The sequence below is a fragment of the Streptomyces sp. NPDC051320 genome (genome assembly GCF_040682175.1).
Classification (GTDB): domain Bacteria; phylum Actinomycetota; class Actinomycetes; order Streptomycetales; family Streptomycetaceae; genus Streptomyces.
On record NZ_JBFBAL010000003.1, the window covers coordinates 513,846 to 571,516 of the forward strand.

At 68.8% G+C, this 57,671-nt stretch carries 48 protein-coding genes (2 of these 48 cut by a window edge); 14 read left to right on the forward strand and 34 right to left on the reverse strand.

Features of this window, described 5'->3' with window-relative positions; translation table 11 throughout:
* Together AB0M87_RS09960 and nrdR are read right to left on the reverse strand one after the other, a co-directional pair.
* Positions 1 to 163: the 5' end (the start) of a vitamin B12-dependent ribonucleotide reductase gene (locus tag AB0M87_RS09960; RefSeq protein WP_365851412.1), read on the reverse strand. It extends 2,708 nt beyond the left edge of the window; the window shows 163 of its 2,871 coding nt (coding positions 1–163); its start codon is at positions 161 to 163; its stop codon lies off the left edge, out of view.
* A gap of 125 nt (positions 164 to 288) precedes the next feature.
* Positions 289 to 801 carry a transcriptional regulator NrdR gene (gene nrdR, locus AB0M87_RS09965; RefSeq protein WP_365851413.1) on the reverse strand — a complete coding sequence of 171 codons (513 nt, stop codon included), beginning with the start codon at positions 799 to 801 and terminating at the stop codon, positions 289 to 291.
* Between the two features lie 497 nt (positions 802 to 1,298).
* Here nrdR and lexA point away from each other — a divergent pair, with 497 nt between their 5' ends.
* Positions 1,299 to 2,090, forward strand: coding sequence for a transcriptional repressor LexA (gene lexA, locus AB0M87_RS09970; RefSeq protein ID WP_365851414.1), 792 nt, complete (start codon positions 1,299 to 1,301; stop codon positions 2,088 to 2,090).
* A gap of 134 nt (positions 2,091 to 2,224) precedes the next feature.
* On the opposite strand, the gene AB0M87_RS09975 is transcribed toward lexA, so the two are convergent.
* The 5 genes from AB0M87_RS09975 to AB0M87_RS09995 form a co-directional block, all read right to left on the reverse strand.
* Entirely contained in the window at positions 2,225 to 4,195 is a 1,971-nt protein-coding gene (locus tag AB0M87_RS09975) for an ATP-dependent DNA helicase (RefSeq protein ID WP_365851415.1), read from the reverse strand.
* A 38-nt stretch (positions 4,196 to 4,233) separates the two neighbouring features.
* Positions 4,234 to 6,039, reverse strand: coding sequence for an IucA/IucC family siderophore biosynthesis protein (locus AB0M87_RS09980; protein WP_365851416.1), 1,806 nt, complete (start codon positions 6,037 to 6,039; stop codon positions 4,234 to 4,236).
* Between the two features lie 166 nt (positions 6,040 to 6,205).
* Positions 6,206 to 6,937 (reverse strand): GNAT family N-acetyltransferase, encoded by a 732-nt coding sequence (locus tag AB0M87_RS09985; protein ID WP_365851486.1) that lies wholly within the window; start codon positions 6,935 to 6,937, stop codon positions 6,206 to 6,208.
* 98 nt (positions 6,938 to 7,035) lie between these two features.
* The gene (locus AB0M87_RS09990) at positions 7,036 to 8,895 is read right to left on the reverse strand and encodes an IucA/IucC family protein (protein ID WP_365851417.1); all 1,860 of its coding nucleotides are present in this window, start codon (positions 8,893 to 8,895) and stop codon (positions 7,036 to 7,038) included.
* 27 nt (positions 8,896 to 8,922) lie between these two features.
* Positions 8,923 to 10,302 (reverse strand): diaminobutyrate--2-oxoglutarate transaminase family protein, encoded by a 1,380-nt coding sequence (locus AB0M87_RS09995; RefSeq protein ID WP_365851418.1) that lies wholly within the window; start codon positions 10,300 to 10,302, stop codon positions 8,923 to 8,925.
* Between the two features lie 333 nt (positions 10,303 to 10,635).
* On the opposite strand from AB0M87_RS09995, the gene AB0M87_RS10000 reads away from it, so the two are divergent.
* Both AB0M87_RS10000 and AB0M87_RS10005 read left to right on the forward strand, forming a co-directional pair.
* The gene (locus tag AB0M87_RS10000) at positions 10,636 to 11,856 is read left to right on the forward strand and encodes a hypothetical protein (protein ID WP_365851419.1); all 1,221 of its coding nucleotides are present in this window, start codon (positions 10,636 to 10,638) and stop codon (positions 11,854 to 11,856) included.
* 114 nt (positions 11,857 to 11,970) lie between these two features.
* Entirely contained in the window at positions 11,971 to 13,146 is a 1,176-nt protein-coding gene (locus AB0M87_RS10005) for a hypothetical protein (RefSeq protein ID WP_365851487.1), read from the forward strand.
* Positions 13,147 to 13,260: 114 nt separating this feature from the next.
* Here the strand turns inward: AB0M87_RS10005 and hflX are convergent, their stop codons facing one another.
* The 6 genes from hflX to miaA all read right to left on the reverse strand — a co-directional run bounded on the left by hflX (position 13,261) and on the right by miaA (position 21,206).
* Complete coding sequence (gene hflX, locus AB0M87_RS10010; protein ID WP_365851420.1) at positions 13,261 to 14,808, reverse strand: GTPase HflX; 1,548 nt, start codon at positions 14,806 to 14,808, stop codon at positions 13,261 to 13,263.
* Between the two features lie 136 nt (positions 14,809 to 14,944).
* Entirely contained in the window at positions 14,945 to 16,393 is a 1,449-nt protein-coding gene (locus AB0M87_RS10015) for a M1 family metallopeptidase (protein WP_365851421.1), read from the reverse strand.
* A 78-nt stretch (positions 16,394 to 16,471) separates the two neighbouring features.
* Complete coding sequence (locus tag AB0M87_RS10020; protein WP_365851422.1) at positions 16,472 to 18,601, reverse strand: HD domain-containing protein; 2,130 nt, start codon at positions 18,599 to 18,601, stop codon at positions 16,472 to 16,474.
* A gap of 158 nt (positions 18,602 to 18,759) precedes the next feature.
* A complete protein-coding gene (dapF, locus tag AB0M87_RS10025) occupies positions 18,760 to 19,632 on the reverse strand; it encodes a diaminopimelate epimerase (RefSeq protein ID WP_365851423.1) in 873 nt (290 codons plus the stop codon).
* 78 nt (positions 19,633 to 19,710) lie between these two features.
* A complete protein-coding gene (locus AB0M87_RS10030) occupies positions 19,711 to 20,148 on the reverse strand; it encodes a hypothetical protein (RefSeq protein ID WP_365851488.1) in 438 nt (145 codons plus the stop codon).
* A 119-nt stretch (positions 20,149 to 20,267) separates the two neighbouring features.
* Complete coding sequence (gene miaA, locus AB0M87_RS10035; protein WP_365851425.1) at positions 20,268 to 21,206, reverse strand: tRNA (adenosine(37)-N6)-dimethylallyltransferase MiaA; 939 nt, start codon at positions 21,204 to 21,206, stop codon at positions 20,268 to 20,270.
* 180 nt (positions 21,207 to 21,386) lie between these two features.
* Between miaA and AB0M87_RS10040 the strand changes: the two genes are divergently transcribed.
* Both AB0M87_RS10040 and AB0M87_RS10045 read left to right on the forward strand, forming a co-directional pair.
* Complete coding sequence (locus tag AB0M87_RS10040) at positions 21,387 to 21,638, forward strand: hypothetical protein (protein ID WP_365851426.1); 252 nt, start codon at positions 21,387 to 21,389, stop codon at positions 21,636 to 21,638.
* A gap of 29 nt (positions 21,639 to 21,667) precedes the next feature.
* The gene (locus AB0M87_RS10045) at positions 21,668 to 21,913 is read left to right on the forward strand and encodes an antitoxin (RefSeq protein ID WP_365851427.1); all 246 of its coding nucleotides are present in this window, start codon (positions 21,668 to 21,670) and stop codon (positions 21,911 to 21,913) included.
* Between the two features lie 90 nt (positions 21,914 to 22,003).
* Here AB0M87_RS10045 and AB0M87_RS10050 read toward each other — a convergent pair whose 3' ends face one another.
* Both AB0M87_RS10050 and miaB read right to left on the reverse strand, forming a co-directional pair.
* Complete coding sequence (locus AB0M87_RS10050) at positions 22,004 to 22,714, reverse strand: class III extradiol dioxygenase subunit B-like domain-containing protein (RefSeq protein ID WP_365851428.1); 711 nt, start codon at positions 22,712 to 22,714, stop codon at positions 22,004 to 22,006.
* A gap of 66 nt (positions 22,715 to 22,780) precedes the next feature.
* Positions 22,781 to 24,277 (reverse strand): tRNA (N6-isopentenyl adenosine(37)-C2)-methylthiotransferase MiaB, encoded by a 1,497-nt coding sequence (miaB, locus tag AB0M87_RS10055; protein WP_365851429.1) that lies wholly within the window; start codon positions 24,275 to 24,277, stop codon positions 22,781 to 22,783.
* A 70-nt stretch (positions 24,278 to 24,347) separates the two neighbouring features.
* Between miaB and AB0M87_RS10060 the strand changes: the two genes are divergently transcribed.
* Positions 24,348 to 25,343: a TAXI family TRAP transporter solute-binding subunit gene (locus tag AB0M87_RS10060; RefSeq protein WP_365851430.1), complete on the forward strand. Its 996-nt coding sequence runs from the start codon at positions 24,348 to 24,350 to the stop codon at positions 25,341 to 25,343.
* Positions 25,344 to 25,367: 24 nt separating this feature from the next.
* On the opposite strand, the gene AB0M87_RS10065 is transcribed toward AB0M87_RS10060, so the two are convergent.
* Entirely contained in the window at positions 25,368 to 26,762 is a 1,395-nt protein-coding gene (locus tag AB0M87_RS10065) for a HAMP domain-containing sensor histidine kinase (protein WP_365851431.1), read from the reverse strand.
* 15 nt (positions 26,763 to 26,777) lie between these two features.
* Positions 26,778 to 27,473, reverse strand: a complete 696-nt coding sequence (locus AB0M87_RS10070) for a response regulator transcription factor (RefSeq protein ID WP_365851432.1) — start codon at positions 27,471 to 27,473, stop codon at positions 26,778 to 26,780.
* Between the two features lie 300 nt (positions 27,474 to 27,773).
* On the opposite strand from AB0M87_RS10070, the gene AB0M87_RS10075 reads away from it, so the two are divergent.
* From AB0M87_RS10075 to AB0M87_RS10095, 5 genes are all read left to right on the forward strand, one after another.
* Positions 27,774 to 28,559, forward strand: a complete 786-nt coding sequence (locus tag AB0M87_RS10075; RefSeq protein WP_365851433.1) for an amino acid ABC transporter ATP-binding protein — start codon at positions 27,774 to 27,776, stop codon at positions 28,557 to 28,559.
* A gap of 91 nt (positions 28,560 to 28,650) precedes the next feature.
* The gene (locus AB0M87_RS10080) at positions 28,651 to 29,490 is read left to right on the forward strand and encodes a glutamate ABC transporter substrate-binding protein (RefSeq protein WP_365851434.1); all 840 of its coding nucleotides are present in this window, start codon (positions 28,651 to 28,653) and stop codon (positions 29,488 to 29,490) included.
* 83 nt (positions 29,491 to 29,573) lie between these two features.
* On the forward strand, positions 29,574 to 30,248 hold the full coding sequence (locus AB0M87_RS10085) for an amino acid ABC transporter permease (RefSeq protein ID WP_365851435.1): 675 nt from the start codon (positions 29,574 to 29,576) through the stop codon (positions 30,246 to 30,248).
* Entirely contained in the window at positions 30,245 to 31,156 is a 912-nt protein-coding gene (locus tag AB0M87_RS10090) for an amino acid ABC transporter permease (RefSeq protein WP_365851436.1), read from the forward strand. Before AB0M87_RS10085 ends, AB0M87_RS10090 begins: the two co-directional genes overlap by 4 nt.
* A gap of 265 nt (positions 31,157 to 31,421) precedes the next feature.
* Positions 31,422 to 33,050 (forward strand): FAD-dependent monooxygenase, encoded by a 1,629-nt coding sequence (locus AB0M87_RS10095; RefSeq protein ID WP_365851437.1) that lies wholly within the window; start codon positions 31,422 to 31,424, stop codon positions 33,048 to 33,050.
* Positions 33,051 to 33,080: 30 nt separating this feature from the next.
* Here AB0M87_RS10095 and recX read toward each other — a convergent pair whose 3' ends face one another.
* From recX to AB0M87_RS10115, 4 genes are all read right to left on the reverse strand, one after another.
* Positions 33,081 to 33,704, reverse strand: a complete 624-nt coding sequence (gene recX, locus AB0M87_RS10100) for a recombination regulator RecX (RefSeq protein ID WP_365851438.1) — start codon at positions 33,702 to 33,704, stop codon at positions 33,081 to 33,083.
* Between the two features lie 3 nt (positions 33,705 to 33,707).
* Entirely contained in the window at positions 33,708 to 34,835 is a 1,128-nt protein-coding gene (gene recA / locus AB0M87_RS10105) for a recombinase RecA (protein ID WP_365851439.1), read from the reverse strand.
* 173 nt (positions 34,836 to 35,008) lie between these two features.
* Positions 35,009 to 36,151, reverse strand: coding sequence for an AI-2E family transporter (locus tag AB0M87_RS10110; RefSeq protein WP_365851489.1), 1,143 nt, complete (start codon positions 36,149 to 36,151; stop codon positions 35,009 to 35,011).
* 194 nt (positions 36,152 to 36,345) lie between these two features.
* Entirely contained in the window at positions 36,346 to 36,540 is a 195-nt protein-coding gene (locus AB0M87_RS10115) for a DUF3046 domain-containing protein (RefSeq protein ID WP_365851440.1), read from the reverse strand.
* 78 nt (positions 36,541 to 36,618) lie between these two features.
* Between AB0M87_RS10115 and AB0M87_RS10120 the strand changes: the two genes are divergently transcribed.
* Positions 36,619 to 37,533: a hypothetical protein gene (locus AB0M87_RS10120; RefSeq protein ID WP_365851441.1), complete on the forward strand. Its 915-nt coding sequence runs from the start codon at positions 36,619 to 36,621 to the stop codon at positions 37,531 to 37,533.
* A 14-nt stretch (positions 37,534 to 37,547) separates the two neighbouring features.
* Here the strand turns inward: AB0M87_RS10120 and AB0M87_RS10125 are convergent, their stop codons facing one another.
* The 3 genes from AB0M87_RS10125 to AB0M87_RS10135 are packed head-to-tail and all read right to left on the reverse strand — an operon-like array spanning position 37,548 to position 39,488.
* On the reverse strand, positions 37,548 to 37,853 hold the full coding sequence (locus tag AB0M87_RS10125; RefSeq protein ID WP_365851442.1) for an AzlD domain-containing protein: 306 nt from the start codon (positions 37,851 to 37,853) through the stop codon (positions 37,548 to 37,550).
* On the reverse strand, positions 37,850 to 38,620 hold the full coding sequence (locus tag AB0M87_RS10130) for an AzlC family ABC transporter permease (RefSeq protein ID WP_365851443.1): 771 nt from the start codon (positions 38,618 to 38,620) through the stop codon (positions 37,850 to 37,852). The genes AB0M87_RS10125 and AB0M87_RS10130 overlap by 4 nt, the downstream gene beginning before the upstream one ends.
* Before the next feature lie 10 nt (positions 38,621 to 38,630).
* Positions 38,631 to 39,488 (reverse strand): AraC family transcriptional regulator, encoded by an 858-nt coding sequence (locus AB0M87_RS10135; RefSeq protein WP_365851444.1) that lies wholly within the window; start codon positions 39,486 to 39,488, stop codon positions 38,631 to 38,633.
* Between the two features lie 58 nt (positions 39,489 to 39,546).
* On the opposite strand from AB0M87_RS10135, the gene AB0M87_RS10140 reads away from it, so the two are divergent.
* On the forward strand, positions 39,547 to 44,184 hold the full coding sequence (locus AB0M87_RS10140) for an ATP-dependent helicase (RefSeq protein ID WP_365851445.1): 4,638 nt from the start codon (positions 39,547 to 39,549) through the stop codon (positions 44,182 to 44,184).
* Between the two features lie 53 nt (positions 44,185 to 44,237).
* Positions 44,238 to 45,026, forward strand: coding sequence for a DNA-formamidopyrimidine glycosylase family protein (locus AB0M87_RS10145; RefSeq protein ID WP_365851446.1), 789 nt, complete (start codon positions 44,238 to 44,240; stop codon positions 45,024 to 45,026).
* Positions 45,027 to 45,038: 12 nt separating this feature from the next.
* Here the strand turns inward: AB0M87_RS10145 and AB0M87_RS10150 are convergent, their stop codons facing one another.
* The 10 genes from AB0M87_RS10150 to AB0M87_RS10195 all read right to left on the reverse strand — a co-directional run.
* A complete protein-coding gene (locus AB0M87_RS10150; RefSeq protein ID WP_365851447.1) occupies positions 45,039 to 45,233 on the reverse strand; it encodes a hypothetical protein in 195 nt (64 codons plus the stop codon).
* A gap of 11 nt (positions 45,234 to 45,244) precedes the next feature.
* A complete protein-coding gene (locus AB0M87_RS10155; RefSeq protein WP_365851448.1) occupies positions 45,245 to 45,715 on the reverse strand; it encodes a DNA starvation/stationary phase protection protein in 471 nt (156 codons plus the stop codon).
* 133 nt (positions 45,716 to 45,848) lie between these two features.
* Positions 45,849 to 46,232 carry a helix-turn-helix transcriptional regulator gene (locus tag AB0M87_RS10160; protein ID WP_250304879.1) on the reverse strand — a complete coding sequence of 128 codons (384 nt, stop codon included), beginning with the start codon at positions 46,230 to 46,232 and terminating at the stop codon, positions 45,849 to 45,851.
* 109 nt (positions 46,233 to 46,341) lie between these two features.
* Positions 46,342 to 46,851 carry a nicotinamide-nucleotide amidohydrolase family protein gene (locus AB0M87_RS10165; protein WP_365851449.1) on the reverse strand — a complete coding sequence of 170 codons (510 nt, stop codon included), beginning with the start codon at positions 46,849 to 46,851 and terminating at the stop codon, positions 46,342 to 46,344.
* Positions 46,848 to 47,504, reverse strand: coding sequence for a CDP-diacylglycerol--glycerol-3-phosphate 3-phosphatidyltransferase (gene pgsA, locus AB0M87_RS10170; RefSeq protein ID WP_365851450.1), 657 nt, complete (start codon positions 47,502 to 47,504; stop codon positions 46,848 to 46,850). Before pgsA ends, AB0M87_RS10165 begins: the two co-directional genes overlap by 4 nt.
* Positions 47,501 to 48,964 (reverse strand): 30S ribosomal protein S12 methylthiotransferase RimO, encoded by a 1,464-nt coding sequence (rimO, locus tag AB0M87_RS10175; protein WP_365851451.1) that lies wholly within the window; start codon positions 48,962 to 48,964, stop codon positions 47,501 to 47,503. Before rimO ends, pgsA begins: the two co-directional genes overlap by 4 nt.
* 48 nt (positions 48,965 to 49,012) lie before the next feature.
* On the reverse strand, positions 49,013 to 49,810 hold the full coding sequence (locus AB0M87_RS10180; RefSeq protein WP_365851452.1) for a helix-turn-helix domain-containing protein: 798 nt from the start codon (positions 49,808 to 49,810) through the stop codon (positions 49,013 to 49,015).
* 201 nt (positions 49,811 to 50,011) lie between these two features.
* A complete protein-coding gene (locus tag AB0M87_RS10185; RefSeq protein WP_365851453.1) occupies positions 50,012 to 52,831 on the reverse strand; it encodes a DNA translocase FtsK in 2,820 nt (939 codons plus the stop codon).
* Between the two features lie 128 nt (positions 52,832 to 52,959).
* On the reverse strand, positions 52,960 to 53,640 hold the full coding sequence (locus AB0M87_RS10190; RefSeq protein ID WP_365851454.1) for a response regulator: 681 nt from the start codon (positions 53,638 to 53,640) through the stop codon (positions 52,960 to 52,962).
* 244 nt (positions 53,641 to 53,884) lie between these two features.
* Positions 53,885 to 57,671, reverse strand: partial view of a HAMP domain-containing protein gene (locus AB0M87_RS10195; RefSeq protein ID WP_365851455.1) — the 3' portion only. 1,697 nt of this gene lie beyond the right edge of the window; only the last 3,787 of its 5,484 coding nucleotides appear in the window; the start codon falls outside the window, past its right edge; its stop codon occupies positions 53,885 to 53,887.

Below are 57,671 nucleotides of genomic sequence, written 5' to 3' on the forward strand. Positions count from 1 at the left end.
AGTTGGTCATGACGACGTCCCGGCGTTCCCACACCACCTCGTCGTACGGGTGTACGCCGGGGGTGGTGTGGATGCGCTCGCCGCGCAACCCCTGCCGATTAGCAGCCGCCTTGGAACCCTTGGATCGGGAACCTCGTGCCGGGCCACTCGTCGTCTCTGTCATGCCGCCTCCCATATGCGGGCTAAAACACCCAAAAGCGCCCTAATCTTCCCAAGGCACTGTATTTGTCTGGCACCGGCGGCCCCTGAAGCGCCGCCGGCAGGTCTGTGACCGCGAATCCCGAAGGATCAGTCGGTGGCAGTGGAGGGCAGGGGCACCGCCGGGGCCCCTCCGCACTCGCACTCCACTGCGGGGGGCTGCCCTTCGCGGAGTTCCGCGATGGCGCCCTCGAAATCCTCGAGCGAGTCGAAAGCCCGGTAGACGGACGCGAAACGCAGGTACGCGACCAGGTCGAGTTCCTGCAACGGGCCGAGCATGGCCAGACCCACGTCGTGGGTGGTGAGCTCGGCGCTCCCGGTGGCGCGCAGCGCCTCCTCGACCCGTTGGCCGAGTTGGGCGAGGGCGTCCTCGGTGACCGGTCTTCCCTGACACGCCTTGCGCACCCCGGTAATGACCTTGGTGCGACTGAACGGCTCGGTGACCCCGCTGCGCTTGATCACCATGAGCGACGCGGTCTCCACCGTCGTGAAACGGCGAGAGCAGTCGGGACACTGACGGCGCCTGCGGATCGACGTGCCGTCGTCGGTGGTGCGACTGTCGACCACACGGCTGTCAGGGTGCCTGCAGAAGGGGCAGTGCATGTTCCGAGCCTCCTTCGCGCACGACTGAATACCCTCGTCAGGGCCCGGAACGGGCCCCTCGAAGCAGCCCCAAGCATAGGCGATGACCGGACCCTTGAAGGACCAGAGACCACTACTTCTGGGCTGCGGTTGCAATCCAACCACTAGATCTGGGGTTCGGCGCCACCTTCGCCTCAGCGCGTGTCGGCACGCCACTCCCGCCGTCCGGCCGTGCCGAGCGTACGACAGGCGCGTCGGCGCGGGGATCCCGGGCCGACCGATGACAGAGTGAAATCCATCGGCGACGGTCCGCGAGAAGCACCCGCAGAACGACTGCCCGAGGCCGGGCGGTAGCGTCGTCGGCCTTGTCGCCTTCCGTACTCAGTGCGCTCATACACCCGACCATCCGCTCAGGTGAAGGATTTTGCAGTTTTTCACTCGAACGTGTGTTTGGCGCAACCTTTCGAAAGCCACTACCGTTGTCCAACTAGGGAGAGAACATCTCGAGAGGGGCCGACGTGACCACGACCGCAGACAGTGCCATCATCACTGCCCAGGACCGCTCCCAGAATCGACTCGAGCCGGTGCATGCCATGAACGACGCAACGGATACCGAGGGCCTGGTGCCCCCGCGACCTGCTCGCTCGCTGCCCGGCCGACCTCCGGGAATCCGGGCGGACAGTTCTGGGCTGACGGACAGGCAGCGGCGAGTCATCGAGGTGATCAGGGACTCCGTCCAGCGGCGCGGCTATCCGCCGTCGATGCGGGAGATCGGTCAGGCGGTGGGGCTGTCCAGCACCTCGTCCGTCGCCCATCAGCTGATGGCGCTGGAGCGGAAGGGCTTTCTTCGCCGCGACCCGCACCGCCCCCGGGCGTACGAGGTCCGTGGCTCCGACCAGCCGAGCACCCAGACCACCGACACCACGGGCAAGCCGGCCGCTTCCTACGTGCCGCTCGTCGGTCGGATCGCCGCCGGTGGACCCATTCTGGCCGAAGAGTCGGTGGAGGACGTCTTCCCGCTCCCCCGGCAGCTGGTGGGAGACGGCGAACTCTTCGTGCTCAAGGTCGTCGGCGACTCGATGATCGAGGCGGCGATCTGCGACGGCGACTGGGTCACCGTACGCCGCCAGCCCGTCGCGGAGAACGGCGACATCGTGGCCGCCATGCTCGAGGGTGAGGCCACCGTCAAGCGCTTCAAGCGCGAGGACGGACACGTATGGCTGCTCCCCCACAATGCCGCGTACCAGCCGATCGCAGGGGACGAAGCCACCATTCTCGGCAAGGTGGTAGCAGTGCTCCGGCGGGTCTGACCACCCCACCGGCCATGAGCCGGGCCTCGGAACCCACTGCGCAGGTTCCGGGGCCCTGTAGTGCCCCAGGACGCGCTTGCAAGTGCCCCGGACGGCGCAAGGCCCCGATCTTTCGTGGCGCAGGGACGACGCCGCTATGCGCCGTCCGCCTTCGCCGCCCCGTCGATGGCAGCGAGCGAGCGACGCACCTGGTTACGGTCCGTGGTGAACCAGAACTCCGGCAGAGACGCCCGCAGGTAACTGCCATAGCGGGCAGTGGCCAGACGCGGGTCGAGCACCGCTACGACACCCCGGTCTCCCATGGCGCGTACCAACCGACCCGCTCCCTGAGACATCAGCAGAGCAGCATGCGTGGCCGCGACGGCCATGAACCCATTGCCGCCGCCCTCCTCCACCGCCTTCTGGCGAGCACTCATCAGTGGATCATCGGGACGCGGGAAGGGAATCCGGTCCATCACCACCAGCTGGCAGCTGGGCCCCGGGACATCCACTCCCTGCCAGAGCGAAAGCGTGCCGAAGAGACAGGTCTCAGGGTCCGCCGCGAAGTTCTTGATCAGCTCACCCAGTGTCTCCTCACCCTGCAGAAGAATCGGCTTGTCCAGCCTGTCGCGCAGTTCCTCGGCCGCGGACCGGGCCGCCCGCATGGACGAAAAGAGTCCCAGGGTGCGCCCGCCGGACGCCTCCACCAGCTCAGCCAGCTCATCCAGCATGTCCGTCCTGGAACCTTCGCGGCCCGGAGCCGCGAGGTGCTTGGCGACGTAGAGAATGCCTTGCTTCGCATAGTCGAAGGGCGAGCCGACATCGAGTCCGGTCCACTGGGGGAGGTCCTCACCCTCCGTTCCTTCCGGGGAAAGACCGAGCGAAGCTCCGACCCCATTGAAATCGCCGCCGAATTTAAGAGTGGCGGACGTCAGAACGACCGACCGGTCGGCGAAGAGCTTCTCGCGGAGCAATCCCGATACGGAGAGCGGGGCCACTCGCAGCGAAGCGCCGAAGCGGTCATGGCGTTCGTACCAGACGACGTCGTACTCCGAGCCCAGAGTGATCCGCTCGGCGACCTCGTGAATGGACTCGACGGACGCCATGGCTTGCTTACGCACGACGTCCTCGTCCTGGACCGATTTGTCGCGGGTGGAACCCAGCGCCGAAATCACCGTGCGAGCGGCGTCACGCAACGCCATCAGGGCATATCCGAGGTCTTCCGGGATCTCTTCCAGGCGTCCCGGCAGAGCCAGCTCCATGACTCGCTCGAATGTCTCGGCGGCGGTCTGCAGGGCGTCTGCCGCCTTTTCGTTGACAAGTTTCGCGGCACGCCGCACGGCCCGGTTGACCTGGCCCGGGGTGAGCTCGCCGGTGGCCACACCAGTGACCCGGGAAACCAGCTCGTGTGCCTCGTCGACGATCAGCACCTCGTGCTGCGGAAGTACCGGAGCTCCCTCGATCGCATCGATGGCCAGCAAGGCATGGTTGGTGACGACGACATCGGCCAGTTTGGCCCGCTCACGGGCGGCCTCCGCGAAGCACTCAGCGCCATACGCGCACTTGCTCGCCCCGAGGCACTCGCGGGACGAGACGGAGATCTGTCCCCAGGCCCGGTCGGACACACCAGGGGTGAGATCGTCGCGGTCGCCGGTCTCCGTCTCATCGGCCCAGTCCCGCATCCGCAGCAGGTCCTGGCCCAGCTTGCTGCTGGGAACCGCCGTCTCGAACTGGTTGAAGAGACCGTCCTCTTCTTCCTGCGGTACGCCCTCGTGGAGGCGGTGCAGACAGAGGTAGTTGGACCGGCCCTTCAGCATCGCGAACTCGGGCCGTCGCCGCAGCAGCGGCTGGAGGGCCTCGACCGTTCGCGGAAGATCGCGCTCCACCAGCTGGCGCTGTAGCGCGAGCGTCGCCGTGGCCACGACGACACGCTCACCGTGGGCCAGGGCAGGCACCAGATAGCCGAGGGACTTTCCAGTACCGGTGCCCGCCTGAACCAGCAGGTGGGCATTGTGGTCGACCGCTTCAGCGACGGCTTGGGCCATGGTGACCTGGCCCGGGCGCTCCGTACCGCCCACGGCGGTGACGGCAGCGTGCAAGAGCTCAGGGAGGGAGGGCTTCGTCATAGCAGGACTACCCTACGGGGCACCACCGACAATCGGGATCACACCTCGTTGAGGGGGTTGCGGACCGTTCCGTGCACTGCGGCGTGCGGACGATTCGGTCGGTCCCGGTAGCCGTCGAGGTGGAGCCGGTTGCGGTTCAGGCAGAGACGCTCGATCCGAGGGGTGAGGAGGTCGAACATCTCATAGCGTTCCTTGAGCTCGGGGAAGCGAGCCTGATGGCGCAGAATCTCGTTTCGGACGAGTAACCAGAAATCGGCTTCGGGGACTCCCAGCTGATCTTCGCAGAGCGGGGCCAGGAAGCGGAAGACGCCCACAAAGAGCCCGGAGTGGATGAACTGGGTGAGAAAGGCGGGTTCCTCCGTCAGTAGCACCTCACGCACTTCGTCAGGCATCGATGCGTGCTCCGGCAAGGACTCCGCACTGACGTTGACGTCGTCCACGAAGTCCTTGATCGCCAGCCGAACGGGTACATCGTGGTCGTCGAAGACGACGATGGCGTTCTCGCCGTGCGGCGAGAAGACCGTGCCGTAGCGGTAGAGGAAGCGCAGCAGGGGCGGCAGCAGCGCTACGAAGAGCCGGCGCAGCCAGGCGGTGGGGGTGAGCCCCGATCTGGCAACCAGTTCCGCGGTGAAGCAGCGCCCCTGCAGGTCGGTGTGGATCAGCGAGGCAAGCGTGCGGGCTCCCTCACCGGGAGCGAGCCGGCTCTCCAGCGGTTCCCGCCAGATGGCGCCGAGGAGTTCCCGGTACTGGTACGGGACTTCCGGGAGGTGATCGTAGAGAGGGTGCTCGACCGACACGGAGGCGACCTCGCCGAGGAGGATGACTCCACACTCGTTGCGCAGGAAGGCATCGTCGTCGCGCAGGCCCTGGACCCAGGCGGTGACGGCAGGCGCGGCGAGCGTCCGCTCGGTGGGCAGACCACGCCAGACCAGCGTATTGAGGATCGACAGCGGAAGCTTCACGGTGTGCCGGTCAGGCCGGTCCAGGTTCAGGAAGGTGCGGACGGACTGCTGGGGAAGTCTCGGATCACCGTCGGCATGCAACGGCACGATCTTGTGGTGGGCAATAGCAGGAGCGAAAAGTGGAAGGATCACTTCGTCCCATTGCCAGGGGTGCACGGGCAGATAGAGGTAATGGTCCGGGTCCAGGCCGCGAGCGCGCAGTAGCGCGGCGAAGGACGCCCGCGTGGCGGCGTCGAGCTCGCGGCGGTAGAGCCGCTCGGGAGTGCCGAGACCTGTGACACCCCGATAGCGGGCGAGCTCCGTGCTGACCGCGATCCAGGGCAGACGCGCCCAGGTGCGGGACTCGGGCGTCCAACGGGCAGCGTCACTCGCGGAGAAGCCGATGCGGCCCTTGTTGAGCACCAGCCAGGGATGCCCGGTCTGATAGCCCTCGAGTTGCGCGTAGTCGAGGTCGGCGAGGTCCTCCACGGGGAGTGACGTGTGGTCGAGACGCGCATCGGCCGCCAGTGTGGTGGTGAGTTCCCGGATCAGGTGGCCGAGGGTGGCGCCGTCGAGGTCGAGCAGGCGACGGGCGAGGACGAGGAATCGGAGCGGATCGGTGAACTGCCGGCCTTCCAGCTCGATGGTGTCCGGGTCCACATGCCAGTTCCCGTAAGCCCCGCGCCGAGCCCGGAAAGTGAGCGGCAGGTCGTTGTCGAGCGTGAGCAGGAAGCGGTCACCGGCCTTGGCCGTGGGTTCGATGATCTCTTCGTAGGCGAACGAACTCAGCATCTTGGCGAGGAGGCGGCGGGCAGCCCGGTCCCAGTCGTCCGGGTTCAGCTCGGCGGGGGAAAGAAGCGCCGGTTCCGCGGCGGAGTCGGGGATGACGGGTGGATTCAACACAGGCACTCCTCGAGTGGGAACCGATGCGGGACGCGCGGTGTATCAAATGCAGCACGTTGTACATGGACGTCGTTCACCGCCGAGCACTTACAACCAGTCACCTACAACCAGTAGCTGCCAACCAGTCGCTGCCAACCAGTCATGCATGGAGGCTCACGGTGATCACTCAGAGCAGACGGCGCAGCGTCCTGTCACGGACCATCAGGGCGGCGCGCTTGTCCGGGAGTTCCACCTCCGCAGAGAAACGGAAGCCAGCGCTCAGGAAGGCCGCTACCGAGGGGGTGTTACGCAAGTCGGGTTCCGCGATCACCCGTGTGCAGCGGGGCCTGTTCTCCAGTACGAGGTCGGACACGGCTCGCAGCAGGGTGGTGCCGATACCTCGGCCGCGGTCACTGACTCCGCCGATGAGGAGATGCAGTCCGGTGTCCTGCGGTCGCGCCGGATAGTGCCGGGCGAGCGGGTCGAGATCCGCCCGGTAGAGCTCCCAGTAGCTCATCGGAATGCCGTCAAGCAGGCCGAGACACGGAATGCTTCGTCCGTCGCCATCGACTTGGCCGCGCAGATGCGCAGCCGTGACCGACTCGTCGCCCGAGAGTTCCCAGAAAGCGGCGACGGCCGGGTCGTTCATCCACCGGCTGATCAGGGCGAGATCTCGCTCGATGTCCGCAGCGACGAGCCGGAACTCGCCTGCGGGTGTGGCGGCGGATTCCCAGGCCCCGGGGTCGTCCAGGAGGTCGTCCCCCGTACGCATCCGGGGAGCGGCGGCGGCGTATCCGGTCTCCGGGGCACGCTCACGCAGTGCTGCCAGGAGCTCCCCGGACAGCCGCAGATCCAGGGTGTCTGCTGCTTCTGCCGCGGTCGGTCCGGCAGTGTCGGTCAGGTGGTCCGGGGTGGTCAGGTGGTCCGGGCCGGCCGGCCGGGCAGGCTCGGTCCCGGAGTTGATGCTCGCGTCTATGGAGGGCACGGCGACACTCCTCGTCTCAGGTATGAATCGGGTCATGTCCCGGCGGAATGGAGGGGGTTGCTGAGGGTGACGTAGACCGACTGGGTGTCGACCGGACCGACCAGCTCGTCCAGCCCGTGCAGCCTGGTCAGCAGGTTGGCCTTGGTTCGAAGCACCGGGGCGTTCAGCAGCTGGGCGGGCAGCGGTGAACCGAGCGCGCTCGCCTTTGCGAGAAACTGCCGGAAGGCGGCGATCAGCAGGCGTTCGTCTGCCAAGTGCTGCGAGCCGAATGCCCCGATGAGCCCGAAGACGTTGTTGATGCCGAGGTAGTAGGCGAATCGCTCGTCGGTCACGGAATCGGCGACGAACGTGTCACTGGTCGCGCTGAGGCCCGGCAGCCGCCTTTCCAGAGCCTCGCGGTGGGACTCACGGAAGTAGTAGCCCTGGTTGTCGCGGTAGCGTCCGCCGACGGGCCAGCCGTTGGGGGCCAGCATGACCAACGTGTTCTGCTGATGGGCTTCGAGGGCGACGCCTGCGGCACCATCGAGCCAGAGCACGGGGCGTACGACGTGATCGAGGTATCGCAGGAACCACTCGGCGGCAACGGCTCCGGTGGACCTGCCGGTAGAGGCAGCGAGCGCGGTCACGATGTCCGCGAGCCGGGAGCTCATCCGTTCCCGGCCGGGACGGGGTCGGACCGCGGTGAGAGCCGCGATGCACACGGCATCGTCCCCCGGGCCGAAGGGATTGTGACGGATGACGACGTCGAATCCCGGCAGCGGTTTTCCGTCGTGGGTGTCCACTCCGAGCCATGCGGGGTCGCGGACGATGTCGAAGCGCGGGTGAGCTGTCTGCCACTCCTCACCGAGTCCGCCTCTCAGCAGGCGGTGGACCTCCACACCCCGGTGGAGTTCCTTGCGCAGATTCTCCCGCCGGGAGTTCGTAATGCGCAGGCCCAGGGAGAGCTTGAGCATCGCCGCGGAACCGGGACGGTGAACCGTACGCACGGAGGAGGTGGGATGCCAGTGGTCACCATACGGACCCAGGTCGTACAGCAGGCCCGCCTCGACCAGCTGGACCACGGCGGGACGCCGCATCAACTCCTGAGCCTGCCACGGGTGCAGCGGCAGCAGGACCGTGCCGTCCGGATGCGAAAGAGTGCCTGCCAATCGGGCAATGACCAGTTCGGCGGGGAGGGTGCGGCCCCGCTCCGTCCATGCGGAGTCCTGCGCCAGTACGGACCGGTCGACAGCAATCCAGTGCAGAGGGAAGGAGCCGTGCAACTCCGGCGAATACGTGCGGTTCTCGGCGTCGGACAGGCCTTCCCGACTCTTCGGGGTGGGGTGCAGAGGGTGGCCGAACAGCAGGGACTGCTCCGCGGTGAGGAAGAGATCCGTTTCGTCGGCCGGCCCCGGGCTGGTGCGCCGCTCGGCGACGAAGGTGGCGGTGCGGCGTACCGAATCGGCGACCCTGCCGACCAGGTCGGCGCTCTCGCGTTGGCCGGTTTCCCGGCCGAGCAGCGCGGCGACGGTGACAGCGTCTGCGGGCGGCGCGGTCGCCGAACCGCCTTCCAGCGTCGGTCTGCCGAACCGGTGCCAGCCGGTGGGCGACCAGTACAGGACAGGGACGAGCAATGCCGCGCCGCTCGCCTTCAGCGGGATGCGCAGGAGCGGGCCGGTCGGCCTGACGAGGTTGTTCTCCCGGACCCAGCAGCGCAGCAGATTCTCGATGCCCGCCGTTTCGGCCGCTGCTGTCGCGTCCGGGTCGTCCAAAAGGTCGGGAGGAAGGGGGCGTTCGCGTGTGCGGTCTCCCCTGTTCTGGCGCGGGACTGTCTCCAGGTCGACGATGAGCGGTCCGCAGGAGGTGGGGCGGCCGTAAGCCTCGGGCGTATCGGGTACGGGGGTGGAATTCACGGACTGCTTCCTTGTGAGAGATCCGGGTCAGGGCTGGGGGCGGGTCTCGTGGGGGTGATTCCGGACGCGTTCGGCGGCGCTCAGAGCGTCGGCCAGCCGGTCGAGGACGGCCTCCGCCTGTTCGTCAGTGAGAGTGAGGGGAGGCAGCAGCCGGACGACGCTGGAATGACGCCCGCCGAGCTCGACGATGAGCCCTCGGGCCAGGCATTCGCGCTGCACGGCGGTGGCGCGAGCGGCATCCGCCGGCGGAGGCTCTGTGGCGGTGGGATCACCGGCCTCGCGGTCGACGATTTCCAGGCCGATCATCAGTCCTCTACCCCGTACGTCTCCGATGGAGGGATGATCGGCGGCCAGCCCCTGCAGCCGTCCGATGATGCGGGCGCCGAGAGTTGCCGCACGCTCGGCGAGCCTGTTCTCGCGGACGTACGCGAGGGTGGCCGCACCCGCTGCCATGGCGAGTTGATTGCCGCGGAAGGTCCCCGCGTGGGCGCCCGGATCCCAGACGTCCAGTTCGGACCGGTAGACGATGACGGCCAACGGAAGGGAGCCGCCGATCGCTTTGGACAACACCATCACGTCGGGCACGATCCCGCTGTGTTCGACCGCCCAGAAAGCTCCGGTGCGCCCCACGCCGGTCTGCACTTCGTCGGCGATCAGCGGAATGGAGCGGGCCGCGGTGATTTCCCGCATCCGGCGCATCCAGCTGTCGGGACCGGGGATCACCCCGCCCTCGCCCTGTACCGGTTCGAGGATCATCCCGGCCGGCGGCAGCACCCCGCCCTTCGGGTCGTCGAGGAGGCTCTCGGTCCATCGGGCGGCAAGGTCCACTCCTCGCTCGCCACCGACCCCGAAGGGGCTGCGGTAGTCCTGGGGGTACGGCAGCCTGGTCACCCGTACGTCGGGGGCACCGCCCGATACCGCAAGGGCACCGGCCGTCATGCCGTGATAGGCACCGGTGAAGGTGAGGATTCCGCTCCGCCCGGTGGCCGTGCGGACGAGTTTGAGCGCTGCCTCGACCGCGTCCGTACCGGCAGGTCCGCAGAACTGCACCCGCGCCTGGTCGGCGAAGTGGCGGGGCAGCGTCTCGAAGAGTTCGGTGATGAAAGCGTCCTTGACCGGTGTGGCGAGATCCAGGACGTGCAGCGGTGCACCGGAGTCGATCACCTTCTTGATTGCTTCCAGCACCGCCGGGTGGTTGTGCCCGAGTGCGAGTGTCCCCGCGCCGGAGAGGCAGTCGAGGTAGCGTCGCCCGTCCGCGCCCTCGATCGTCAGTCCCCGGGCCCGCACCGGAACGATGGGCAACGATCGCGCATAGGTACGGGCAGCCGACTCACGCATCGACTGCCGGCGCAGGATCCCCGCGTACGCGGTCGTCGGCGCCATCGGAGCAGATTCGGTCACGGCCACTGCTGGTGCTCCTCCCGCTGTCCCGAATCCGTTCGTTACAGCTAGGTCGTTACAGCTAGGTCATCGCGGTTCGGCCGTCGATTTCCGGTCGCACGGCCGCAGCTTCCACGGCTGAACACAGCCCAAAAGCCCCCCGTACGTACCAACGACGACGGCGCCGTGAGATCACGGGCGGGAGGGAAGATCCTTGTGACGGCGGAACCACAACCCTGCTGCGCGCCGTCCCCATCGGCACCGGCATAGTGGGGCCCGCACTTCGAGGGCCGGCCCATCCTGTTCCGCGGTGCCGCAGTTGCTCCGACATCAGTTCCGAAGTCCCAGGGGGATCACCACATGCGACCGCTCCACCCAGCTTCCACAGCGCGCAGCGGGACGCGCGCACGGCGAACCTTCTCCGCCATAGCAGGCGTTGGCCTCACAGCCGTGCTCTCGCTCACCGCCACCGCCTGTGGCCCCGGCGCCGATGACGCCTCGGGTCAGGCCAGTACCAGCGCCACTTCGGCATCCGACGGCAAGATCACCGTTCCGGACAACGTCAAGGACCGGCTGAAGCAGCACGGCGTCGACCTGGACAAGTGGAAGCACGGCGAGTGGAGGAACTGGGACAAGGACAAGTGGCTGCGGGAGGCCAAGGACTTCGTCAACCCGATCATCGCCGGTCTCTGGGACCCGGCCCGGATGCGGGACGCCGACAAGACTCCGCAGAAGCCCGTCGACAGTGACATTTCCGGCGACAAGGGAGTCACCGATCCGACGCCGGCTCCGGTCAGCGCCCAAGCCGTGAAGGCCCCTTACCACGCCAACCTGCCCGAGGCGGGAAAGCTGTTCTTCGACAGCCCCGAAGGATCCATGGTCTGCTCGGCGACCGTGGTCGAGGACCCGGCGCATCCCGGCAAGTCCAACATGGTGTGGACCGCCGGCCATTGTGTCCACGCGGGCAAGAAGGGTGGCTGGTACCGCAATATCGCCTTCGTCCCGTCCTACAACAACAGCGGTAGGACCGTTGCCCAGTTGCAGCATGCCAAGAAGGAGGAGGTCGCTCCCTACGGCGTCTACTGGGCGGACTGGGCGCAGACGTCCGAGCAGTGGATCAGCGCCGGCGGGCCCACCGGCGGCCAGGGCGCTCCCTATGACTTCGCGGTGCTGCACGTGACCCCGGAGAAGGGCTCCACCCAATCGCTGGAGGAGACGGTCGGCGGCGCGCTGCCGGTCAACTTCAACGCTCCTGCGGTGGCCAAGATCCCGAGTATCACGGCGACGGGTTATCCGGCGGCTCCGCCGTTCGACGGCCAGAAACTCTTCCAGTGCTCCGACGGTCCGGGCCGTCTCTCGGTCACCGCGAACGACCCGACGATGTACCGCATCGGATGCACCATGACCGGCGGTTCCTCCGGCGGCGGCTGGATCTCCACGGGTGCTGACGGAAAGCCTGCTCTGGTTTCCAACACCTCGATCGGTCCAGTGACCACGGGCTGGCTGGCGGGGCCACGGCTCGGCAAGGAAGCCAAGGGCGTCTACGACTCGGTGAGCAAAAAGTACACGGGCCTGCGCTAAGGGCATTTCCTTCCGTCCACAGCTCGTCCTCGACCGTCCTCAGCGATGGCAGCCGCAACCGGCGGCGTTGAAGAAGACCCGCGTACCACCAGGGGGAACTGCTCCATGCGATCCATGCGATCCATCCGTCCGAAACTGGCCGCGAGCGCTGTCGCCGCAGCGCTCGCGCTGACAGCGACAGCCTGCGGCGGCGCCAAGGACAAGGCAGCCGGGCAAGCTGCCGACAAGCCAGTGGCCTCCGCATCCGCCGGCGGCACCGCCGATGACGCCGGCGCGCTCGTCGATACCCTCAAGAAGCACGGTGTCGACCCGGAGAAGTGGAAGCACGGCGAGTGGAAGAACTGGGACAAGGACAAGTGGCTGCGTAATGCCAAGGACTTCGTCAACCCGGTGATCAAGGGGCTGTGGAAGCCGGACCGGATGCAGGAGGCCAAGGATCCGCAGAAGACCATGGCCTACGGCGACTCGACGGGCGACCAGAACGTCACCGACCCGGAGCCCGCACCGGTGCAGGCCCAGGAGGAGAAGCGTCCCTACCACCAGTACGCGGCCCCGGTCGGCAAGGTCTTCTTCGACTCCCCCGAGGGCTCCATGGTCTGCTCCGGCACGGTCGTCAAGGATCCGAAGGCTCCGGGCAGGTCGAACCTGGTATGGACCGCCGGCCACTGCGTCCATGCGGGTGCCAACGGCGGCTGGTACCGGAACATCACTTTCGTCCCGTCCTACAACGACCAGGGCAGGACGCCCGCCCAGCTGCGCAATGCGCAGCCGCAGGAGATAGCGCCCTACGGCTCGTACTGGGCCGACTGGGCCATGACCTCCAACGCCTGGATCGCGGACGGCGGACCGACCGGCGGCGCGGGGTCGCCTTACGACTACGCGCTTCTGCACGTGAAGCCGGAGAACGGCGGCAAGTCCCTCGAAGAGACCGTCGGCAACGCGCTCACGGTCGACTTCCACGCTCCCGAGGCCCGGGACATCCCCGCGATGGGTGCCTGGGGCTACCCGGCTGCACCGCCTTTCAACGGGCAGTTGATGAACAAGTGCATCGACCGCCCCGGTCGGCTTTCCGTCAGCCCCGGCACGCCGGCGATGTGGCGCATCGGCTGCACCATGACCGGCGGTTCCTCAGGTGGCGGATGGTTCATCGCCGGCCAGGACGGAAAGTCCGAGCTGGTTTCCAACACCTCGATCGGGCCGGTCACTTCGGGGTGGCTGGCGGGACCGCGACTCGGGCCGGGCGCCCAGCAGCTCTACACAGCGATGAGCGATAAATTCGCGGGCCGGTGACCGGGGGCCGGCCCCGCAGCGGGCGATAACCACACCACACAGCCGAAGGCCCGCCTCTGCGAACCCAAGAAAGCATGGGACGCGGAGGCGGGCCTTCGGCTTGCGCGGCGACGGTCAGTGGGCCACCGGAACGTAGGGCGCCAGGTCGGCGGCGAGTTCCTCGTGCACCCGTGCCTTGAGCAACGTGCCCTCCGGGGTGTGCTCCTCGGAGATCACTTCGCCGTCGGCGTGCGCCCGGGCGACCAACTGGCCCTGCGTGTACGGAACCAGTACCTCGACCTCGACCTGCGGACGGGGCAGTTCCGCGTCGATCAGCGCGAGCAACTGCGCGATCCCCTGGCCCGAACGGGCCGAGACCGCGATGGCGCTCCGCTCGATCCGCAGCAGCCGCTGCAGTACGAGCGGATCGGCCGCGTCCGCCTTGTTGATCACCACGATCTCCGGCACATCGGTGGCACCGACATCCCGGATCACCTCACGCACGGCGGCGAGCTGCTCCTCCGGAGCCGGGTGCGAGCCGTCCACCACGTGAAGGATCAGGTCGGACTCGCCGACCTCTTCCATGGTGGAACGGAACGCCTCGACCAGGTGGTGCGGCAGATGCCGTACGAAGCCGACGGTGTCGGCCAGGGTGTAGAGCCTGCCGCCGGGGGTTTCGGCCCTGCGCACGGTCGGGTCCAGGGTGGCGAACAGTGAGTTCTCCACCAGAACACCGGCCCCCGTGAGCCGATTGAGCAGTGAGGACTTGCCGGCGTTGGTGTATCCGGCGATGGCCACCGACGGGACCTTGTGGCGCTTGCGCTCCTGCCGCTTGATGTCGCGGCCGGTCTTCATCTCCGCGATCTCCCGGCGCATCTTCGCCATCTTCTCGCGAATCCGGCGACGGTCCGTCTCGATCTTGGTCTCACCGGGACCACGGGTGGCCATGCCGCCGCCCGCCGAACCGGAACCGCCACCACCCATCTGCCGGGAGAGTGACTGGCCCCAGCCACGCAGCCGGGGCAGCATGTACTGCATCTGCGCGAGCGCGACCTGTGCCTTGCCCTCGCGCGACTTGGCGTGCTGGGCGAAGATGTCGAGGATGAGGGCGGTACGGTCGACCACCTTGACCTTGACGACGTCTTCCAGATGGATCAGCTGTCCCGGGCTCAGCTCACCGTCGCACACCACGGTGTCAGCCCCGGTTTCGAGCACGATGTCACGCAGCTCGTGTGCCTTGCCCGAGCCGATGTAGGTGGCCGGGTCCGGCTTGTCGCGGCGCTGTACGACACCGTCGAGGACGAGGGCGCCTGCCGTCTCGGCCAGGGCTGCCAGCTCCGCCAGGGAGTTCTCGGCGTCCTGAGCGGACCCGGACGTCCAGACGCCGACCAGCACCACACGCTCCAGGCGCAGCTGCCGGTACTCGACCTCGGTGACATCCTCGAGCTCGGTGGACAGGCCCGCGACACGTCGCAGCGCGGCGCGCTCCGACCGGTCGTACTGGTCACCGTCACGCTCGCCGTCGATCTCGTGGCTCCAGGCGACGTCCTCTTCCATCAGGGCATCGGCCCGGCGGCTCTCGTTGTAGCTCTGAGTGTCCGGTTCAAGGTCGGGTTCGAAGGCGTCCACCTCAAGGACGTCCTGCTCGAGCGCGTCCTGGGAAGGGGAAGAAGAGGAGGTCATTGGATCCTTACGTCGAGCCGATAGATACTTCGTTCACCAGTCACAACGCGTGACGGCTCCGGATGATTCCCCGGGGAGACCGGCAGGGCCCGCAGCGGCGGTGACCCGTCGATAGTGGCACGGTGCGCTCGCCACGTCACCCGGCTTTCGGCCGGACGCTGTGCCAGTCCGGGTGGCCGGGCATCGGGGGTGTCCGTGCGCCGTACAGCCAGTCGTGGAAAAAGCCGGACAGATCGCGCCCGGCGATCCGTGAGGCCAGGGCGGAGAAGTCGGCGGTGGTGGCCGAGCGGTATCGGTAGGTGCGCACCCAACTGCGTTCCACCTGCTGGAAGGCGTCGGCCCCGATCTCCTGACGCAGTGCGTAGAGCACCAGGGCGCTGCCGTCGTAGACGACAGGCCGGAAGATACTGATCTGGTGCCCCGGCTCGGGGGGCTTCGGGGCGGCGGGTGGGCCGTCCTGGGCGCGTTCACCGTCGGAGTCCCGGTAGGCGTCGTGCATGCGCCGGGTCAGCGACTTGCCGGCGTGCTCGTCCGCGTACAGCGCTTCGTACCAGGTGGCGTGTCCCTCGTTGAGCCAGAGGTCGGACCAGCGGTTCGGCGAGACGCTGTCCCCGAACCACTGGTGGGCGAGTTCGTGCACCATGACCGATTCGACGTACCACGCGGGAAAACGCGGCTCTGTGAAGAGCCGGCGCTCGAACAGGGACAGTGTCTGGGTTTCCAGCTCGAAGCCGGTGCGGGTGTCGGCGATGAGCACGCCGTACGTCGCGAACGGGTAGCGTCCGACCTTCGACTCGAGCCAGCTGAGCTGTCCCGGTGTCTTCTTCAGCCAGGGCTCCAGTTTGCGGCGATCCGCCGCCGGTACGACGTCGCGCAGCGGCAGCCCGTGCGGGCCTGCCCGATGAGGCACCGCCGAGCTCCCGATCGACACCTGGGCCAGTTCGGTGGCCATCGGATGGACCGTCCGGTAGGTCCAGGTGGTAAGGCCCGCTTGCGTCCTGCGCGCGGTGGGCAACCCGTTGGCCACCACGGTCAACCGCTGTGGGGCCGTCACCCGGAAGGTGAACCATGCCTTGTCGGCGGGGTGGTCGTTGCAGGGGAAGACCCGGTGGGCGGCGTCCACCTGGTTGGCCATGGCGAGGCCGTCCTTGGTGCGCACCCAGCCGCCGGCCGTCGCACCGCGCGGGTCGCTGGTGTGCCGCACGGTGATCCGCAGCCGTCCGCCTCTGCGTACGTGATGGGGCGGTGTGACCACCAGGTCCTCGCCCGCAGTGGCGAATGCCGCGCGGTCACCGTTCACATCGACGGAGCGCACCGTACCGCCGGTGAAATCGAGGTTGACGCGCTGCAAGGGAGCGGTGGCCAGGGCGTCGATCGTAGTGACCGCAGACAGCGGCGCGGTGTTGCGGCCGGGATAGGTGAGGCCGATGTCGTAGGTGAGAACGTCGTACCCGGGGTTGCCCAGATCGGGGAAGAGCGGATCGCCGATACCGAGGGGTACGGGGGCGGGCAGGGCAGCGGTGATCAGAGCCGCCGATGCGGCCGCCGGCAGGGCGGCACGAAGGCGCCGGAAGATGTGCAGCATGCGCTACCGCTACCAGCACAGCCGGGGCGGACCGGGACGGGGCGCGCCACCCCCACTCGAAAGGGTCTCAGAACGGTGTCAGGCGGTGGCCGGATGCTGGGCACGGCTCACGTCGTACACCCCCGCCACGTCGCGCATGGTGCGCATCAGTGCGGGCAGCTCGGCGGCGTCGGGGAGCTGCAGGGTGTAGGTGTGCCTGACCCGCTGCTCGCTCGGCGGTTCCACCGTGGCCGCGACGACAGCGGCGCCCGCCGAGGCGATGACCTCGGTCAGGTCCGCGAACAGCTGCGGGCGTCCGAAGGCCTCGGCCACCAGGGTGACCGTGCAGTCACCTGTGTCGCCCCAGTCCGCCCCGACCGGAGCCCGTCCCAGCGCGCGCATCCGGGCGACCGACGCGCAGCCTTCGCGGTGCACGGCGACGGCGCCACCGTGGACCGCGAAGCCGGTGATGGCGTCGGGCGGAACCGGTGTACAGCAGCCGGCGAGCCGCACCGCGGTGTGCGGCAGCTCCACCACGGCCCCGGTGGTGGCTCGCCGCACGGTGCCCCCGGTGGCGGACGCGGCCGACCGGGGGGCCGCATCCGCCACCGCGGCCCCTTCCGGGTGCTCGGCGAGCCAGCCGGAGATCGCGATCCGTGCGGCGGCCGTACGGGCATGGTCGAGCCACTCCGGCGAGGGGCCGGAAGAAGTGTCCTCGGCCAGCAGCAGCTGGACGATGTCTCCGTCGCTCAGCGCCGTACTGAGCGTGGCCAGGCGCCCGTTGACCCGGGCACCGATACACCGGTGGGCCTCCTCGCCGTGCTGCGCGTAGGCGGCGTCCACACAGCTGGCTCCCGCGGGCAGCCCCAGGGTGCCCCCGTCCGCACGGAAGACGGTGATCTCCCGGTCCTGCGCCAGATCCGCGCGCAGGGTGCTCCAGAAGGTGTCCGGGTCGGGCGCGGACACCTGCCATTCGAGGAGGCGGGAGAGCCATCCGGGACGGGTCGGGTCGGCCCGCTCGCCGTTCGCGGTGTCGGCGGCGTCGGCGGCCTGGGTGCCGTCCGCCGGCGCGTAGGGGTTGCCGAGGGCGACGACGCCCGCTTCGGCGACCTTGTGCATCCGGTGCGTACGGATGAGAACTTCGGCGACCGCGCCGTCGGGTACGGCCACGGCCGTGTGCAGTGACTGGTACAGGTTGAATTTGGGGGCGGCGATGAAGTCCTTGAACTCGGAGATCACCGGGGTGAAACAGGTGTGCAGTTCGCCGAGCACGGCGTAGCAGTCGGCATCCTCACCGACGAGGACCAGGAGCCGTCCGAAGTCGGTGGGGCGCAGCTCCCCCCGTTTGGCCCGGACTCGGTGCACCGAGACGAAATGCCGTGGTCTGATGAGTACTTCGGCGGGGATGTCCGACTCCCGCAGCACCTTCCTGACCTCTTCGGCGATAGCTGCGAGCGGGTCGGCGCCGGACTCCCCGACGGCGATGAGGGCCCGGATGTCTTCATACTCCTCGGGGCGGAGGATCGCGAAGGCAAGGTCTTCCAGCTCGGTCTTGAGGGCCTGCACGCCGAGCCGCTCGGCGAGCGGAATGAGAACGTCCTGGGTGACCTTGGCGATCCTGGCCTGTTTCTCCGGGCGCATCACGGAGAGGGTGCGCATGTTGTGCAGCCGGTCGGCGAGTTTGATCGACATGACCCGGACATCGTCGCCGGTGGCGACCAGCATCTTGCGGAAGGTCTCCGGCTCTGCGGCGGCTCCGTAGTCGACCTTCTCCAGCTTGGTCACGCCGTCGACCAGATAGCGGACCTCGTCGCCGAACGCTGCCCCGACCTGGTCGAGTGTCACATCGGTGTCCTCGACGGTGTCGTGCAGCAGCGAAGCGGTCAATGTGGTGGTCTCCGCCCCGAGTTCGGCAAGGATCAGGGTCACGGCCAGTGGATGGGTGATGTACGGCTCACCGCTCTTGCGCATCTGACCGCGGTGGGACGACTCGGCGAGCTCGTACGCCCTGCCCAGGACCGTCAGGTCGGCGTCGGGGTAGTGGGCGCGGTGGGCCTCCGCGACATGGCCGATGGCAGCCGGCAGCCCACTCCGCGACGTGGGTCCGAAGAGCGCGGCGCGGCCGAGTCTGCGGAGGTCGATCCGGGCCCGGCCGCGCCGGCGGCCCGGCTGATCCGCCGTTGGGGTATCCGCGGGCACACCCTCGGGGTTGGTGGCCTCTGCACTCATGGGCGCCTCCGGCAGTGTCGACCGGCGGTGGGCTGACTGCGGGTGAGCGCTCGTGGCCGGTGCTTGATGCTACCGAGCCCACCATGGGGGGCCGCCCCACTTCCGCCCACCGTGAAACGGATCACCCATTCGAGCGAAGTCCGCAGGCTGTTTCGTCCTCAGGCGAAAGCCGTCCCGCGGAACGAGGAGTCGAGCGTGCCCTCGGCGACGATCACTGCGGGTCCTGTCATCTCGATCTCACCGTCCGGCAGTTCGGTGATCAGGAGCCGGCCGCCGGGGAGGTCGACCGTGTAGGTGACCGGACTGCCGGTGACCGCTGGGTCCGTGCCGTCCCTGCGGGCTGCCGCTACGGCCACCGCGCAGGCCCCCGTACCGCAGGATCGGGTCTCGCCGGAGCCTCGCTCATGCACGCGCATCGCCACGTGACGCTCACCGCAGTCCACCACGAACTCGACATTGACCCCGTCCGGGTAGACGGATGCCGGACTGAAGGGTGGTGCCGAGCGCAGCGGTCCGGCGTGCCGCAGGTCGTCCACGAAGACAACGGCGTGTGGATTGCCCATGTCGACATTGCGGGCCGGCCAGCTGCGGCCGTCGACCGTCACGGTGACTCCGGTTTCCGGGAGCCCGGCACGGCCCATGGAGACCGTGATGTCACCTTCCTCGGCGAGGTGGACCTTCTTCACTCCGCCCCGGGTCGCGACGGCCAGATCGCCGTCCGCCACCAGGCCGGAGCGCTGGAGGTACCCGGCGAAGACGCGTACCCCGTTGCCGCACATCTCAGCGACGGAACCGTCGCTGTTGCGGTAGTCCATGAACCACTCGGCCTCCGCGGCCATCGCCCGGGCGTCGGGATGCGCCGCGGAACGCACCACGTGGAGGAGACCGTCGCCACCAATGCCCGCGCGGCGGTCGCACAGGGCGGCGACGGCGGTGGCCGGGAGGGCGATGACGTTGTCCGGGTCGGGGATGATCACGAAGTCGTTCTCGGTCCCGTGCCCCTTGAGGAAGGCGATCCGTGAAGTGCTCACCCCGCCATCGTACGAGGTGACAGCGGCGAGCACGGAGGCAGCCGACAGGCACCTGGGCAGCGGACCGGCGGAGCCGGTTCAGCGCAGCCGGGCCACCCGCCCGACGGCGAGTGCCACGATCACGCACCCGGTGACCGCGTAGAACCCGAGCACCCGCCAGTCGGGCCGCTCTCCGGAGCCGCGGGCCGGCAGGCCGGGCCAGGCGTACCCGACCCGACGGGCGGCCATCATGCCCCAGCCTGCGGCACAGCAGCTGATCAGAAGGCCGAGCATGGCAACGACAGGGCCGCCGTCGTCGGGCTCGAAGGCGAGCGGGAACGCGAACATCAGTGACCCGACGGCCGCCAGCACCACGATCGGCGCGAGCTGCCAGATCCGCAGCCGACGCTGCGGACGCAGCTCGACCTCGACCTCGGGAGCCACCTCGGGGACATCCTGCTCATCGGGTCCGTCTGGGCTCAACCGCGCCCCGTCGTCCGGGGTTCGCTGTTCACTGTCGCGAGGGCCGGCCTCCATCGCCACGCGCCCTCCCACTCGGACTTCACTGGTGATCGAAGAGTGTCGATCGACGCTCGATGATGGCACGCTCGCAGGCCCGGAAATGACGGGCGGAGCGTCCCGATGCCATCACGTGATCAGGCTGTAACCGCTCGTTCGACCAACGCCAGTGCCCGTTGCGGGAGTCCGGCGCGGTCGGTGGCCGCGCCACTCAGCCAGTGCACCCGTGGATCGCGGCGGAACCATGAGTCCTGTCGGCGCGCGAAGCGTTTGGTGGCACGCACGGTCTCGGCACGCGCCTCCTCGTCCGTGCACTCTCCGGCGAGTGCCGCGAGCACCTGCTGGTAGCCCAGGGCCCGCGATGCCGTCCGGCCTTCGCGGAGCCCCTGTGCCTGCAGCGTGCGTACCTCGTCGACCAGTCCCGCCTGCCACATCCGCTCGACCCGGGTGGCGATGCGCTCGTCCAGTTCGGGGCGCGCCACGTCGACGCCGATCTGCACGGTGTCGTAGACCGAGTCCGGTCCTGGGAGGTTGGCGGTGAACGGCTTGCCGGTGATCTCGATCACCTCCAGCGCCCGGACGATACGGCGGCCGTTGCTGGGCAGGATGGCGACGGCCGCCTCGGGGTCGGCCGCGGCGAGCCTGCGGTGCAGTACACCGGGGCCGTGACGCACGAGTTCCTCCTCGAGGCGGGCCCGCACCTCCGGGTCGGTGCCCGGGAACTCCAGTGCGTCGATGGCACCGCGGACGTAGAGCCCGGAGCCTCCGACGAGGACCGGCGTACGGCCTTCGGCGAGCAGTCGGTCGATCTCCGCGCGGGCGAGCCTCTGGTACTCGGCGACGCTGGCGGCCTGGGTAACGCTCCAGATGTCGAGGAGCCGGTGCGGGACACCGTCGCGCTCCTCGATCGTCAGCTTGGCGGTACCGATGTCCATCCCCCGGTAGAGCTGCATGGAGTCGGCGTTGACGACCTCACCGCCGAAATGCCGGGCGAGGGCGACACCCAGATCGGACTTTCCGGCCGCGGTGGGACCGACAACGGCGATGACCCGCACTGGCGGAGCTGCACTTTTCACAGCCCCAGTCTCGCAAACCCCGGAGTCTGTCCCCGAACGAGTGAGGTGACAGACAGCTGCCCGGGTTCGTTTCTGTTCCGAGGTTCCGGCCGCCGGTCTTCCCACCGGCCCCCGGTCTGCGCGATCAGGCGCCCGGGACGGCGCGGAATGTTGCCCGCCCGAGTAGGTTATGGAGTGAATATGAGTGTTTTCGCAGTGTTTCGCCGCAAGGTAAAGCCCGCTGCCGAGGAGCCGACCGACGAAGCAAGGACTGCGGAAGCCACGGCCGGTGAGCTCGTGGCCGGAACGGCAGCGGACGGGGCCGCCGGGGCGGAGACGGGCGAGCCGGATGCGGAGAGCACGATCAGCACGGCCGCCGAAGTGGAGATCCCACGGCAGCAGTCCGTCGCCGCGGCCGCCGACAACGAAGTCGGTGACGCCGTACGCAAGTAATTCGCCGTTCGGAGGGAAGTAGGTCCGTCATGGGATTCATGGACAACCTGAAGGCCAAACTCGCGCCTGCCAAGGACAAGGTCTCGGACCTCGCACTGCAGCACGGGGACAAGATCGGACAGGGTTTGGACAAGGCCGCGCACACGGTCGACTCCAAGACCAAGGGCAAGTACAGCGACAAGATCGAGTCGGGCACAGGCAAGGCCAAGGATGCTCTGGACCGGCTCTCCCACAAGGACGGCGGGACCACTCCGACGCCGCCTGCGGCTTCCTGACCGGGAAGCCGGCCGGGTGAACCAGCCGGCGAACCCTCGCAGGAAGCCCCGGGTGCCCAGGGAGCAGCATGCTTCGTGGGCACCCGCGCGTCAGGACCAGACGGCGACGATGTAGCCCACGCCGTAGGGGGCGTCCTCGTACAGCAGCCGGCCGCCGAGCTCGGCGCCCTCGGCGGCACCGGCAAGGACCTGCCAGGGGGCACGGCCCGCAGCCTTGAGCTCATGAGCGAGCGGTGCGTCCAGCGCCCGGAGCGCGGGCAGGTCGGCGGCGCCCAGCGCCCGGGCGGCAGCCGCGTCGAAATCGGCCGCACGCTCATCGAGATAGCCGGGCGCCTTGAGGGTGCGGCAGGCGCTGCCGTCGCCCATCACCAGGACGGCGAGCCGGTCGGCGGATGCGGCAAGGTCACGGCCGGCTTGCAGACAGCGCTCCGGTTCCAGCGGCTCGCCGACACCCAGCGCCTCGACCGGTACGCCCGCCCAGTGCGCCCGACCGAGCAGCCAGGCACCCACAGCCAACGCCGGCGGCAGTTCCCGGTCGGGCGCGCCATCCGCGGCACCCAACCGCACCTCGAGATCCACCCCGAAGCCCCGGAAGGAGCCGGTGGCGCCCTGCGGATGCGTCCCCCGGCCCGCGAAAGGCGTCGGCCCGACGACGATCAGGCGGTCGGGCCGGGATGCCGCGAGCACGCCCAAGGCGTCGAAGCAGGCGGCCCGGGCGGCGTCGAGTTCCGGCGCCGCGCCTGCGGCGACCTCCGGCACGAGCAGCGGCGGGCAGGGACAGACGGCGGCGGCTACGAGCATGATCCGCAGCCTAGCGCCCCGTCGGACAGGGCCTGCCCCGCCCGGCGGGGCCGTCGCAGGCTGTCGTTACTGGTCGCAGCCGCAGCTGCCCGCCGCCACCGAAGCCGGTTGCGGGGCCGGAGCGCCGATCGTCGGCAGCCCGAGCATCACCCCGGCCGGCCGGGATGCCTCGGCGGCGTTCCGCTTCTGCCAGGCGTCCCCGGCGCGCGTGCGCCGAACCTCAGTGGTCGGGCCCTCGGCGAGCAGGTGGTGCGGAGCTGCGTAGGTGATCAGGACCGTCACCACGTCCCCCGGTCGCACCTCGGCGTCCGGCTTGGTGAAGTGGACCAGACGACTGTCGGGCGCCCGCCCGGACAAGCGGTGGGTGGCTCCGTCCTTGCGGCCCTCGCCCTCCGCGACCATGACGTCCACCGTGCGGCCGACCTGCTTCTTGTTCTCCGCCCAGGAGATCTCCTCCTGGAGAGCCGAGAGCCGCATGTAGCGCTCCTGCACGACCTCCTTGGGGACCTGGCCCTCCATGGTGGCCGCGGGGGTGCCGGGTCGCTTGGAGTACTGGAAAGTGAATGCCTGAGCGAAACGGGCCTCGCGGACCGCGTGCATCGTCTGCTGGAAGTCCTCCTCGGTCTCGCCGGGGAAGCCCACGATGATGTCGGTGGAGATGGCGGCGTGCGGGATCGCGGCGCGCACCTTCTCGATGATCCCGAGGAAACGCTCCTGCCGGTACGAACGGCGCATCGCCTTGAGGATGCTGTCCGACCCCGACTGCATCGGCATGTGCAGTTGCGGCATCACGTTCGGGGTCTCGGCCATCGCCGCGATCACGTCGTCGGTGAAGTCGCGCGGGTGCGGGGAGGTGAAGCGGACGCGCTCCAGGCCCTCGATCGCACCGCAGGCCCGCAGCAGTTTGGAGAATGCCTCACGGTCGCCGATGTCGGAGCCGTAGGCGTTGACGTTCTGGCCGAGCAGCGTGATCTCGGAGACGCCCTCGGCGACCAGCGCCTCGATCTCGGCGAGGATGTCGCCCGGGCGGCGGTCCTTCTCCTTGCCGCGCAGCGCCGGGACGATACAGAAGGTGCAGGTGTTGTTGCACCCGACGGAGATCGACACCCAGGCCGCGTACGCGCTCTCCCGCCGCGTCGGCAGCGTCGACGGGAAGGCCTCCAGGGATTCGGCGATCTCGACCTGCGCCTCCTCCTGGACGCGGGCACGCTCCAGCAGTACCGGCAGCTTGCCGATGTTGTGCGTACCGAACACCACATCCACCCAGGGCGCCCGCTGGACGATCGTGTCGCGGTCCTTCTGCGCCAGACACCCACCGACGGCGATCTGCATACCGGGCCGCTTGGTCTTCATGGGGGCGAGCCTGCCGAGGTTGCCGTAGAGCTTGTTGTCGGCGTTCTCCCGCACCGCGCAGGTGTTGAAGACGACCACATCGGCATCCCCGTCGGCGCCATCGGGCGCGCGGACGTATCCGGCATCCTCCAGGAGGCCCGACAGCCGTTCGCTGTCGTGCACATTCATCTGGCAGCCGTACGTCTTCACTTCGTAAGTCTTGGCGCTCATATCGCCTACCAGGGTACGGGCAGCGGCACCCCCTGTTCCTCGGGGGGAATGAACTGGCAGGATCGCGCGCATGTGCACTCTGCCGTCCCACCTCAGCCGCCGGCGTGCCCTGCAGGGCTCCGCAGCCGCGCTGGTGGTCCTGGGGCTGCTGATGTGGTGGCTGTTGCCCGTAGGCCCGTCGGCCCCGCGCGGCTCGGTCACCTTCAGTACGGGGGTGCGCACCGGGGTCTACCAGCTTTACGGGAAGCTGCTCAAACCGACGCTCGCACACGACCTGCCCGGGGTCACGATCGATCTGCAGCCGAGCGAGGGCTCCCAGCAGAACCTGGCCAGGGTCGCGGCCGGCAAGGCGGACTTCACCATCGCCACCGCCGATGCGATCGCCCAGTACATCGCCGACGGCAAGCCCGGAGCGGACCGGCTGCGCGGCTGCGCCCGGTTGTACGACGACTATGTGCAGCTCGCCGTGGACAACGGCTCCGCAGTGCAGCGTGCCGGCGACCTGCGACACAAGCGGGTGGCCGTGGGGCAGCCGGGCTCCGGGGTACGGCTGATAGCGGATCGGGTACTGCGGGCTGCCGGGCTGGATCCGCAGAAGGACATCACCGCGGTGCCGGCCGGGATCGACACCGATCCAGCGCTGCTGGAGGCCGGCAAGATCGACGCCTTCTTCTGGTCGGGTGGCCTGCCGACCGACGCGGTACGCGACCTGGCCGCACGTCATCCGATCCGGCTGGTCCCCCTCGACGACCTGGTGACCCGGCTGCACGCGGGCGGCGGGACCACCCGGTACTACCGCGCGGCGGCGATCCCCGGCGACGCCTACCGCGAGGCGCGGAACAACGGCCCGGTGTCGACCGTCGCGGTCGCCAATGTGCTGGTCACCACCGACCGGGAGGACCCGGAACTGACCAAGGGCTTCACCCGCAGCGTCATCCGCAGCCGCGACCGGATAGGCCGCCAGGTGCACGCGGCGCAGCTGGTGGACGTACGGACCGCGATCTACACGGACCCGCTGAAGCTGCACGAGGGCGCCAGGCGCTACTACCGGTCGGTCAAGCCATAGCCGGGCCGCCCGCCGGGACAGTCCTCAGGAGCCGGGGGAGGTGCGTGGCACGGTGACCGTCACCCGGAGGCCGTGCGGCTCGTTCTGCTCATAGCTCAGCGAGCCACCACCCGAGCTGAGCAGGCTGCGCGAGATGGACAGCCCCAGGCCGGATCCCTTGACGTTCTGGTGACGATTGCTGCGCCAGAAGCGGTCACCGATCCGGGCGAGCTCGTCCTGACCCAGCCCCGGTCCGCCGTCGGCGACAGTGATCCGGCAGGTGGCGCCGTGTGCGGAGACCGTGACGGTGACCTGCTCGCCCTCCGGGGTGAACTTCAGCGCGTTGTCGATCACCGCGTCCAGCGCACTGGAGAGCGCCACCGGGTCCACCCAGGCGGTGACCGCGGCTGCGCCGTCCTGGGTGAGGCGGACGCCCTTGCCCTCGGCGAGCGGACGCCAGGCGGCGACCCGCTCGAGGGCCAGTTCGGCGATGTCGGTGAGACGGAGTTCCGCATCGGTGTGTTCGGCCAGTGCCAGATCGAGGAGATCGTCGAGCACTTCGGCAAGACGCTTCCCCTCCGTGCGTACCGAGGCGATCTCCGCATTGTCCTCGGGGAGTTCGAACGAGAGCAGCTCGATCCTCAGCAGCAGCGCGGCCAACGGGTTGCGCAGTTGGTGCGACGCATCGGCCACGAAGGCGCGCTGCTGTTCCAGTACATCCTCGACGTTGTCGGCCATCTCGTTGAACGAATGGGCCAGCCGGCGGAGTTCGGGCGGGCCACCGCCGGATGCGACCCGCGACTTCATCCGTCCGGTCGCGATGCCATGGGTGGCAGCGTCCAGCGTCCGCACCGGAAGCAGCACCCACCCGGTGAGCCGGATGGCGGCGCCCACCGCGAGGAGCATCGCCGCGGTCTCCCCCGCGGCGATCAGCAGCCAGCCGCGCACGATCCGCGAGCGCAGCTGCCCGGTGGGTGAGTCGGTGACCACCACGGCGATCACGTCGCCGTTCCTGACCACGGGCGATGCGACGACCAGCCGCCCGCGCCGCCAGGGCCAGACCTGCGAGGGGTCCCTGCTGCGCCGCCCCGCGAGCGCCTCCTGAAAGGCCTGCCGGCCTTCGCCCACGGCGGGCACGGTCCAGGAACGCGGCGCCGCCGCCATGGCCCGGCCGTCGCGGTAGAAGACGCCGGCCCGGATTCCGTACACCGTGTCGTAGCGGGCGAGTTCGTTCTGGAGGGTGCTGTGCCGCTCGGCCTCACTGGCCGGGATCTCGGTGACGAACTGTGCTTCGGCCGCGATCCGCGCGGTGTCGTCGAGCCGGTCCACGATCACCCTCTGCTGACGGGCCCCGGCGAGGCTCAGCGCGAGCGGGAAGCCGAGCGCGAGCAGCACACCGGCCATCAGGACGATGAGCAGCGGAAGCAGCCTGGCGCGCACGGGAGGTGACGCGCCTCAGGCAGCGGCCGGGACGACGAGCCGGTAGCCGACACCCCGCACCGTCTCGATAAGCGCGGGCAGGTGCAGCTTCGAGCGCAGCGAGGCGACGTGCACCTCGAGGGTGCGACCGGTCCCTTCCCAACTGGTCTGCCACACCTCACTGATGATCTGCTCCCTGCGGAAGACCACACCGGGGCGCTGGGCCAGCAGCGCGAGCAGATCGAACTCCTTGCGGGTGAGCTGGATCTCGGTGCCCGCGACGCTGACGCGCCGGGTGGGCAGCTGGATCTCGACCGGCCCGAGGTGCAGCGCGACCGCGGGGATTGCTCCGGTGTCCTCGCCGGTGGTCGTGCGCCGGCTGACCGCATGGATACGTGCGAGGAGCTCCCCGGTGTCGTACGGCTTGACCACGTAATCGTCGGCGCCGAGGTTCAGCCCATGGATCCGGGAGCGCACGTCGGCCCGGGCGGTCACCATGATCACCGGGGTCGTCGTCCGTTTGCGGATCTTCCCGCACACCTCGTATCCGTCCTGGTCCGGCAGCCCGAGATCGAGCAGGATGACACCGAAGGGCTCCTCGTCATCGGGCAGCAGGGCGTGCAGCGCCTCTTCACCGCTCCGGGCATGCACGACGCCGAAGCCGTGTCTGGCCAGTATGGCGGACAGCGCGGCGGCCACACGGTTGTCGTCCTCCACGAGCAGCAGTCTCATGGGCCCCCTCCCGTTGTGCGGTTCACTTTGCGCCCGTACCCGCGTTTCACAGGTACCAGGGCATCCACGCCGATGGCCGGCGCACCAGTCAAGGGCATCCTCCTGCCGCCGGGGGTTCCGTTATGCACCCGGTACTCCGCGCAGGACCATGCTCACATGTGGTAACCGGAGCGTATCGGGGCGCTACCGGATCGTGATGCTCAATTTCCGCTCAGATGTAATGACGCTGGTCGTACCGCTCACTACTGTCCTTCGAACCACGACTGCCCTAGCAGCCGAGGAGGACGGAGCGAACAGCCGATGAGCAAAGTGCCCATGACCAAGCCCGCTGAGGAAGCTGCCCCGACGGCGGACGATCTGGTCGTGCTGAGCAACGTCAACAAGCACTTCGGCGCGCTGCATGTGCTCCAGGACATCGACCTGACCATCGCCCGCGGCGAGGTCGTGGTCGTCATCGGGCCCTCCGGCTCCGGCAAGTCCACACTGTGCCGCACCATCAACCGCCTGGAGACGATCGACTCCGGCGCGATCTCGATCGACGGAAAGCCGCTTCCCCAGGAGGGCAAGGAGCTGGCCCGGCTGCGCGCCGACGTCGGCATGGTCTTCCAGTCGTTCAACCTCTTCGCGCACAAGACGGTCCTGCAGAACGTCATGCTGGGTCAGGTCAAGGTGCGCAAGACCGACAAGAAGGCCGCGGAGGACAAGGCACGTTCGCTGCTCGACCGGGTGGGTGTCGGAACACAGGCGGCCAAGTACCCGGCGCAGCTCTCCGGCGGCCAGCAGCAACGTGTCGCCATCGCACGGGCGTTGGCGATGGACCCCAAGGTCATGCTCTTCGACGAGCCGACTTCGGCGCTGGACCCCGAGATGATCAATGAGGTCCTCGAGGTCATGCAGCAACTGGCCCGTGACGGCATGACGATGGTGGTCGTGACACACGAGATGGGCTTCGCCCGCTCGGCCGCCAACCGGGTCGTTTTCATGGCCGACGGAAAGATCGTCGAAGAGGCCGTGCCCGACCAGTTCTTCAGCAACCCGCGCAGTGACCGGGCCAAGGACTTCCTGTCGAAGATCCTGCACCACTGATTTCCGCACCCATTCGGGACACCGGCTGCTCAGGCTGATTCAGGTTCGGCCCGACCGGCCGACCATTGACGTACGTGAGGGAAGTTCAACCATGAAGATCGTCAAGGCAAGCGCGGCAGCCGCCGCAGTCCTCGCTCTCTCCCTGACGGCCACTGCCTGTGGCTCGAACAAGGACGATGCGGCCGATGGCGGTGGTGGCGGCAAGAAGATCACCGTCGGCATCAAGTTCGACCAGCCCGGGCTGGGTCTGAAGACCCCTGATGGCAAGTACAGCGGCTTCGACGTCGATGTCGCGACCTATGTCGCCAAGTCGCTCGGCTATGCGGCCAAGGACATCAACTGGAAGGAAGCCCCGAGCGCCGAGCGGGAGAACCTGATCTCCGCCGGCGACGTGGACTTCATCGTCGCCAGTTACTCCATCACGGACCAGCGCAAGCAGAAGGTGTCCTTCGCGGGTCCCTACCTGCTGGCCCACCAGGACCTGCTGGTACGTGCCGACGACAACACCATCACCAAGGCGTCGGACCTCAACTCGCGGAAGCTCTGTTCCGTGACCGGCTCGACGTCGGCGCAGAACATCAAGGACAAGCTTGCTCCGAAGGCCGACCTGCAGCAGGTCGGCGGCTACTCCGAGTGCCTGACCGGCCTGGAGAACAAGGCTGTTGACGCGCTGACCACGGATGACTCGATTCTCGCCGGTTACGCCTCGCAGAAGCAGAACCAGGGCAAGTTCAAGCTCGCCGGCCTGAAGCTGAGCGACGAGAACTACGGTATCGGCCTGAAGAAGGGCGACAGCAAGCTCCAGGGCAAGATCAACGACGCGCTCAAGAAGATGGTCTCGGACGGCTCCTGGGATTCCGCCGTGAAGAAGAACTTCGGTCCGGCCAACTACAAGAACGAGCCGGCACCCAAGATCACCGAAACCAGCTGATCCTCGGTCGGCGCGCTGTCCGGTGAACACGTACGCACCAGCGGCGCGCCGCGCCATCCGACCACGGGAGAGCGCGGGGCAACGTGTTCGACTTTCTTGATTCCGGGCAGTACGACGTGCTCGGTGCCTTCTGGGTCACGGTGCAACTGACCGTGTACTCGGCCATCGGTTCCCTCCTGTGGGGAACACTGCTGGCCGGCATGCGGGTCAGTCCGGTCCCGATGATGCGCAGTTTCGGCACCGATTACATCAACATCGTCCGCAATATCCCGCTGACGGTGATCATCGTCGCCTGCTCGCTGGGGCTGAACCAGACGCTGGGCTTCGCTCTCGGCGCTGACAACTTCAAGGACATCGGCTTCAGGCTGTCCGTCCTGGGGCTGATCGCCTACACCGGAACCTTCGTCTGCGAGTCACTGCGCTCCGGCATCAACACCGTTCCGGTGGGGCAGGCGGAAGCAGCACGCGCGCTGGGGCTCAGCTTCACGCAGGTCCTGACGCTGGTCATTCTTCCGCAGGCCTTCCGCTCGTCGGTCACTCCACTGGCGAACGTACTGATCGCGCTGACGAAGAACACGACGGTGGCCGCGGCGATCGGTACGGCCGAGGCGGCGACGTTGATGAAGGACATGATCGAGAACGAGAGCGACAAGCTGATCGCGGTCTTCGCGGTCTTCGCATTCGGCTTCATCGTTCTCACCCTCCCGACCGGTCTGTTCCTCGGCTGGGTGGCCAAACGAGCGGCGGTGAAGCGATGACCTCGGTGCTGTACGACGCCCCCGGCCGCCGCGCGAAGCAGCGGAACGTCGTCTATACGATCGTCTTCCTCGTGCTGCTCGCGCTTGCTGCCTGGTGGGTCGTGGCGACCATGGCGGACAAGAACCAGCTCGCGGCCGAGAAATGGAAGCCCTTCGTCACGGACTCCAGAGTCTGGACGACCTATCTGCTTCCCGGCCTCATGGAGACCCTCAAAGCGGCGGCCCTCGCCATTGTGATCGCGTTGCCGTTCGGCGCGCTGCTCGGACTGGGCCGGCTCTCCGACCATGCCTGGGTCCGCTGGATCGCGGGTGTCGCGGTGGAGTTCTTCCGCTCCATCCCGGTGCTGCTGCTGATGATGTTCGCGAACCAGCTCTACATCCAGTACGCCGACATCGGCTCGGACGTCCGGCCGCTGTACGCCGTTGTGACCGGTCTCGTCCTCTACAACGCATCGGTCATTGCCGAGATCGTGCGGGCCGGCGTGCTCACTCTGCCGAACGGTCAGACCGATGCCGCGAAGGCCATCGGCATGCGCAAGGGCCAGACCCTGACGAATGTCCTGCTGCCGCAGGCCGTCACCGCCATGCTTCCGGCCCTGATCAGCCAGCTCGTCGTGATCGTCAAGGACACGGCGCTGGGCGGCTCGCTGCTCGGTCTGTCCGAGCTGTTGTCGCGGAACCGCGAGATCACGGCGAACTACGGTGCGAACGTGATCGCCACGCTCTTCGTGATCTCGCTGATCTACATCGCGCTGAATTACCTCCTCACGCTGTTCGCGAGCTGGCTCGAAGCGCAGCTGCGCCGCGGCAAGAAGTCCACAGGAGCCTCGGTGGAAGCAGGACCGGGCGGCGGCCTGGAAACCGTCGCGGCGCCGAATACCCGGAGCGACCAGATCCGACCGACCTGACGGAGCGTCGATCGAGGGCGGCAGTGTGCACACGCTGCCGCCCTCACCGCACATCGCTGCTGCTTGGCGCCAGTAGCACTCGCTCCGCTCATGCTGTGACACCCATCACGTCACCCGTATCGCTCAGCTCTTGCCCCGTGCTCCCGCGCGGCGCCCGTGCTCGCTTGACGGGGGCATCCCCAGTCGGTTGCATACGTTCTGTGATCGTGCACCGGGCTCAACCTGCCGTCAGCAACTTCTCCGTACGGGTCCGAGGAGTCGCACCATGGACCCGGTGATCGTCGTCGGCGCGGGTCCCGTCGGGCTCGCGCTGGCGCTGGCGCTGGCTGCTCAGGACGTTCCCTCCGTCGTACTCGACGAGGGCACCGGTGATCATGAACCGCGTCCGGCCCGTACGGTCGTGCTGCGGCCCGACACGGCAGGCTTCGTCGAGCGGCTCGGCTGCACACTGCACCCCGACGACGCCGCTCACTGGGTGGCCTGGCGAGCGATCCGGCGGGGTCAGCAGGTACAGCATGTGGAATTCGGTGACTTCGACGACTTCGGTGACTTCGACGGGCCGACCGGTTCGCGTGAGCCTTCGCCACTGCATCTGCCGCAGCATGCACTGACTCGCGGCCTATGGACCGCGGCTGCCGCCCAGGACCTGGTGACGCTGGTCGGAGGCAGCCGGATCGACACCATCGAGCAGGACATCACCGGGATCGCCGCGCACACTGCCGGGCCGGAGTCCACCTGGTGGCGCGGCAGCCATCTGGTCGGCTGCGACGGGGCCAGGTCCACCGTGCGCAAACTGCTGGATGTCCGCTTCCCGGGCCGTACGGCGGTGGAACGGCATGCCGTCGCCGCGCTGCGCGCCGAACTGCCGTGGCCCGGTGAGGCACTGCTGCACCGGATGCCGCCATGGCGTTCGGGCGGTGAGGAAGTGACGGCTCGTCCGCTTCCCGACGACACCTGGCGAATCGACTGGCTGCTGCCACCGCGTGCCGAGCTGGTCACGCCCGAGGCACTGGTGGCGCGGGTACGGGCCGCGCTGGCCGGGTGGTGCGGCGAGACACCGCCCTACGAGCTGATCGACACCGGCGTCTACACCCTGCACCACCGGCTCGCCCGCCGTTGGCGGGTGGGCCGGGCCTTCCTGGCCGGCGACGCGGCGCATCTGCTGGGCGCCCTGGGCACCCAGGGGCTCGACGAGGGGCTGCGGGACGCCGACAACCTGGCCTGGAAACTGGCCCGGGCCTGGCACCACGGCGCCTCGGAAGTGCTGCTCGACAGCTACCAGGCGGAGCGCCGCACGGCCGTCGCCGCACGGCTGCGCGCCGCCGACCAGTCGTTGCCGATACTGCGCGGCGGCGGGCTGCGGACGTACCTGCCCGGAGCCTCGCGTGGGCATGACGCACTGCTCGCCGATGGCCATCTGGGACGCGGAGCGCTGGGAGCGCCCGCCACTTACGCGCGCTCCCCCCTCGCGCCCGCCCGCGCCCCCGCGCAGACTCCGATCGGCACACCGGTCGGCGGGCCGGTTGCCGACGTCCGGGTGACGGCACCGGACGGTACGACGGTGCGGCTGCGGGACCGACTGGGACACGCCAGGTTGCTGGTGGTCCTGGTGGCCCCGGGCACCGGCGTCTGGGACCGGCGGCACTGGCTGACGGCCGGGGTGATGCCCCGGCTGGCCGCTGCCGTGACCGCCCTGCCGGTGCAGGCCGAACTTCTGGTGGCCGAGGCCTATCCGGGTGCCTCCGCACACGCCGTGCTGCTGGTACGACCGGACGGCCACCTGGTCGCGGCCTTCGCCGGGGTGCGTCCCGCGGAGCTGTACGAGGCGGCCGACGCCGTACGCGGTGGCTCCGCCTCGACGGTGCGGGAGGAGCGCACAGCCGACGTCAATTGACCGTGGTGAGCGCCCTGGGAGGGGGCAACGCTAAGCACTCTCGTGGTCCGAGAATACCGCGTCATCGCCCCCCAACTCCTCGCTCTCCTCCTCCAGCGCACGTCTGACCACTCGCAGGGCCGTGCCCTCCGGATACCCCTTGCGGGCCAGCATGCCCGCGAGCCTGCGCAGCCGTTTGTCGCGCTCCAGGCCACGTGTCGAGGGAAGCCTGCGCGCGACGAGCTCGCGGGCTGTCTCCTCCTCCTGCTCGGAGTCGAGCTGCCCGACGGCCTCGTCGATGAGCTCGGAATCCACCCCCTTGGTGCGGAGCTCGCGTGCCAGCGCCCGCCTGGCAAGTCCCCGGCCGCGGTGCCTGGATTCCACCCAGGCGTCCGCGAAGGCGGCGTCGTCGATGAGCCCGACCTCCTCGAAGCGGGACAGCACCTCTTCGGAGACCTCCTCGGGGATCTCACGCTTGCTCAGCGCATCCGCGAGCTGCTTGCGGGTGCGCGCCGTCCCGGTGAGCAGGCGCAGGCAGATCGCCCGCGCCTGCTCCGCCGGATCCTGCGGCTTCTGTGTCCGCTCACCGGGCTGCCGTTTCACCGGCTGCCGCGGCCTCTCCCCCTCGCTGTCCTCGGAGTCCGTGGCCCCCGGCCATTCGGTTCTCCGGACCATGGCTCAGCTCTTGGCCGCGGCGGTCTTGGCCGTCTTGGCCTTGCCACCGGCCGGGGCGGGAACCGCCTTCGATGCCTCATCGGCCACCACGACGCCCGCGGCGTCCGCGCCCGGCTCGGCCGTCACGGCCTCCGGCTTGACGCCGACGCCCAGCTTCTCCAGGATCTTCTTCTCGATCTCATTGGCGAGATCGGGGTTGTCCTTGAGGAAGTTACGGGCGTTCTCCTTGCCCTGGCCCAACTGGTCGCCCTCGTAGGTGTACCAGGCGCCCGCCTTACGGACGAAGCCGTTCTCCACGCCCATGTCGATCAGTCCGCCCTCACGGCTGATGCCCTGGCCGTAGAGGATGTCGAACTCGGCCTGCTTGAAGGGCGGCGCGACCTTGTTCTTGACGACCTTCACACGGGTGCGGTTACCGACCGCGTCGGTGCCGTCCTTCAGAGTCTCGATCCGGCGGATATCGAGCCGCACCGAGGCATAGAACTTCAGCGCCCGGCCACCGGTCGTGGTCTCCGGAGAGCCGAACATCACGCCGATCTTCTCGCGGAGCTGGTTGATGAAGATCGCGGTGGTCTTGGACTGGTTCAGCGCACTGGTGATCTTTCGGAGCGCCTGGCTCATCAGCCGGGCCTGCAGACCGACGTGCGAATCGCCCATCTCGCCCTCGATCTCCGCCCGGGGCACCAGGGCCGCGACGGAGTCGATGACGATCAGGTCGAGCGCGCCCGAGCGGATCAGCATGTCCACGATTTCGAGGGCCTGCTCGCCGTTGTCGGGCTGGGACAGGATGAGGTTGTCGATGTCGACACCGAGCTTCTTCGCGTACTCGGGGTCCAGGGCGTGCTCGGCGTCGACGAAGGCCACCTGGCCGCCGAGCCGCTGCGCATTCGCCACCGCGTGCAGCGTCAGCGTCGTCTTGCCGGAGGACTCCGGCCCGTAGACCTCGACGACGCGTCCGCGTGGCAGTCCGCCGACGCCGAGGGCGACGTCGAGGGCGGTCGACCCGGTGGGGATGACCTCGATGGGCTCGTTCGGCCGCTCGCCGAGGCGCATCACCGCGCCCTTCCCGAATTGCCGTTCAATCTGTGCGAGCGCGGCGTCCAGCGCCTTCTCGCGGTCGTTGCCTGCCATGGGTTCCACCCGATTTGCTTGAGTCGATCGCTTCACGTCAATGACGCTATCCCCTGCCACTGACAATGGGCCCCGGCGTCCCTCCGGCCCATCGGCGACTCATACCCGCGCTGGGCCCGGAATCCCATGAGAATGGATGTTCGATTTTGGTGTCAAGCACACCGCGCGGGCACTCAGCCGCCGGTGTTTCCCGGTGGCGGCGTGCGTCCCTGCCGCAGCGAGGCGCGCATCCGGGCGAACAAGGAGGCCCCGTCACGCCGGCGCCGCCGACCGTGCACCCGTGGGTCGTCCGTCACGTCGTACCGCTTCACATAGGCACCCAGGAACGCCTGCAGGGTCGCGGCCGCAGGAATGGCGATGAGCGCGCCGACCGCCCCCAGCAGGGCGGTGCCCGCGATGACCGAGCCGAAGGCCACTGCCGGATGGATGTCGACGGCTTTCGAGGTGAGCTTCGGCTGGAGCACGTAGTTCTCGAACTGCTGGTAGATCACCACGAAGACCAGCACCCACAGGGCGTACCAGGGGTCGACCGTGAACGCCAGCAGCATCGGCAGGGCGCCGGCCAGATACGTGCCGATGGTCGGGATGAACTGCGAGACCAGGCCGACCCACATCGCGAGGGCGGGGGCGTACGGCACGTCGAGGGCGACCAGCAGGATGTAGTGCGCGATCCCGGAGACCAACGCCATCAGGCCGCGCGAATACAGGTAGCCACCGGTCTTGGTGACCGCGATCTCCCAGGCCCGCAGTACCTCGGCCTGCTTCGACGGGGGCAGCACGGAACAGAGCGCCCGCCGCAGTCGTGGCCCGTCGGCGGCGAAGTAGAAGGCGAACAGGAAAACCGTCAGCAGCCGGAAGAGGCCGCCGAGCACGGTGGCCGAGACGTCCAGCACGCCACTCGCGCTGTTCTGCACGTACTTCTGCAGCCAGTCGGAGTGGAGCAGGCTGTCCTGGACGTCCAGCCGGGACAGCTCGGTGTGAAAGGTGTGGTTGCACCAGTTGATCACCGAGTCGAGGTACTTGGGGAACTCCTCGACCATGTCCACGATCTGTCCGGCCAGCATCGAACCGAGCAGGAAGACGAATCCGGCTCCCGCGATCACCACGCCGAGAAAGACCAGAAACGTGGCAAGGCCGCGGCGCATACCGCGGGCCGACATCCGTCCCACCGCCGGTTCGATCGCCAGCGCGAGGAAGAACGCTATGAGGATATTGGTGAGCAGCCCGATGAGCTGATAAAAGGCCCAACTGCCCAGCTCAAAACAGGCAACGAGAGCCAGCGCGAGGACCATCGCACGCGGCAGCCAACGGGGCATCCGCAGTGAGCCGGCTGCCGTGGCACCATCGGGAGACGGCGGCACGACCGGAGACGTCCGCCCCGCGGTCGTCCGGTCGTCCGTGCTCTGGTCGGGGATCATCCGGTCCTCGGCGCTCTCATCAGTCGGTGCCACTGGCTCAGTCTCGCTTACCGGTGAGACGCCGGTCAGGGCCGCCCGGTGTGCCGTACCTCTCAGCGTTTGCTCTCCGGGATGCCGACCGCCGCGCAGACTCCCCGCCAGACGTCCTTCGTCTCCCAGCCGGCGGCGAGCGCTTCATACACCGTCCGGTGGCCGAGCTCTGCCATCACATGATCGCGGGCGAACGAATCGGCGTACCCGGCACCGAAGTGCTCCGCCATCCGCTCCCAGAAAATCGTCAACCGCATGCCTCCAGTATCCCGCCCTTGAGAGTGCACCCTGCCCGCGTCCCTGCCCGGGAGCGCTTTCCGCTCTACCGTCGGAACATGGCCGGATCCGGAGCATCTCCTCTCGCCCGCGCCGAGCACTTCATCTGGCTGACGGCCCGGGTGCTCGAGCAGCGGCGGTTCGCTTATCACTTCCTCGACGGCGGGGCGGACCAGGTCGAGGCCGCGCTCGCCGCTTACCTCAACGAGGACGGCGGTTACGGCCACGCGCTCGAACCCGATCTGCGCGGCCCGGTCAGTCAGCCACTGCACACCGCCCACGCGCTGCGGGTCCTCGATTCCGTCGGCCGCTGCGGCGGTATGCGGATGGAGCGGATCTGCCGCTATCTCACCGAGGTGTCCACCAAGGACGGCGCGCTGCCCGCCGTTCATCCCTCGCAGCGCGGATACCCGTCCGCTCCTTTCGTCCCGATCGTCGACGACCCGCCGAGCGAGCTGCTGGCGACCGGGCCCGTGGTGGGGCTGTTGCACCGTAATGAGGTGTGGCATGCCTGGCTGTTCCGGGCGACCGATTTCTGCTGGGCCGCTGTCGATTCCCTGGAGCGGTCCCATCCCTACGAGATCCAGGCGGCAGTTGCCTTCCTCGACTCGGCCCCCGACCGGTCGCGCGCCGAGGCGGCCGCCGACCGGATCGGCCGCCAGGTACGGGAGCAGCGGCTGGTGGTGCTGGAACCGGCGGACCGGGCGGCTTACCCGGTCGCGCCCGGCTACGCACCGGGGGAGCAGCATTTCCCGCACGACTACGCGGCGGCGCCCGGCTCGCTGGCGCGCGGGTGGTTCACGGACGAGGAGATGGACCGTTCGCTGGACTTCCTGGCGGCCGAGCAGCAGCAGGACGGCGGCTGGCCGGTCAACTGGCGTTCCTGGGCACCGGGAACACATCTGGAGGCGCGGCCGATGGTGACGATCCGGGCGCTGATGACACTGCGGGCGCACGGACGTGCCGTTGTCTGACCTCCCCGGGCGGCTCAGCCGAGGGCGCGTGCCCCGGCGGTGACCACCACGGCCACCGTGACGACGACAAGGAACGGGGCACGCAGCACGAGTGCGAGCGCTGCGGCCGCCAGCCCCGCCCCCCGGGCGTCCACGACGAGATGCTGTCCGTCCGCGAAAGTCTGCTGGGCGGTGAGGGCCGCCAGCAGGGCGACGGGCAGCAGCGCGGCGAGCCGCCTGACCAGGGGGCGCTCCAGCGCCCCGGCCGGGACCAGCAGACCGAGCAGTTTGACGAGGTAGCAGCCGACAGCGGTCACCGCTATGGCGATCCAGACGGTCAACGGTCCTGCTCCTTATCGGCGGCGCCCTGTTCGGCGGGGGCAAGGGCGGTGCGGAACATGCCGCGCCCCTGGAGGAACAGCACGGCCGGTGCGGCCAGTGCGGCCATCAGTACCGGCACCCCGGCGGGCAGCACCGGGAGGAGCCCCAGCCCCAGCATGACGGCGAGCCCGGCGACCGCGCGCTCCGCCGCCGTCCGCAGCATCGGGGCGAGCAGCGCCAGGAACACCGCTGGTCCTGCCGCGTCGATGCCCCATGCGTCGGTGTCGCCGAGCGCCTCCGCACCCAGTGCGCCGAGCAGGGTGGTGAGGTTCCAGAGCACGTAGAGGGTCAGCCCGGTGGCGGTGAACCCGATCCGCGCGGCGCGCCGGGTGGGCTGCGCCAGAGTGACGGCCGTCGTCTCGTCGATGACCCAGTGCGCCGCGAGGGGACGCACGGCACGTGGCAGCGCGAGCAGCTGGGAGAGCCGCAGTCCGTAGAAGGTGTTTCGTACGCCGATGAAGAAGGCACCGGCGGCCGCGGTGAAGGGGTTGCCGCCCGCTGCCAGTGCTCCGACCAGAGCGAACTGCGAGGCCCCGGTGAACACCAGCAGGCTCATCACACACGTCTGCAGCACGCTGAGACCGGAACCCGCCGCGGTCACACCGAAGGCGAAGCCCGAGAGCCCCACCACGATGCCCACACCGAGGGCGTCCCTGATGACGGTGGAGTCCGGTCCGGCTTCCGGGGGCGTACTGCTTTCGCCGAGTGCTGTCTGCTCTGCTGCCACATCGAGAACGCTATGAGGCGCGGGGGGCACCGGTCTTGTACGTTCTTGCGCGCCCTCGGCGGTACGCGCCGGGCGGCACCCCCACGATGCGGGCGAAGTGCCTGTTCAGGTGCGGCTGATCGGTGAAACCCACGGCGAGCGCCGCTTCGGCCGGGGCCGCGCCCGTGTCGAGCAACTGCCGGGCCCGGCGCACACGGGCGTCGGTGAGCCAGGTGTGCGGGGGCATGCCGTACGCCTCCTTGAAGGCGCGCAGCAGTGCGAAAGGGCTGGTGCCGAGCTCGGTGGCCAGCTTCCCCAGAGCGGGCGGCCGCGCCATCTCCGCTTCCAGCACGGCGCGTGCCCGGGTCGCGTTCCGGGCGCCGGCCGTGCGCAGGGGGCGCTCGGGGAGCCGTCCTCCATGGGTCCGCAGCAACCTGGCAACGGCGAGCCGCAGCAGGCTGTCGGCGGCCAGCGCGTTGCCCTGCTCGGCTGCCTCGTGCACACCGACGACGAGCCGTGCCACGCCGGGATCCTCCACCACCGGCGACGTGAAGCCGACCGGACCGGCGAGGGTGCTGATGTCGCCCGCGATCTCGGCGATGAGATCGGCGGCCGGGTAGAGCGTGCGGTACGTCCACCCTTCGGGGACCCCGGCATGGCCGGTGTGCGGGGTGTCCGGATTGACCAGAGCGAGCTGGCCCACCCCCGCCCGGACGAGTTCGTTGCGGTGGTGGAAGGCCTCCACGCCCTCGGTGATCGCTGCGATGACGAACGTGTCGTGGGTGTGCCAGGCGACTGATTTGCGAATGTAGCGGGCGTGCAGCAGATCGACGCCGGGCAACTCCCCGAGCTGCCAGTGCCTCGCCTGTTCCTCGGTCCCCGGCCCCATGACGTCATTATTTCCCCGGCCCCGGGCCGTTGTCAGTGGCGGGGTGCACGATGGGGACATGGTGAGGTCAGCGCTCGACTCCTTCTCCCCCGCGACCCGCGGTTGGTTCACGGGGGCCTTCAGTGCGCCCACAGCCGCTCAGGACGGCGCATGGCGGGCGATCGGCAAGGGTTCGGACGTGCTGGTGGTCGCCCCTACCGGTTCCGGAAAGACACTCGCCGCTTTTCTCGCAGCCCTCGACCAGCTGGCGTCGGCACCCCCGCCCGCGGACGCCAGAAAGCGCTGCCGGGTGCTCTACGTGTCCCCGCTCAAGGCCCTCGCGGTCGACGTGGAGCGCAATCTCCGCAGCCCGCTGACCGGCATCCGTCAGGAGTCGGTGCGGCTGGGGCAGCCCGAGCCGGAGATCCGGGTCGGCATCCGCTCGGGCGACACCCCGGCGGCCGAGCGGCGTTCGATGGCGACGAAGCCGCCGGACATCCTGATCACCACCCCCGAGTCACTGTTTCTGATGCTCACCTCTTCGGCCCGGGATGCGCTGGCCGGTGTCGAGACGGTGATCCTCGACGAAGTGCACGCCGTGGCCGGCACCAAGCGCGGTGCGCATCTCGCCGTGTCGCTTGAGCGGCTGGACGCGCTGCTGCCCCGGCCGGCCCGTCGTATCGGGCTTTCCGCGACGGTCCGGCCGGTGGACGAGATCGCGCGGTTCCTGTCCCCGCAGCGCAAGGCGGAGATCGTCCAGCCGCCGTCCGGCAAGGAATTCGCTCTCTCGGTCGTCGTCCCGGTCGAGGATCTGGGCGAGCTGGGCGGCTCCCCCGCCTCCGACATCGACCCGGACAAGGCCGAGAAGCCCTCGATCTGGCCTCATGTCGAGGAGCGCATCGCCGATCTGGTGCAGTCCCACCGCTCGACCATCGTGTTCGCCAACTCCCGTCGTCTGGCGGAGCGCCTGTGCAACCGGCTCAATGAGATCGCCTACGAGAGGGCCACCGGCGAGCCCCTGCCGGAGGCGCACTCGCCCGCCGAGATCATGGCGGAGGCAGGCGCGGCCAGGGGGGCACCCGCACTGCTCGCCCGGGCACACCACGGTTCGGTGTCCAAGGAACAGCGTGCCCAGGTGGAGGAGGACCTGAAGGCAGGCCGGCTGCCTGCGGTGGTCGCCACCTCCAGCCTTGAGCTGGGCATCGACATGGGCACGGTGGATCTCGTCATCCAGGTCGAGTCACCGCCGTCCGTCGCCTCCGGTCTGCAGCGGGTCGGCCGTGCAGGACACCAGGTCGGTGCGGTGTCCACCGGTGTGGTCTTCCCGAAGTACCGGGGCGACCTGGTGCAGGCCGCTGTGGTCACCGAGCGCATGCGGACCGGTTCGATCGAGTCGCTTCGGGTCCCTTCCAACCCCTTGGACGTACTCGCCCAGCAGCTGGTCGCGATGGTCGCCCTCGACACCTGGCAGGCCGACGATCTGCTGGCGGTGGTCCGCAGGGCGGCCCCCTTCGCGGCACTTCCCGAGTCGGCCTTCACCGGGGTCCTCGACATGCTCGCCGGACGTTACCCCTCCGACGCGTTCGCCGAGCTGCGCCCCCGCGTGGTCTGGGACCGCGTCGCCGGTACGATCACCGGCCGTCCCGGGGCGCAGCGCCTCGCCGTCACCTCCGGCGGCACCATCCCCGACCGCGGACTCTTCGGTGTCTTTCTCGCCGGCGCCGACCCCAAGAAGGGCGGCGGCCGGGTCGGCGAGCTCGACGAGGAAATGGTCTACGAGTCCCGGGTGGGGGATGTGTTCACCCTCGGCACCACCTCGTGGCGCATCGAGGACATCACCCGGGACCGCGTGCTGGTCACCCCCGCGCCGGGTGTGCCGGGGCGGCTGCCGTTCTGGAAGGGCGACCAGCTGGGCCGTCCGCTGGAGCTGGGCCGCGCGGTGGGCGCCTTCCTGCGCGAGGTCGGTGCCCTGAAGCCCGACCGTGCCCGCGAGCGGCTGCACGCCGCCGGCCTCGACACCTGGGCCGCGGACAACGTGCTGTCCTATCTCGACGAACAGCGCCGCGCCTGCGGCCACATCCCCGACGACCGCACCATTGTCGTCGAGCGATTCCGGGACGAGCTGGGTGACTGGCGGGTCGTCGTCCACTCCCCGTTCGGAGCACAGGTACACGCCCCGTGGGCACTGGCCATCGGCGCCAGGCTGTCCGAGCGCTACGGCATGGACGCCCAGGTGATGCACGCCGACGACGGCCTGGTGCTGCGGCTGCCGGACGCCGACCTCATGGGCCTCGATCTGCTGGACAGTGACCCCGTCGCGCAGACCCAGCCGCTCGGCGCCGAGTACGACAGCGAGCAAGCCCCACTGGGAGCCGCCGACGTCGCCTTCGACAAGGGCGAAGTCGCACAGGTCGTCACCGACCAGGTCGGCGGCTCGGCACTCTTCGCCGCACGGTTCCGTGAGTGCGCGGCGCGTGCCCTGCTGCTGCCGCGCCGCAACCCGGGCAAGCGGACCCCGCTGTGGCAGCAGCGTCAGCGCGCCTCACAACTGCTGCAGGTGGCGGGCGAATTCGGCTCGTTCCCGATCGTGCTGGAAGCGGTCCGGGAATGTCTTCAGGACGTTTTCGACGTGCCGGGGCTCACCGAGCTGATGGGCGACATCGAGTCACGGCGGGTCCGGCTCGTCGAAGTCACCACCCAGGAGCCCTCGCCGTTCGCCCGTTCCTTGCTCTTCGGCTATGTCGCCCAGTTCCTCTACGAGGGGGACTCACCGCTCGCCGAGCGGCGGGCCGCCGCGTTGTCGCTCGATTCACGTCTGCTGGCCGAACTGCTCGGCCAGGCGGAGCTGCGCGAACTGCTCGACGCCGACGTGCTCGAGGAGCTGGAGAGTGAACTCCAGTGGTTGACCGAGGACCGGCGGATCAAGGACATCGAGGGTGTCGCCGACCGGCTGAGACTGCTCGGACCGCTGACCGACGCGGAGCTGACCGCCCGCGGGGCGGATCCCGGTTGGGCCCTCGGCCTCGCGGAATCCCGCCGCGCCATCCGGGTCCGTATCGCCGGCGCGGACCACTGGGCGGCGATCGAGGATGCAGGCCGGCTGCGTGACGCGCTCGGCACGGCGCTGCCGGTGGGCGTGCCGGAAGCGTTCACCGAGCCGGTGAAGGATCCGCTCGGCGATCTGCTGTCCCGGTTCGCGCGCACCCACGGTCCCTTCACCTCGTCCGATGCCGGAGCCCGTTTCGGCCTCGGCACGGCGGTCACCGACGGCGCCCTGCAGCGCCTCGCCGCCGCGGGCCGGGTCGTGCAGGGCGAGTTCCACCCGTCCGGGATCGGTCAGGAGTGGTGTGACGCCACCGTGCTGCGCCGACTGCGCCGGCGTTCGCTGGCCGCCCTGCGCCAGGAGCTCGAACCGGTGGCTCCCGCCGCTCTCGCCGCGTTCCTCCCCCAGTGGCAGCACCTCGACGGCAGCAGCCTGCGCGGTATCGACGGCCTGGCCCGGGCCGTCGAACAGCTGCAGGGAGCCCCCGTTCCGGCCTCCGCACTGGAGAGGCTGGTCCTCCCTGCCCGGGTGGCCGGCTACACCCCCACACTGCTCGACGAACTGACCACCACCGGCGAGGTCATCTGGGCGGGGGCGGGCGCGCTGCCCGGCAAGGACGGCTGGATCTCGCTGTATCTCGCGGATGCCGCCCCGCTGCTCGTCCCCCCACCGCACCCACTGGAGCTGAGCGCGCTCCATGAGTCCGTGCTCAAGGTCCTCTCGCCCGGGTACGGTCTCTTCTTCCGCCAGATCGCCGACGAGGTACGCGCCACCACCCATCCGGACTGCACCGACCCTCAACTGGCCGACGCCGTTTGGGAGCTGGCCTGGTCCGGCCGCCTCACCAACGACTCACTGGCTCCGCTCCGCTCCCTGCTCGGCTCCGGCCGCACCGCGGGATCCACCGCGCACCGGGCGCGGCGGACGGTCCCCCGCGGCCGTTACGGCTCGCTCACCGCTGCCGCCCGCCCCGCTTCCCGTACCGGACCACCGACCGTCGCCGGCCGGTGGTCCGTACTGCCTGCCGCCGAGCCCGAAGCCACCCATCGCGCCCACGCCCTGGCCCGCACGCTGCTCGACCGGCACGGCGTCGTGACCCGGGGCGCGGTAGCCGCCGAGGGGGTCGAGGGCGGATTCTCCGCCATCTACCGCATCCTCTCGGCATTCGAGGACAGTGGCCAGGCACGCCGGGGCTATGTCGTCGAAGGCCTGGGCGCGGCCCAGTTCGCGATGGACGGGGCCGTGGACCGGCTGCGGGCGGCGGCGACCGCCCGGGAGCGTACGGAGGGGGGTCCGCCGGGGCGTGCGGTGGTACTCGCGGCCGCGGACCCGGCGAACGCCTACGGGGCGGCGCTGCCATGGCCGGAGGCCCCCGGCGGCGCCGGCCACAAACCTGGACGCAAGGCAGGATCGCTGGTCGTGCTGGTGGACGGCGAACTCATCCTCTACATGGAGCGCGGCGGCAAGAGCCTGCTGGCCTGGCCGACGGAGCCGGATGACCCCCGGCTGGCAGCCGCCGGGCAGGCGCTGGCCGCATCCGCCCGGGCCGGCGCCCTGGGCACAGTCACCGTGGAGCGCACCAACGGTGTCTCCGCTCTGACGTCCGACGTGGGCCGGACGCTGGAGGCGGCGGGTTTCGTCGCCACCCCGCGGGGGCTGCGGCTGCGAGCCTGACCCCGCCGGGACCGGCACGACACCGCCGGTTCCCACCGCGCATCATGGTGGGCATGCCCGAAGGAGACAACGTCGCACAGACGGCGCGGCGTCTGCATACGGCTCTCGCCAACCGGGTCCTGACCCGGTCCGACCTGCGCGTGCCCCGCTTCGCCACCGCCGACCTCACGGGACGCACGGTGCTCGGCGTCGTCTCGCGTGGCAAACACCTGCTCATGCGGATCGAGGGGGATATCAGCCTGCACAGCCATCTGCGGATGGACGGTGCCTGGCTGGTCTACGTCGCGGGCGAGCGCTGGCGCGGCGGCCCTGCCCACGAGATCCGCGCGGTCCTCGCTACCGCGGAACACAGCGCGGTCGGCTACCGGCTTCCGGTGCTCGAGCTCCTGCGTACGCCCCAGGAGAGCAACGCTGTGGGCCACCTGGGCCCGGATCTGCTCGGCCCCGACTGGGACCCGGACAGGGCCCTGCGCAATCTCCTGGCCGCCCCGGATCGCCCGCTCGGCGAGGCACTCCTCGACCAGCGCAATCTTGCCGGTATCGGCAACATCTTCAAGTCGGAAATCTGTTTCGTGCTCGGCGTCACTCCGTGGCTGCCGCTCGGCGAGGCCCCCTCGCCCCAGCGGATCGTGACCGTGGCCAAGAAGCTCCTGGAAGCGAACCGCGACCGTCCGGTCCGAATGACCACCGGGCTGCCCCATCAGCGCCTGTACGTCTACGGCCGGGCGCCCCGCCCCTGCCTGCGTTGCGGAACCTCGGTGCGCAGGGCCGGACAGGGCGACGGCAGCCGCGAGCGTCCCACTTACTGGTGTCCGCGGTGCCAGACAGGACCGACGCCGTGACCGCGGCTCACGTCATCGTCGCGGTGCCCTGACAGGCACCGCGACGACATGTATGGGCAGCAGGCTGAGGCCCCAGCCCCCCGCCGCCACCGCGCTCTCCAGCGGCCCGGTGTCACCGGGGGTCACGACCACCCGCAGCACAGCCCACCCCCACACCCCGGTGACCAGCACGGACACCAGTAGCCCGGCTATCCGGCGCCGTCTCATGGCCGCAACCGCTATGCGCTTTCCGCCTGGAACATCCAGGCATGCTTCTCGAGATCGGCGGCGACTCCGATCAGCAGGTCCTGGGTGACGGGGTCGGGGACGGCGGTGGCTGCGATCCGTTCCCGCGTCCCGCTGATGACGGCGCCGAGTGCCTCCACCAGGATCCGCACGGCATCGACGTCCTTGATCCAGCCCTGCGGCGCCTCGCCGATAGCGCTGGTCCTGGACACCGTGCCGGCCCTCCCGTCCGGGGTGACACCGACCGCCGACGACCGCTCGGCCACCGCATCCGTGTACTGCCGGGCCGTGTCGACGACCTCGTCGAGCTGGAGATGCACCGACCTGAAGCGTGGCCCCACCACATTCCAGTGCACCTGCTTGGCCACCAGGGAGAGATCGACGAGGTCCGCGAGCGCCCCCTGCAGGGCCTCGCCCACCACCTTCTGATCGGCCTCGGACAGAGGGCTCTTCACGCCAGACATGCGAGATCCTCCCGTGCGTCGGTCTGTTGACTCCACCATCGCACATATACCCACAAGGCGGACATTCAAGGACGAGCGACAAAAAAAGCTCCGGCCGGTCCCGAAGGACCGGCCGGAACCTTTGAGGCAAGTGCTAGGCAGCGACGACATCCACCGCTTCGGCGGGCGCCTTGATCGTCACTCGTTCGGTCGGAACACCCGTCACCGATGTCACGGAGACGGAGTTGAGCATTGAGCGTACCGGCGCAGGCACGGGCTCGCTGGCCGCTGCCGACTCGGCCAGCTCGGCGAGCGAGAGTTCATCACTCACTTCGCGCATGAGCTCGGACATCCGTACGTCAAGCGCGTCGCAGATCGCGGAGAGCAGTTCGGAGGATGCCTCCTTCTGCCCCCGCTCCACCTCGGACAGATAACCGAGTGAGACTCGGGCGGACGAGGAGACTTCGCGCAGAGTACGGCCCTGGCGCTGGCGCTGCCGACGCAGCACGTCACCCAACAGGCGACGGAGCAGAATCATCGGTGGCTCCCTCCTCGGACCGCGTAACCGCATCCTTCTCGCCCCACCGTACCGCCTTGCGCCGCGGCCGTGCGGGGAGCGATGTCGTGTTCACTCAGGGCTGCAAACATCAATTCCCCCCGTTCTGTTCCGTATCCTGTGCCCCCGCATATGCGCGGAGTTCGCCGGAGAGCAGCTCAAGAACGCTTCGTACGCTCTCTTTACGGATGTCCGCCCTGCCCCCGTTCAATCGCAGGAGCGACAGATTCTCCACGCCCCGGGGGCCGGCAACGGCCACATACACCGTGCCGACGGGCTGCCCGTCCTGCGGCTCGGGACCGGCCACCCCCGTGGTCGCCACTCCCCAGTCGGCGCCGAGTACCCGTCGTACGCCGACCGCCATCCGGCGTGCCACGTCCGCGTCGACCGCGCCGCGATCCGCGAGCAGATCCGCATCGACGCCGAGAATCTCCTGCTTCAGCGCGGTCGCATAGGCGGTCACAGACCCGAGGAACACCTGCGAAGCACCCGGCACCGAGGTGAGCTCCGCGGCCACCAGGCCGCCGGTCAGCGACTCGGCGACGGCAAGGGTCTCCCCTCGTCCGGCCAGCAGCTCCAGCACCCGGGACGCCGTACTCACCGCACGGCCCGCTCCGCCGCAAGCCCCTGGCGTCGCGCCGTCACGGCCTGCTGCACATAGTCCAGCCCGGTCACCACGGTCAGTACCACGGCGACCGCCATCACCCAGAAGCGCAGCGAAGCGAGCGGCCCGGTCAGCGCCAGCACGTACATACCGACTGCCGCGCCCTGGGCGAGCGTCTTCAGCTTTCCGCCACGGCTGGCCGGAATGACCGCATGCCTGATCACCCAGAACCGCATCAGGGTGATGCCCAGCTCGCGGAAGAGAATGACGCCCGTCACCCACCAGGGCAGATCGCCGAGATACGACAGGCAGACCAGTGCGGCTCCCATGATCGCCTTGTCGGCGATGGGGTCCGCGATCTTCCCGAAGTCGGTGACCAGGTTGTACGTCCGCGCGAGATGTCCGTCGAAGATGTCGGTGATCATGGCGACGGCGAAGGCCGCCCACGCGTAGGCCCGCCAGACCGGGTCGTAGCCACCCTCGTGCAGCAGCAGCACCACGAACCCGGGTACCAGCACCAGCCGCACCATGGTCAGCAGATTCGCGACGTTCCACAGCCCGGCCTGAGGGACGGCCGCAGCGCCCAGCTTGCCACCTGGCGCCGGCTTCGCACCGGTACCGCCGGCGGCGGATGCCGGGACTCCGGTCATCTGCCCGCCTCCTCACCGAGACACTCGGCCACCAGGTCGACGCCTTCGGTACCGACCACCTTGGCCACGACCATACGGCCGGGTGCGAGTCCTTCGCTCGACGTGAGGATCACCTGGCCGTCCGTCTCGGGCGCCTGGTGCTCCGCCCGGCCCACCGCACCCTCGGTCTCGTCGACGGACTCGACCAGGACCGACAAAGTCTCCCCGAGCCGCTCCTCGGCCCGCTGCGCGGTCAGTTCCTCGGCGAGTCGGGAGACGCGCGCGAGTCGCTCCGCGATGACCTCGGCGTCCAGTTTGTTCTCGTAGCCGACCGCCTCGGTGCCGTCCTCGTCGGAATAGCCGAAAACTCCGATGGCGTCGAGCCGCGCCCCGGTGAGGAAGCGCTCCAGTTCAGCCAGATCTGCCTCGCTCTCCCCCGGGAAGCCCACAATGAAATTGGACCGCACGCCGGCCTGCGGCGCCTTGCCGCGGATGGTGTCCAGCAGCTCCAGAAACCTGTCGGTGTCCCCGAAGCGCCGCATCGCGCGCAGCACGCCGGGCGCCGAGTGCTGGAAGGACAGATCGAAGTAGGGCGCGACCTTCGGCGTGGACGTCAGTACGTCGATGAGTCCCGGGCGCATCTCCGCGGGCTGCAGATAGCTGACCCGGACCCGCTCGATACCCGCTACCTCGGCGAGCTCGGGCAGCAGCGTCTCCAGCAGCCTGATGTCGCCGAGGTCCTTGCCGTACGACGTGTTGTTCTCGGAGACCAGCATGACCTCCTTCACGCCCTGTTCCGCGAGCCAGCGGGTCTCACCGAGGACGTCGGACGGCCGCCGTGAGATGAAGGACCCGCGGAAGGAGGGAATGGCGCAGAAGGAGCACCGTCGGTCACAGCCGGACGCCAGTTTCACCGAGGCGACCGGGCTGCTGCCGAGACGGCGACGCAGCGGCGCCCGGGGGCCGGATACCGGGGCGACGCCCTCCGGAAGGTCCTCCGGAGCGACGTCCTGAGCGTGGCCGGGCAGAGCGACCGAGGCCGCGTCCTGGCGCTCGGCCGGGCTGATGGGCAGCAGCTTGCGCCGGTCGCGCGGGGTGTGCGAGGCGTGGATGCCGCCGTTGAGGATGGTCTGGAGCCGGTCGGAGATATCGGCGTAGTCGTCGAAGCCGAGGATCGCGTCCGCCTCCGGGAGGGCTTCGGCGAGATCCTTGCCGTAGCGCTCGGCCATGCAGCCGACCGCGACGACGGCCTGGGTGCGGCCGTGATCCTTGAGGTCATTGGCTTCGAGCAGGGCGTCTACGGAGTCCTTCTTGGCGGCCTCGACGAACCCACAGGTGTTGACGACGGCCACGTCCGCGGCGGCGGCGTCCTCGACGAGGTCCCAGCCGTCCGCTGCCAAGCGGCCTGCGAGCTCCTCCGAGTCCACCTCGTTACGGGCGCAGCCAAGAGTGACAAGGGCGACGGTACGGCGTTCGGGCATGGGCTCAAGACTACTTTGTCCTGGCCCATACCCGATCCTCGAGGGTGATCAGCCGGCCTCGGGGTCGCCCTTGGTGTACGAGAGCCGCTCGACCTGGCCGGGCTGGAAGTCGTTCTGGACGTCCTTGCCGTTCACGAACAGCTGGATGGCCCCCGCGTTGCCGAGGATCAGATCGACCTGCTGCTCGTCGGTGAAGGTCTTGGAATCGCCCTTGGCGAGAGTCCCGTCGAAGAGCAGTTTGCCGTTGTGCGCTTTCGCCGAGATCCAGCTCTTGTCGTCGACCGCGGAAACCTTGACCGTCACCTTGTCCTTGGGCACCGCCGCGATGGCGCTGTCCGAGGGATCGGGCTTCGGGTCGGCGGGTTTGCTGGGGCTGGGCTTCGGCTTGCCGGTGGTCGTGGGGCCCTCGGCGACCGGGTCCTTCTGCCGGCCGTCACTGCCGCCGTTGAACAGGGTGAAGCCGACGAAACCGACCACGACGACGATCGCCGCGACCATCGCGGCCGTCCAGTTGGGGCGCCGCCGCTCCGGCCTGATGCGTTCCGCCTCGAAGAGCGGCGCCGCCGGGGTGGGTGCGGGACGCCCGCCGTGCCCGGCGTCGAACTGCTCGACGAGCGGCGCGGGATCGATGCCGACGGCGCGGGCGAGGGTACGGATATGACCGCGGGCGTACACGTCGCCGCCGCAGCGGGAGAAGTCGTCCTGTTCGATCGCGTGCACGATGGGGATGCGCACCCGTGTGGAGGAACTGATCTCGTCGACCGTCAGACCCGCGGCGACCCGGGCCTGCTGGAGGATGTGACCGATCGAAGGCCGGTCGTCTTCGGGGGAGTTGCCGATGGACACGGGGGCGCCTTTCGAGCGTGAGCCACCTGCTGGATGTTCAGTCTAGGGGGGCGGGGAAAAGGTGGGGCAACCGGAGGACGGATTTGTACGCCATCGGACCTGCCGATGGTCGGATGACCGCCGGACGGCCTGACGAGGGAACATTCCCGGCCTCTTCTCAACTTGACGTACGACCGGGTGCAACGGTTGCCCGCCGACCGGTTACGGATGAGCCTCTCCACGGATCACGGCGAGTACGCCATCTATTTCGTCCGGTTTCACCAGGACATCGCGGGCTTTGGACCCTTCGCTGGGGCCGACGATGTTCCGGGACTCCATCAGATCCATCAGCCGGCCTGCCTTGGCGAAGCCGACCCGGAGCTTGCGCTGGAGCATCGACGTCGAGCCGAACTGGGTGGACACCACGAGCTCGGCCGCCTGGCACAGCAGGTCCAGGTCGTCGCCGATGTCCTCATCGATCTCCTTCTTCTGCTTCGTACCGACCACCACGTCCTCGCGGAAGACCGGTGCCATCTGGCCCTTGCAGTGCTGGACGACCAGGGCGACTTCCTCCTCGGTCACGAAGGCGCCCTGCATACGGGTCGGCTTGTTCGCCCCCATCGGCAGGAACAACCCGTCGCCCTTGCCGATCAGCTTCTCGGCACCCGGCTGGTCGAGAATGACCCGGCTGTCGGCCAGCGAGGACGTGGCGAAGGCGAGCCGCGAGGGCACATTCGCCTTGATCAGGCCGGTGACGACATCGACCGAAGGCCGCTGCGTGGCCAGCACCAGATGGATGCCTGCGGCGCGCGCCAGCTGGGTGATGCGGACGATCGAGTCCTCGACGTCACGTGGCGCGACCATCATCAGGTCCGCCAGCTCGTCGACGATCACCAGCAGATACGGGTAGGGCGACAGCTCCCGCTCGCTGCCCTCCGGCGCCTTGGCCTTGCCGTTGCGCACGGCCTGGTTGAAGTCGTCGATGTGCCGGTAGCCGTAGGCCGCGAGGTCGTCATAGCGCAGGTCCATCTCGCGCACGACCCACTGGAGAGCCTCGGCAGCCTTCTTCGGGTTGGTGATGATCGGGGTGATGAGGTGCGGAATGCCTTCGTACGCGGTGAGCTCCACCCGCTTGGGGTCGACCAGCACCATCCGGACGTCCTCCGGGGTCGCCCTTATCATCACCGAGGTGATCAGGCAGTTGATGCAGGAGGACTTTCCCGACCCGGTCGCGCCCGCCACCAGGACGTGCGGCATGTTGGCGAGATTGGCCATCACGTAGCCACCCTCCACGTCCTTGCCGAGTGCGACCAGCATCGGGTGCTCGTCCTCGGCCGCATCCGCCAGACGCAGTACATCGCCGAGATTGACCATCTCGCGGTCCGTGTTGGGAATCTCGATGCCGACCGCCGATTTGCCGGGGATCGGCGAGATGATCCGCACGTCGGGGCTGGCGACCGCGTAGGCGATGTTCTTGGTGAGCGCGGTGATCCGCTCCACCTTCACGGCCGGGCCCAGCTCCACTTCGTACCGGGTGACCGTCGGTCCGCGGGTGAAGCCGGTGACCGCGGCGTCCACCTTGAACTCCATGAAGACGTTCGACAGCGAGGCGACGACCGCATCGTTGGCTGCGCTGCGGGTCTTGCCGGGTCCGCCGCGTTCCAGCAGGTCGAGCGAGGGCAGCGCATACGTGATGTCGCCTGCGAGCTGAAGCTGTTCCGCCCGGGAAGGCAGCGGCTGTGACGGCTTCGGGGCCGCCTTCGTCAGATCGGGTACCGGCGTCGCTCCGGACTCCTCGGACGGGACCGGCCTGGCGGCCTCCCGGGCCGGCGGCACGGATGCCGAGAGCGATGGCGACGCGGTACCCGCCGCCCGGTCGCGGTCCACGGCCACGCCCTGGGTCAGGTCGGCGACCAGCGGCGAGGGCGGTAGCCCGTTCAGCACGGCCCCGTCCAGCGCCGCTGCGGCAGCAGCCGCCACATCCACCGCGTCCATCGCCCGGCCCGGCGCGGGCTGCACCGACGGCCTGCGCGGACGGCGGCGCTTGACGAGCGCCTCCTCCTCCGCGTGACCGGGGTCGTAACCGTCGGTGGATTCGCCACGCCGTGCGGGCGAACGTCGGGAGCCGCCGGGCAGCGCCTCGCGCCACTGCTCGTCATATCGCTCGTCGTCGAACCGCTCGTCGTCATCCGCCAGGCTGTCGTCCGGTGCGGCGGCGATGATGCCGAGCGTCACGCCCAGCGTCCGCAGCCGCTGCGGGATGGCGTTCACCGGGGTGGCGGTGACGACCAGCAGCCCGAAGACGGTGAGCAGCAGAAGCAGCGGCACGGCGAGAACCTCGCCCATCATGAAGATCAGCGGCTTGGACGCGGCCCAGCCGATCAACCCGCCCGCGTCCTGCAGCGCAGCCGTACCGTCCCCGCGTCCCGGCGCGCCGCAGGCGATGTGCACCTGTCCGAGCACGCCGATGACCAGCGCGGAGAGTCCGATGACGATCCGCCCGTTGGCCTCCGGCCGCTCCGGATAGAGAATCAGCCGTACCGCCACCGCGCCCAGCAGTATCGGCACCAGCAGATCGAGCCGACCGAAGGCACCGGTGATCAGCATCTCGACGAGATCGCCCACCGGGCCGTGCAGATTCGACCAGGTCCCTGCCGCCACCACGAGCGCGAGGCCGAGCAGCAGCAGCGCGAGGCCGTCCTTGCGGTGAGCGGGGTCGAGCCCCTTCGCGCCGCGTCCTATGCTGCGGAAGAGGGCCCCGACGCCGTGGGCGAGTCCCAGCCACACTGCCTTGACCAGCCGGTAGACACCTCCGGTCGGGCTCGGAGCAGCTTTCGGCAGCGGTTTGGCGGCTGCTTTCCTGGCCGGCGCCCTAGTGCCGGGTGCGGCCCTCTTGGCAGCCGGTTTCCTGGCAGCGGTCTTCTTGGCAGCAGCTTTCTTCGCGGGCACCGCGTTCTTGGCTGCGCCCGCCGTACGGCCGGTGCGCGGCTTCGCGGCGCCCGCCGTACCTGGGGAACCTTTGCCGGACGTACGTGGGGCCATGGTGCCGAGGTTACCGGTGTCCACGGCAACGGACACGTGTGCTTACCGCTTCACCCGTTCGTGTCGCGCGGCAAACGGGCCTCTTGACGGGATTTCAGCCGGACAGTCCGTCAGTTCCGCGATGCCCGTCAGTTCTGGGACGGAAGAGAGGCGGCAGGGCCGCCCGCCCCCGGCTCCAGCGCATCGAGAGCCCTCCGCAGACCGGTGAGCTTGCGTTCCAGATGCGCCGCCGTGGCCACCGCCGCGGCATCCGCCGATTCGTCGTCGAGCTGCTTGGTGAGCGCCTCGGCCTGCTCCTCAACCGCCGCCAGCCGCGCGGACAGTTCGGCGAGCAGTCCGGCGGGCTCCTTGGTGTCACCGATGGCGTGGCCGTTTCCCTCCAGCTGCAGCCGGAGCAGCGCCGCCTGCTCACGCAGCTGGCAGTTCTTCATGTACAGCTCCACGAAGACCGACACCTTCGCGCGCAGCACCCACGGGTCGAAGGGCTTGGAGATGTAGTCCACCGCCCCCGCGGCGTAACCGCGGAAGGTGTGGTGCGGCCCGTGGTTGATCGCGGTGAGAAAAATGATCGGGATGTCCCGGGTCCGTTCCCGCCGCTTGATATGTGCGGCCGTCTCGAATCCGTCCATGCCCGGCATCTGGACGTCCAGCAGGATCACTGCGAAATCGTCCGTCAGCAGCGCTTTGAGCGCCTCCTCCCCTGACGATGCCCGCACCAGCGTCTGATCGAGCGCAGAGAGGATGGCCTCCAGCGCCAGCAGATTCTCCGGCCGGTCATCGACCAGGAGGATCTTGGCCTTCTGCACCATGGCCCGTCCTCCTCGTCCCGGAAGTGCACCGGGCGCCGCCCCAGGGAACGGCTCCGTTACGCCGCCCGTCCTTGTGCCGGTCATGGTAACCGCACCCCGCCCGTCGCCACACCCTGTCACCGCATTGTCACTGTGCACATAGCGGAAACGTGGTGGAAGACCAGAAGGTTCCCCGGATGCGGGGACCTCACACGTCTTTTGCGGCAGGCAATCGACAAGTTGCGATCACTCACCCGGAAATCGATCACTCCCCGTTCATCCACTGCTCCATAACCGTAAGCAAATGATCAGGATCGACCGGCTTGGTCACATAGTCGGACGCCCCGGATTCGATGGCCTTCTCCCTGTCGCCCTTCATCGCCTTGGCGGTCAGCGCGATGATCGGCAGCCCGGCGAACTGGGGCATCCGGCGAATCGCGGTCGTCGTCGCGTATCCGTCCATCTCCGGCATCATGATGTCCATCAGGACCAGCGTCAGGTCATCGTGCTGCTCAAGGACCTCGATGCCTTCCCGGCCGTTCTCCGCGTACAACACCGAGAGACCGTGCTGCTCGAGGACGCTGGTGAGCGCGAAGACGTTACGGATGTCGTCATCGACGATGAGCACCTTCTCACCGTTGAACTGGAAGACCCGGCGCGGCTCCTGCGCCTCCTGTCCGTCCCCCGCCCGCGGCTCCTCCGTCGCCGCGCCGTCCGCCGCCGGTGTGGCCGGCGTGGTCAGCGCGGGACGTCGGGTCGAACCCAGCGCCTTGCGCCGGCGCCGCAGGAGACCCGCGGGGCCGCCCTGGCCGTCGGTGGGGGCCATGCCGTTGCTCTGACCGGGCTCGGTGGCCTTCTCGTCCTGCCCGTGGCCCGGCGCCCGCTCCAGACCTCCCGGACTGAGCTGGGGGTAGCCCTGGGGCGGCAGCTCGCTGGGGTGCAACGGCAGGTACAGCGTGAACGTCGACCCTCGGCCCGGCTCGCTGGCCGCGTGGATCTCGCCGCCGAGCAGCCGCGCGATCTCGCGGCTGATGGACAGCCCCAGGCCGGTGCCACCGTACTTGCGACTTGTGGTCCCGTCCGCCTGCTTGAACGCCTCGAAGATCACCCGCATCTTGCTCGCCGCGATACCGATGCCGGTGTCGGTGACCGAGAAGGCGATCAGATCGGCTTCGGCATCACGCAACGAGCCCGCTTCGAGCAACTGCGCCCGGATGGCAGTCGGCACATTGGCACCGGCCGGCCTGATCACCAGCTCCACCGCCCCGGTGTCGGTGAACTTCACCGCGTTGGACAGCAGGTTCCGCAGCACCTGCAACAGCCGCTGCTCATCGGTGTGCAGGGTCGCGGGGAGTTCCGGCGAGACCCGCACCGAGAAGTCCAGACCCTTCTCCGCGGTGAGCGGCCGGAAGGTCGCCTCCACATAATCGACCAGCTGGACCAGTGCGATCCTGGTCGGGCTGACATCCATCTTGCCCGCTTCGACCTTGGACAGATCCAGGATGTCGTTGATCAGCTGAAGCAGATCCGAACCCGCGCCGTGAATCGTCTCGGCGAACTCCACCTGCTTCGGGGAGAGATTCCCCTCGGCGTTGTCGGCGAGCAACTTGGCGAGGATCAGCAGCGAGTTGAGCGGCGTGCGCAGCTCGTGCGACATGTTGGCCAGGAATTCCGACTTGTAGCGCATCGAGACGGCGAGCTGTTCGGCACGCTCCTCGAGCACCTGCCTGGCCTCTTCGATCTCGGTGTTCTTCACCTCGATGTCGCGGTTCTGCTGTGCCAGCAGCTCGGCCTTCTCCTCGAGTTCGGCGTTGGACGCCTGGAGCGCCTTCTGCCTGTTCTCGAGTTCGGCCGACCTCTCCCGGAGCTGCTCGGTGAGTTCCTGCGACTGCTTGAGCAGCACCTCGGTCTTGGTATTGACGCTGATGGTGTTGACGCTGGTCGCGATCATCTCCGCGATCTGGTTGAGGAAGTCCTTCTGGATATGGGTGAAGGGCTGGAAGGACGCCAGCTCGATCACCCCGAGAACCTGCCCCTCGAAGAGCACCGGCAGCACAATCACATGGGCGGGCGGCGCCTCCCCGAGACCGGAGGAGATCCTGAGATAGCCCGGCGGCACGTTCTCCACCAGGATCGTCCGTTTCTCCTCGGCCGCCGTCCCGATGAGCGTCTCACCCGGCCGGAAGGTCGTCGGCATGGAGCCGGCGGAGTATCCGTAACTGCCGCTCATCCGCAGCTCGTACGAGTTCTCATCCGCCGCGCCGCCTTCGGCCGTGTTACCGGTCGCCATCGCCAGGAAGAACGCACCGTGCTGGGCCGAGACGACCGGCGTGAGCTCGCTCATGATCAGCGACGCGACGTCAGCCAGATCGCGGCGGCCCTGCATCAACCCGGAGATACGGGCCAGGTTGCCCTTCAGCCAGTCCTGCTCCTTGTTGGCGACGGTGGTGTCGCGCAGATTGGCGATCATCGTGTTGATGTTGTCCTGCAGCGCCTGGATCTCACCCGCCGCGTCCACATCGATCTTCAGATTGAGATCACCCCGGGTCACCGCGGTGGCGACCGCAGCGATGGCACGGACCTGACGGGTCAGGTTTCCGGCCATCTCGTTCACCGACTCGGTGAGGTCGCGCCAGGTGCCGTCCACATCGCGCACCCGCGCCTGACCGCCCAGCTGGCCCTCGGTCCCCACCTCACGGGCGACCCGGGTCACCTGCTCGGCGAAGCTCGACAACTGGTCGACCATCGTGTTGATCGTGGTCTTCAGCTCCAGGATCTCTCCCTGGGCATCGATGTCGATCTTCTTGGTCAGGTCGCCCTTGGCGATGGCCGTGGTGACCGTGGCGATCTGACGCACCTGGCCGGTCAGGTTGGACGCCATCGAGTTCACGGACTCGGTGAGGTCCTTCCATGTACCCGACACCCCGGGTACGCGGGCCTGGCCACCGAGCGAGCCGTCGGTCCCCACCTCACGCGCCACCCGGGTCACCTCGTCGGCGAACGAGGAGAGCGTCGTCACCATGGTGTTCACGGTGTCGGCGAGCTGGGCGACCTCGCCCCGGGCCTCCACGGTGACCTTCCTGGTCAGGTCGCCGTTGGCGACCGCGGTGGCGACCTGAGAGATGTTCCGCACCTGGGAGGTCAGGTTGTTGGCCATCAGGTTGACGTTGTCGCTGAGGTCCTCCCAGATACCGGTGACCCCGCGCACCCGGGCCTGGCCGCCGAGGATCCCCTCGGTCCCCACCTCACGGGCGACCCGGGTCACCTGCTCGGCGAAGCTCGACAACTGGTCGACCATCGTGTTGACGGTGGTGACCAGTTCGAGGATCTCGCCCTTGGCGTCAACGGTGATCTTCTTCGAGAGGTCGCCCCTGGCCACCGCGGTGGTGACCTCCGCGATGTTCCGCACCTGGGAGGTCAGATTGTTCGCCATGAAGTTGACGGACTGGGTGAGGTCCTTCCACGTACCGGACACGCCCTGGACTTCGGCCTGACCACCGAGAATTCCTTCGGTGCCCACCTCACGTGCCACCCGCGTGACCTGCTCCGCGAACGAGGACAGCTGATCGACCATCGTGTTCAGCGTGTTCTTCAGCTCGAGGATCTCGCCCCGGGCGTCCACGTCGATCGTCTGTGACAGGTCACCCCGGGCGACCGCGGTCGCGACCTGCGCGATGTTGCGGACCTGAGCGGTGAGGTTGCCCGCCATACCGTTCACCGAGTCGGTCAGATCACGCCATACGCCGGCCACACCCGGTACCTGCGCCTGACCACCGAGGCGGCCGTCCGTGCCCACCTCGCGAGCCACCCGCGTCACCTGGTCCGCGAAGGCGGAGAGCTGGTCGACCATCGTGTTGATGGTGTTCTTCAGCTCGAGGATCTCGCCCCGCGCGTCCACATCGATCTTCTGCGACAGGTCACCCCGCGCGACCGCCGTGGTCACCTGAGCGATCTGGCGCACCTGAGAGGTCAGATTGCCCGCCATGGAGTTGACGGAGTCGGTGAGTTCCTTCCAGGTACCGCTGACCCCGTCCACCCGGGCCTGGCCGCCG

Bases quoted from the DNA above. Each gene is read 5' to 3' on its own strand.
- nrdR (WP_365851413.1), bottom strand. From the start codon at position 801: ATGCACTGCCCCTTCTGCAGGCACCCTGACAGCCGTGTGGTCGACAGT.
- AB0M87_RS09975 (WP_365851415.1), bottom strand. From the start codon at position 4,195: ATGACGAAGCCCTCCCTCCCTGAGCTCTTGCACGCTGCCGTCACCGCC.
- AB0M87_RS10000 (WP_365851419.1), top strand. From the start codon at position 10,636: ATGCGACCGCTCCACCCAGCTTCCACAGCGCGCAGCGGGACGCGCGCA.
- AB0M87_RS10005 (WP_365851487.1), top strand. From the start codon at position 11,971: ATGCGATCCATCCGTCCGAAACTGGCCGCGAGCGCTGTCGCCGCAGCG.
- hflX (WP_365851420.1), bottom strand. From the start codon at position 14,808: ATGACCTCCTCTTCTTCCCCTTCCCAGGACGCGCTCGAGCAGGACGTC.
- AB0M87_RS10015 (WP_365851421.1), bottom strand. From the start codon at position 16,393: ATGCTGCACATCTTCCGGCGCCTTCGTGCCGCCCTGCCGGCGGCCGCA.
- AB0M87_RS10020 (WP_365851422.1), bottom strand. From the start codon at position 18,601: ATGAGTGCAGAGGCCACCAACCCCGAGGGTGTGCCCGCGGATACCCCA.
- AB0M87_RS10030 (WP_365851488.1), bottom strand. From the start codon at position 20,148: ATGGAGGCCGGCCCTCGCGACAGTGAACAGCGAACCCCGGACGACGGG.
- AB0M87_RS10040 (WP_365851426.1), top strand. From the start codon at position 21,387: ATGAGTGTTTTCGCAGTGTTTCGCCGCAAGGTAAAGCCCGCTGCCGAG.
- AB0M87_RS10045 (WP_365851427.1), top strand. From the start codon at position 21,668: ATGGGATTCATGGACAACCTGAAGGCCAAACTCGCGCCTGCCAAGGAC.
- AB0M87_RS10050 (WP_365851428.1), bottom strand. From the start codon at position 22,714: ATGCTCGTAGCCGCCGCCGTCTGTCCCTGCCCGCCGCTGCTCGTGCCG.
- miaB (WP_365851429.1), bottom strand. From the start codon at position 24,277: ATGAGCGCCAAGACTTACGAAGTGAAGACGTACGGCTGCCAGATGAAT.
- AB0M87_RS10060 (WP_365851430.1), top strand. From the start codon at position 24,348: ATGTGCACTCTGCCGTCCCACCTCAGCCGCCGGCGTGCCCTGCAGGGC.
- AB0M87_RS10070 (WP_365851432.1), bottom strand. From the start codon at position 27,473: ATGAGACTGCTGCTCGTGGAGGACGACAACCGTGTGGCCGCCGCGCTG.
- AB0M87_RS10075 (WP_365851433.1), top strand. From the start codon at position 27,774: ATGAGCAAAGTGCCCATGACCAAGCCCGCTGAGGAAGCTGCCCCGACG.
- AB0M87_RS10080 (WP_365851434.1), top strand. From the start codon at position 28,651: ATGAAGATCGTCAAGGCAAGCGCGGCAGCCGCCGCAGTCCTCGCTCTC.
- AB0M87_RS10090 (WP_365851436.1), top strand. From the start codon at position 30,245: ATGACCTCGGTGCTGTACGACGCCCCCGGCCGCCGCGCGAAGCAGCGG.
- AB0M87_RS10095 (WP_365851437.1), top strand. From the start codon at position 31,422: ATGGACCCGGTGATCGTCGTCGGCGCGGGTCCCGTCGGGCTCGCGCTG.
- recX (WP_365851438.1), bottom strand. From the start codon at position 33,704: ATGGTCCGGAGAACCGAATGGCCGGGGGCCACGGACTCCGAGGACAGC.
- recA (WP_365851439.1), bottom strand. From the start codon at position 34,835: ATGGCAGGCAACGACCGCGAGAAGGCGCTGGACGCCGCGCTCGCACAG.
- AB0M87_RS10110 (WP_365851489.1), bottom strand. From the start codon at position 36,151: ATGCCCCGTTGGCTGCCGCGTGCGATGGTCCTCGCGCTGGCTCTCGTT.
- AB0M87_RS10115 (WP_365851440.1), bottom strand. From the start codon at position 36,540: ATGCGGTTGACGATTTTCTGGGAGCGGATGGCGGAGCACTTCGGTGCC.
- AB0M87_RS10120 (WP_365851441.1), top strand. From the start codon at position 36,619: ATGGCCGGATCCGGAGCATCTCCTCTCGCCCGCGCCGAGCACTTCATC.
- AB0M87_RS10135 (WP_365851444.1), bottom strand. From the start codon at position 39,488: ATGGGGCCGGGGACCGAGGAACAGGCGAGGCACTGGCAGCTCGGGGAG.
- AB0M87_RS10140 (WP_365851445.1), top strand. From the start codon at position 39,547: ATGGTGAGGTCAGCGCTCGACTCCTTCTCCCCCGCGACCCGCGGTTGG.
- AB0M87_RS10145 (WP_365851446.1), top strand. From the start codon at position 44,238: ATGCCCGAAGGAGACAACGTCGCACAGACGGCGCGGCGTCTGCATACG.
- AB0M87_RS10150 (WP_365851447.1), bottom strand. From the start codon at position 45,233: ATGAGACGGCGCCGGATAGCCGGGCTACTGGTGTCCGTGCTGGTCACC.
- AB0M87_RS10155 (WP_365851448.1), bottom strand. From the start codon at position 45,715: ATGTCTGGCGTGAAGAGCCCTCTGTCCGAGGCCGATCAGAAGGTGGTG.
- AB0M87_RS10160 (WP_250304879.1), bottom strand. From the start codon at position 46,232: ATGATTCTGCTCCGTCGCCTGTTGGGTGACGTGCTGCGTCGGCAGCGC.
- pgsA (WP_365851450.1), bottom strand. From the start codon at position 47,504: ATGACCGGAGTCCCGGCATCCGCCGCCGGCGGTACCGGTGCGAAGCCG.
- rimO (WP_365851451.1), bottom strand. From the start codon at position 48,964: ATGCCCGAACGCCGTACCGTCGCCCTTGTCACTCTTGGCTGCGCCCGT.
- AB0M87_RS10185 (WP_365851453.1), bottom strand. From the start codon at position 52,831: ATGGCCCCACGTACGTCCGGCAAAGGTTCCCCAGGTACGGCGGGCGCC.
- AB0M87_RS10190 (WP_365851454.1), bottom strand. From the start codon at position 53,640: ATGGTGCAGAAGGCCAAGATCCTCCTGGTCGATGACCGGCCGGAGAAT.